The sequence below is a fragment of the Methanobrevibacter millerae genome (assembly GCF_001477655.1).
GTDB lineage: Archaea > Methanobacteriota > Methanobacteria > Methanobacteriales > Methanobacteriaceae > Methanocatella > Methanocatella millerae_A.
On record NZ_CP011266.1, the window covers coordinates 545,001 to 602,671 of the forward strand.

Below are 57,671 nucleotides of genomic sequence, written 5' to 3' on the forward strand. Positions count from 1 at the left end.
GCAGAACTTTATCCGAAAGTTCAGTCATGATATTTCATCGATTCATGAAGTAGTTCTCTTTACTTTTGTCATATGGTGAATTATTGTGTGTTATCATTTTATGTCGCTTAATCTTAGTCCAACTCATTTTAATTAAATGATTCTCTTGTTTAGGACCAGTTAGTACCCATTTTCCACGATGATATCCATCATCGTATTCTGGGAAATATTTTCTTTTAATCCATTTCCAACCTTTATTTTGGTGCAAACGGCGCAAAAACTTATATATTTTGTTCCATATATAGTAATCCATATCAGAAAATATCTTTTTAGCAACAGTAGGTTTCCAATAATTGGCAGTGCCAATTATTAAAGGGTTTAAAGAGTCTATCAGACTGTCCACGTTGTCTCCGTGATGCCATCTGACTCTTTCAGACACTTTAGCTTTAAAATTTTTGATACTATCTTTTGATGGTTTAATCAAACATTTTAAACCTTTATTAGTTTTATATTGTCTGAAATTGAATCCTAGAAAATCAAATCCTTCAGAAATGTGTGTAATTTTAGTTTTATCTTCTGCAAGTACCAATCCTCTCTCGGAAAGGTAGTTTTCAAGAATTTTAGGTACTTTTTCGATGTCTTCTTTAGTTCTTGCGAAAATAACGAAATCATCGGCATATCGAGTAACACGATATTTTCCTTTAGTTTCATAAAATTCTTTGGTTTCACCATTTCGTATTTGAGTTCTCTTCTTGTAAGAGATGTTTAAATAGTCTTCAAGTCCAGTTAAAGCAATATTTGCCAGTAAAGGTGAAAGTAATCCTCCTTGAGGAGTACCACTCGTGGTCCTATTAAACACACCATTATCAACGTATCCTGCTTTTAAGTACCTTTCTACCAGTTTAATCAATGGAAAACCTCTAATTTTACTTAAAATAAACTCGTGAGATAAATTATTGAAGCAATCTTTAAAATCACCTTCAAATACTTCACAAAATTTATTGTTGTGGATAATGTTAAATATTCGTTCTACGGCGTCATGGACTCCTCTTTTCGGCCTAAACCCATAACTGATGGGTTCAAAATTGACCTCCATTTGAGGTTCCAATGCCATGCGAATAATTTCTTGATAAACCCTATCAATAACAGTAGGAATTCCCAAAGGGCGTAATTTACCATTTTTCTTACGAATATAATGTCTATACGCAGGTTTAGGAACATGTTTAGATATATTCCTAGTTTTGAGTTTATCAACTAATTCTCCACGTTGTTTATCAGTTTTGATGACTTTTCCATCGATTCCAGGTGTTCTTTTACCTTTATTAATTTGTGTAACACGTTTAACTGCCATTAAAATGGCAGATGTACTTCTCACCAATATTCTTTGTAAATCTCGTACTTTTCTTGAATCTCCTATGCTTTCGGCATGATATATCCGTTTCTGTAACTTATCTATATACTTCTCGACCTTGTACCAATTGATACAAGACCAATCCGTAGCGTATTGTGCTGTGGACTCATAAACATCATTGTTTTGAGCGTATCTCATCTTATCACTAATCCTTTGAATAAATTACTTATTTTCCGTTTTATATTCACGTTTTCCACCAATCAGAAGTCTGCCATGTTATCCATGCCACACACGAAGGTGTGGTATCCATTATAGTTATTATTCCCACTATTTCCTATTGTCTTTCGACTGTTAATGGCTTTTGCTTTCTCTGATATCCATTACCTCCCAAGGAATTAGGCTTCATTTACAATCCGCTTACTCACAGATAGTTGTGAGATCTTGTGAGGCTTACCAAGTTGATCTACTTCAGAAGCGAATGAATTAAGGTTCAATCTATACTCCGGCAAATTACTGTAAGGTTATGACTAAATAATCACGTAATCATTGATTATTTCTATGAATTTGCTATTCAATAGTAGTTAAATTAAGTTTAACGTTGCATTCTACCTATTGGCTTGATTTACGAAGCTTACAATTGTTCACTTACGTTAACCTTTTTCACTCTTTCCCTAGCACATAAGTACAATGAATGCTTTATACTTATTTATGCATAATATCATGCAACCTCATAATCAATTACTCGATTATGAGTTTCAATGGGGAAAATCCCGTCATAACTGGGATTGAAATAAGATTTCACTGATTTAAATGGGAAATAGACCCTAGCTTGTCGCACTATTACTTATCAAATGCTCTAGGAAAAAACCTATTTTTTTAGGGGTAATAAATATGATTATGGATAAAAAAGACGAGCTAATAGTTAAAAATTTTTGTTATGAACGTGGACTTAAGGATGTTACAATAAAGAGTTACACGACTGCTATTGGACTTTATTCCCAATTTCATGAGATGCCCTTCCATGAATTATTGGATGAGGCTGAAAGGGAAGAGCAGGAAGGTGTCAAATGGAAACATTCTATGTTGAGGTCTAGACTTCTGGCATTTAGAAATCATTTGCTGGAGAAAGGACATCTTGCTAATACCGTTAAAGGTTATACTAGCAGAGTCCGAACAGTTTATGAAGAAGGATATGACATTGAAATTGGCAGAATGCCAAAGTTAAATCAGAAAAATGTTAAAAAAGCCACACCTATTTCTTATAATGATTTGCCCGATAAGGAATTGATAAGGCATGTTTTAAAAATGGTTAATCCTTTAATGAAGGCCATTATTTTATTCATGACCAGCAGTGGCTGTGCTAAAAGGGAAACTTTAAATTTGACTATTCAGGATTTTATAGATGCTACCTATGAATACCATCAAAAAAGTGATTTTGATGATGTTCTCGTAGAATTATATGGTAGAGACGATATTGTTCCATCCTGGAGTCTAAGAAGGCAGAAAACCAACAAATATTATACTACTTTTTCAAGTCCGGAGTCTACAGCTGAGATATTGCACTATCTGGTAATAGATGAAAGAGAATTAACCAATTCATCTAAGCTGTTTAATATCACTTCCACCCATCTTAATAATACGTTTGGAAAAATCAACAATCAGTTAAAGCTGGGTAAAGCAGGTGCATATAATAAGTTTCGTTCTCATATGTTAAGGAAATTTCATGCCAGTCAATTGTATAATGATGGGCTTAGTATGGATGAAATTGATGAACTTCAGGGACGGGGTAAAGACCAGACCAGAACTTCCTATTTCATGGAAGATCCTTTACGATTAAGAAGTAAGTATATTGAACATTTGGGTGCTCTAACAATTAATGTTGATGTAGAGAAATTATCTTTTAAATCTCCAGAGTTTATGCAAATTGAAAATGAAAATAAACGTTTAAATGAAGAATTGGATAAACTCAGGAGTGATATATCTATTATCAAAGAAGCTTTAGGAAATAGTCTTGAATAGATTATTTCCATTTTATACATTTTACTATTTTTTCTTATTTTTTACTGAACACCAATTTTAAAAACATCGGCGATTATTTTTTGAGGGTAAACAATTTAATATAAAAACTGTTTTTTCATTGAATATTATTCAAAAAAAGTAAAAGATAAGTTTTATATATTCAAAACACCAAATCTATGATTGGGTCTTATGAGTGAGGACAATTCTTACGAGTGAGAACAATTCTTATGAGTCGGGACAATTCTTACGAGTGAGAACAATTTTTTTTGTAAGGCTTAAACTATCAATTTAGTGAGGTAAAATATCAATAAAACATGAAAAAAATGTAATGAGAAAAAAGAAGATCTTAAACCATATAAAAAAGGATTATAATATTAAAAAAATATTTATATGGAAAACGAGCTAATAAATATTATTTTTTAATATAATCCTAAATTATAGGGCCAGTAAGAAAAATAGAAATAGTAAACAGAGTCGCCAAACTATGTTAAAATTAATACTTTTCAAAACTTAACCCAATATTTAGTTTATTTTAAAAACTATATAAAGATTTTCAAATTGAAAAAATCAGTGCTTATCTTATTCTAAATATGTGGTAAAGAATGAAAAATTATTTTTACCGACTCGCTATTTTTACTTTTCATACATTCCTGGCCAATATGATTAAGATTTTCAAAAATCATTTCTCTCTCAATTACTTACTGAAATAATAATTGGGAGGTGAAAAATATGGGGTCGCCAAAATATGTATGAACTAAAAAAATCAATAAACCAAAGAATACGTAAAGAAACCATTGTTGTCCATAACTTTCAGGCTCTTGAAGAAGCAATTGCTGAAATTTCAGAATCTGAAAATATTAACAATGAAAGAAAATTCTTTGCTTTATATGAAATAAGGATATCGAAACTGGATTCATAGATTTAATCCATTAGATTGTAGAACTATAATTTTAAAAACATTCAAGGAGTCGCCAAACTATGTTAGAACAGGATGTAAATGGAGTGCCTCATGTTTTAGTTCCAAAAGAGGTATGGGATAAAATATGGGACGTTTTTGATAGAATTGAAAATGTGGGTGAATAGAATGAATAGCTATTCCACATTTGTAGATGATTGCATTAATGAGGTTGATCAGATGACATCCTCCATTAATCAATTCGAAGACAATTACCATGGCATCTTAACCCACAACGGTGAGATTAAAGTTGCCAAAGGTGATGTAGAACAAAAAATTCTCCACATTGATGATAATGGCACTGTATTAGTTAAAGGTGCAAAAAGTTCCTACTCTACATTAATACACGCAAAACTGTTGCCATTAATTAATTATGCAACTAAAGGAGATACAGCATTCATCAAATTCAGAAGGGGTGAAGCTTTTATTGTTGGATTTAGGAAAAAGAAAAGAGTTGATTCACATGTCTAAACCGGCCAGACTATATCCTAAACCAGAACCAGTCAACATTAATCTAAAATTAATTTTGATTGGAAGTATATTATTTGCTTTAGTATTGGGTTGGATTGGAATTGCAACCAGTTATGGGGGGTTCTAATAGGAACTCTCCAATCTTTATAGGAAGTGAAAAAATGGTAAAAGCAGAAATTATAGAAAATTCAGAAGTCTCTAAAGAAAACGGATTAATAGCTGCAGATAATGTTCCTAATGTTGATGTGGCTATTGAACAATGGGACGCATATCAAAAACTATGTAAAGGATTATTGAATGAAACGGATTATCAGGAAATCATTGTAAAAGAAAAGGATGAAAACGGAAACTATATTAAAGTCAAAAGGCACTTTAAAAAGAAATCAGTATGGCAAAAACTCTCACGTGCATTCAATGTCGACACTTCAATTGTAGATCGTGACATTGAAAGAACCAAAATGGGCAGAGTACGTGAAGCTTATTACTGCGTTAGAGCAACTCTTCCAAATGGACGCAGCGTAGAATCAGACGCTTTATGTTCTCGCTCAGAAAAAGGAAAAGACAAAGTCTCAGATCACACCATTATGTCCACAGCTAAAACACGTGCAACTAATCGTGCAATAGCTGAACTGATAGGTGCGGGAGAAGTATCAGCAGAAGAAATGACAGCTGAAAAAGCAGTTGAAAATCAATCAAAATTTTTAAAAGAGGACAATAGCTAAATCCTCAATTTATATTTTTTTAGGAGAAGGATAAAATGAGTTTTAATGACAAACAGACTATCTTCACAGGTACACAATTAGATTATGAAGAAATTGTAGAAATTCCGGACGGATATGAAAAAGCAGAATTGAAAGACTTCGGAGACGGCAAACTATTGGCGGGAAGGCCAGAAATGTCTTCTGTTACTTCTTACACATTTGACGATGATGGGGAAGAAAAAACAGTCAACAGATTCAAACTATACATCTTTCAGGATGATGAGCAGTTATATATTGAAATCAATGTAAACCTCAAAAACGATGGAGACATTCACAAAAATATCAGAAAAGGAAGTGTACTATTTGATTTTATTACCAGCATTCTTGAATTGGAAAATGCAGGTTCAGTCGGCAAATCAAACATCATCAAAAACGTTAATCTTAAAGAGTACCGTGAATTCGTAAACAGATTAGGTGAAATGACGATACAGGTTAAAGAAAAAACTGGAAGCTATGTCTATTACAGTTTCATTGTACGTGATGTCCAAGTAAAATAAACGAATAAATGGAGCAAGCTCAAAATGGCTACCGGTAAAGCACTGTTAAAAAAATACATTAAAGAAACACATAAAAAAGAGATTGACAAACTCAAATCTCAAAATAAACAGTGTAAAGTCAGTATTGATTATGATGATTTAAATCAATTCCTGATTGATCAATCCGGGAAAGATTTCTGGAAACATAAAATATATGAGTTCATTAATCAGATGGATGAATATTTCGATACTGGCAACGTTACCTTAAAATTCATAAACGTGCCTGAAAGAGATAACCTCCATGATTTGGATGCTACATATAACAATGAATGGATAAGCACCAAAGCAATGATTAAAAACATAACTGACGTCCGTGTTGATTTAAAAACTGCCTGTTATCTTTGCAGAGAATGTGGAAAACGGCACTTCTTGCACATCTCCAACCCCACACAGCAAACAAGGGTTCCACCTTTTTGTGATGGTTGTGGTGCAAGAAGCAAATCCATGAATTTTGATAAAGAAACAAGTATTTACAGGAATTATAGATTATTGAAACTTGAAGAACCATTGGAGTTAAGGAGTGGAGGTTCAACAAGAGAATTTAAAGCTATTGTTTTAGATTTTCTTGCATCTCCATTCACTAATCTGAAAGTAGGTGATGTTGTTAATGTAACTGGCCTTTTCAAAATTGAACCTAGAAAAATTAAAGGCCGAAGTGACGGATTTGAGTTCATAATTCATGTTCACAACATTACTCCTGTAGATGATGTTTTTGAAGATTCAAGGATTAGTGAAGAGGACATTAATGAAATAATCAACCTGTCTAAACAGGATAATGTTTTTGATTTGTTGTGGAGGACTTTAGCTCCTGAAGTTTACGGTCATGAAACTATCAAGAAAGGTTTGATACTTCAATTATTTGAAGGAAATAGGCCGATTTCTGATGTGTTCAAATCCGAGAATATGGACAGATGGACAATACATATCCTATTAATTGGCGATCCTGGAATCGGAAAAAGCCAGTTAATACAGGCTATGAAAAAACGTGCACCTAAAAACATTACTATAAGCGGAACCAACACATCACAAGCAGGATTAACGGTTTCGACCGTAAAAGATGAATTGACCGGAACTTGGACAATGGAAGCCGGTGCAACAGTACTGGCAGATACTGGTGTTTTATGCATTGATGAATATGATAAGCTTTCCCCTTCAGCACAGAAATCACTTAACGAACCCATGGAACAGTCAAGTGTTTCAAGTGCTAAAGCGGGACTGGTACAAACAATGTCTGCAAGAACATCAATACTTGCCGGTGCAAATCCAAAATATGGCAAATTTGACAGATATAAATTATATCGGGACCAATTGGAAATACCAGAATCCAACTTGTCCCGTTTTGATTTGATATTTGCCCTTGAAGATGATGTGGATAAAGAAAAGGATTCTAAACTTGCTGATGCATTGCTTAATAAAGATTTCATCCTTGATGAATCTGAAACAATAGCTATTGATCTATTTAAAAAATACATAACATGGATTAAAGCCAACTGCTTTCCAGTATTGAGCAGAGATGCAAAAATACTCCTTAGGGAGTTTTATGTTGATACAAGAAAAGTTGCTTCACAGACAAGTGACGGAAAACCCATAACTGCAAGGGATTTAAAGGCTTTGGAGAGATTAACAATAGCTAGAGCAAAATGTGAATTTCGCTCCGAAGCTACAATCAAAGATGCAATTGAAGCTATTGACATTTACAAAGAAGCATTAAAGGGTTTAGGATTATCATTAGCAACAGCAGGTGAGTTATATGGAGTTCATTCACAGGATGAATTAAGTGTTATTTCTGATATGGAAAATATGATTAGAAATAATATCGATATGGAAGGGGGCATGTTATCTTCTGAATCATTGAGGCATTTGGAAATTGAATGTGGCATGTTATGTCATGAAAAAGGTATAAATCGAGAGGGGATTTTTGACATTGCATATGAGAATGTGAAAAAAACTCTTTAAGGGAAGTTTTGAAATCATGGTCATATGGTCATTATGCCCATATGGTCATAATATTTCAAGACCCCTGAAACTTTTTTGAGAATTGAGTATTAATAATGGAGGTAAAATGTATGACTAAAAAAAGTTTGAAAGTTAGTATTGAAGAAGAAATTTTAGAAAAAGCAAAAAATCACATACCTAATCTATCTGGTTTTGTTGAAGAATGTTTAAAACATTACTTGGGTTATGTAAATGGAACATACCCTATAGGAAACATCAATGAAATCACAGACAACATCGGTAAATTACAAGTAGAACTATTTTTAATCAATCAAAACTTTGATGCTGAAGAAAGTAGATTGGAAGTTGAAAATTTTGAAAAAGATAAGGTCTGGAGATTTCTGTGGAATGATTACAGGGTAAGATTAATTCCTGATGATGCATTAATGAAAAAAGCTATTGAAGTATTGAGAATAGATGAAGAAGAATTAGAAGATATTCTTGATTGGGTTTATGAAACGGATATTGATGTGGATACTAATTCATGGCAAGAAGTGTTGAAATTATATTGTGAAAACAATGAATTAGTTAATTATTAATTTGAAGTTTTATTAAAAATGATAACATAACAATTTTAAGGTTTAAACAGACCAATTTCATCTTTAAATCTATTTTTTATTTCTTCAGTAGTTATTTCATTGTTTTTAAATTTTTCATATAATTTTAAAAAAGGTATGGTTGTAATAATTAATGTTTCATATTTTTCTTCTGCTTTTTTTATAGTTGTTTTATCAACCTCTTCACGTTCATAAGGGTTCTTTTTAATAAATGTATTAATAATTAATAAAGGTTTAATTATTTCTTTTATATTATTTTCATCTAAATAATCTTCCCTATCTGTAACATGATCATCTAATTGTCCAAGATGTCCTTTTTTTACATTACTATTAACACCTTTTATTTCACCAATAAATGTGATATCATTAAATTTTATTAGAAAATCTTCTTTATAAACATCTTTAAATTCAGATAAATCGTAATCAAGCATTTCTTCTAACATTTTAAAAACAATTTTTACTAAAGGTTTTCCTTGCTTATACAATATTGATTTGTAATAATTATTTTCTTCAAGTTTATTTTCTGCAGTGTTAATTTCTTCTTCTAACAATTGTATTTCTTGTTTTCTTTGTTCAATAAATAATTTTTTTTCTTCATCATCAAACATTTCAATTTCATCAAACCAGTTGGGAATATCAATAATATCTTTAGGTTCAATTTCTTTGATAAAATGAATAATATCTCTATTATTTTCTAAATTTAAAGTTGTATATATTATATTTTTATATTTGATTGTTGTTGCATTATCATTAGTATTTTTAGTGATTATTTCACATGAATTATGATTAATATCTAAATAAAAATCAGCACTTAATTCAGCATTATCCATTTTTGTTTTATTTTTTTCAAATATTAATTCAAAAGGAGGTGAATTAAAATATAATTTTAAAAATTTATAAATCATATTTAGTTCATCTTTAATTCCTCTCTGCTTGCTATATTTATTTTGGGGTAGTATAACTACAATTTCACTTGAGTAGGGTTTGTTTATACGTGCTTTTATTGAATAAAAATCATCAGCTTTTTCAAATATATCATATTGATATTTGAATATATTGGGATTATTCAAACAAATTAAGTTATAATCAAATGTATCAAATGCTTCAAAATGTGTTATTTGATTAATTATTATGTCTGGAAAGTTATCTTTATTGATTGGAGGATATTTTATTAATTGAATTTTTGGAGTCATATTTATCTATTTATTTTTATATTTTCATTAATCTTTTCACTAAAGTTCAGAATATTTAATTAAAAAATTATTAATCAAAAAAGAAGAAAAAAATGGAAAAACTTGTCACTTCACCAAGTTTTCCATATAAAGAAATATTTATTTTAGATACCCTTTACATTAATTCTTTTTTCTCTTGCAAATTCCTTATCAAAAGTAACTAAATAATCCAAATTATATTCCATTACTGTTACAATCATGCCAGAATCCGTAAAGCTTAGTTTACCATCAAATTTATTAAATATTTTAATAGTTTTTGAATTATAATGGGGTATCGTATGTTCATTTATAATTTTAAAGTTATCTATCATGAAGTAATACATTGTTTCTGCTTTTTCAGCATCCCCTTTTAAATTAACAACATTAACAACTTCTTCTATTACATTATCTCCAATATAACAATCTTCAGATAATAAGTCTCTAAGTTCTAATGCTTTTTCTTTATTACTATCGTTTTCTAACGCTAATGCAATTATAAATGAACTGTCGAAATAATATTTTTTCATTTCTTATATACCTCTCTTTTTAATTCAACACTATTTGTAACCTCTTTTGTTTTAACAATACCAATTATATCCTCTATATTGACTTTGTTTCTGAAGTTAACTTCTGGTTGCCCATCATCAGTTATTCCCCATTCTACAATAGTTTCATCATTTATATCAAAAGCTTCTCTCATCTCTTTTGGGATGGATGTTTGGAAGTTTTTATATATTTTTGTATTTGCTACCATCATATTTTTTCACCTCATATCTCACATATCTTTCATATCATTGCATCTTAAATTAATCATAAAATATTAATCTGTTAAATTATTGCTAAAACATTAAAGTTTACAATAGCGTTGGTTATAATTATAAATTCTGTTATATATAAATTTATCTGTCAATTAAAAATTTATGATAAAATTAGGATTAACAGAAATTCAAAACTATAAAAAATACATCGAGTTTTAATCTTATTTTTTATTTATCTTTATTACCAAATTATTTATTACTTATTTTATATAAAAAATATAATAAATATTATAATAAAAGATATATTTCAAGTTAAACATTAATTGGAAGTGATTATTATGGGTGTTGCTAACTTTATTAAAACTAGATTATTGAATAATCGTGTAGAACAATACAACACAAAACGTAGCTATTGGGGTGAAGATGAAAGACAACCTAGAACTGATGGAATCAATACTGGCCTTGATCTAATTGATGCGCTTCCACCAGTAATTAATAAGACAATAGCTAATGCACGATATGCCGTTAAACTTGACGGATATACTTCAGGAATTTTGAAAAACAGGATTGATAAAGCTAATGTTAATATGGTATTGGTGGACAAGGACAATAAACTCTCACAGGAACAGAAATTAACTTTAATATTATGGGCCAGAAAAATCGACATCAGCCAGGTAGCAAAAAACATCCTGCAGGGAGGAATGGTTGATGGAGAGGGTTTAATTAAACCGGTTGAACGTTGGGATAAGGATATCGGCAAATATATTAAACCAATATTTCTAGAAATCGGTGCTAAAGGCTATGGATTAAAAAAGGAATTTAATGATGATAATGAAGTGCAGCTATTCCTGCATGAAATGCCTAAAGATGTTGTTAATGGCACTCCTGAAGACTTTAATAATTTTGTAAGCGTTGAAGAAGGAAAATTAACAGTTAAATATGACGCTGAAGAAGTTATTAACTTTATGTATAATGAAATATACTGTGAGGCTCAAAGCATTATCCTGAATTGCTTAGATGATATTTATCATAAGTGCAATCTGGAGAGAAATCAGGTGGAGAGAATTAATAAGGATAATATTATTGAGGTTAAGCCTTCACTTGATGCTAACGGTCAACCTATAATTACTGAACTTTCAAGCACTGCTAAAGAAAATCTTTATTCAGATTATGGAACTACTGCAGACAGTAATGTGGCTATTGTACCTCCAGGAATTGAATCTAAAATACTTGGGGGTAACAATTACCAGTCAGACTATACTAGACAGACTGAAATCTTTAGAAATAATATTTTAAGAACTTTTGTAACACCGCAGTCTCAGGCAGGTAATGAAAAATCAAACCAGAATGTTGCAGAATACATTAACGATTCGGCTATTACAGGTTTCATTGTTAATGTAGCCAATGACCAGAAATGGGTTTTAAAGTACTGCAATGAACTATTAAATCGCCAATTGGAGTTAATGGGTATTAAAGATACGTATAATGTTTATTTTAGCTATTCAAGAGATGATGTTGTTAAATATATAATGGAGTTATCAGCTGAAGGTGATGAAATATATGAGAATTATTTAAGTAACTTTGAAGAGGAACAGCCTGTAGGTGAAAGGATTGTAAGTGATAGTGGAGCCGAAATATAATATATATTTATATAAAATAAGTAATAAAATATATAATAAATAATATAATAAAAAGTGATAATGATGAGGCATGAACTTTTTGAAGTCGGATCATATGACTATTCCGATCTGGACAATCGACTTGACAAACCTGTTGAATGGACTGAAGATGATCTAAAGCTAATAGCTGAAAACTACCGTGGAGGAATTCCTTTAACTTCTGAGCATGACAATATCTATGTCGGTATTGGAAACAATATCTCTTATGAAAAAGGTAAGCTATTCATTGAAGTTCCGGATGAACTGGATATGGAAGGAAAAGGTCTGTCCCCTAAAGTTGATGTCTTGCTGAAAGATAATGGAGATTCATTTGGAATTGATACTATGAGCTTAATAGATGTTGGTGTAACTAAAAACCCTAGAAAAATTACTTTATTGAATTCTGAAATAACTGAAGATGTTGGAGAAACCAGAACTCATGAGCCACAACCTCATCCTCCCAGTAAAGATGCTAATGTAGCAACTAGTCTGTTATTGGAGAAATTGCAGGGCAAGGATGCAGAAATTGGAAAGCTTCAGGATGAAATAAATAGCTTAAAGGAAGAATCTGAAAAATATGATGAAATAAAAAAAGCTATTGAAGAAAATAAGGAATTCATAGACAGTAAAGATGAAATCCTAAAAGAGTTATCAGAACTCAGAAAAGCCGAAAATGAAAGAAAAATAAAAGAGTACGAATCTAAATACAACTTTAACTATAATGAAAATGCACAGGATAAGGAAATAATTGATAAACTATTGTCTGGTGATGTTGATATGGAACTGATGGAAAAACTGGCAGAGAGAAGAATACAAATAGAAGCCAGTAATGACGGTTCAACGCCTGGTGGAAGAAATCCTGAAAATTCTGGAAATGAGGGAGAAGTCGGTGAAACCGGCAGTACATCTGATGAAAATGCACCTTCCTTTACTACCCGTGAAGAATATAATAAGATTTTAAAGGACATGGGATTCAACAGAACTAGAATATAGCTATGATGGTGTATTTTTGTTGCTTTTTACACTGGAGCTAGATTTTTCATGAATCCCTCGTTATTTGATGGGGAAGTGATTTTTTATACATTTTCTCACTTCTCCTGATATGCTGTATTGATACCCTTAATGCCTAATTAATGGGGGACAAGCCCTCATTTTAATTGCCCATGAGTGCCAATACAAATTAATTTAAGTTTACAAAACTTAACCCGAACCGACCGATAAATGGTCGGTTCTTAAATTTGACAAATTTAATAATTCCAAACCATAAACTCGGAACAGGGGGACAAGCCCCTGTTCCTCGAAACTTGATAGTACATTAATTGGGGGATCTATAGTATAGGCCTTTCGCTAACGCTCAAGGCGTCCAGTTCGACCTATGGTCGGACGGAACATCGAGATAAGATTGAAAATATTATTTTTATTTTGTAGAGTGGATTACGGAACCGACAACTGGTGTCGGTTCCTTATTAAGTATATACTCGCCAATTCTATTCGCCCCCACCTATACCATGCCTTCCACATATGCTTCCCTTTGGTCAGCATAGGGTCGGCATGGTTATGGTGGGGGCGAATTGGCTCGTTTATAACGTGCGGTATGGAAGTTGGATTTGATTTGAATAAAATTAGTATTTAATCAATAGGTCAAAAATTATTTCTTCATGGAATCCAAATACAACTAATTATTTTCGATATTTTGTTTAAGATTGTTTATTAATTTTAATATTTCAATTAATCTTTCGTTATCTTGATTAAAATAATTTAAGAAAATTTCATATTCATTCATATCTTTAACATATTCTTCAAATTCCATTAAAAACCAAATTAAACTATCACAAACTGATTTAATAACATTCCTATCATTTTGTGTAATTTCACTAATATTTTCGTGGATTAACTTATTTCTTTTTTCTTTAATATAATAAATTCTCATTTGATATGATTTGGGATACTTGTAGTGTTTAAGTATTTTTCTCATATAATTTATCACATAATTATCTGATCTATCAATGCCATTCTTAATTATTCTTTCACTTAACGTCCAGAATTTAAGAAATGATATATCTAAATCAGCCTCATTTGATGCTTTGTAATATAATATCAGATATTCATTTATTTGATAAATAATTTTTTTATTTTTGGATCTCATTAAAATTTTATAAAAATCATATAATAAATTTGTATTTGAAAATTTAATTAATTTTGATTTTTCATATGTTTCACTATCTTTTAAAATACAATATGAATTAAATTCATCGCCAATAAAAGTATTATCTTCATTCAATTCATGAATTGAAGAAATTTTTATGTCAGATAGATTATAGTCTACACTTAATGTATTTGCTCTAAACATTTTAACATTTTTTCGAAATAAATGTAAGAATGATAAATATCCAAAAAATAAATATACTCGATTAATTGCTTCTTTTTCCATCATGTAAAAACTTTTTCCTTTTGCAATATATTCCAGCATAATATATTCAGTTTTAAAATCTTTTCTTAATTTTTCATCTTCAAAAGATAAATTATTTGGATTAAATATCTTTAAATTAAATAAATGCAACATTTCACAAAATTTATCTTTGATTGAATCTATTAATTCAATATTTGTGTAAAAAATAAATTTTATTTTAAAATTATTTGTTGTTTTTGAAGAGTGGGCTATTTTATTTATTTCAACTAAAAATTCATTTAGAATATCCTCATCGTTTTGATATTTTACATTATTCAATATCCTAAAAATATGTATTATAAATTCTTTTTCAGTGATTTCATCATTCATTTCATTTTCAAAAGTTGTAGTCTCTTTTAAGTATGACCAAACAAGATTTTGATAATATTCTATATTTTTGCTTGTTGACAAACGTCCGTCTTCATCTTCATCAATAATCTTTGATCCTTCAATTAATGTTTCTTTCAAAGATTTCAAGTGAGAAGATTTATTTTCTTTAAATTGAATTGGTTGTTTAGCTAATTTTAAAAAGACTCCACAATGATTGCAGTATTTTGAATTTTCAGGTATGTTTTTATTACCGCAGTTTTCACATGATTGCATATTTTAGGGTTTATTATTTATGATATAAATTGCTATTTATTTTTCTTTATTTACCGAAAGAGTTTATCTATTACAGATAGGGCTGTTAATGTTGTTCTTAATCAAACTTCATGATATAGATAATTGTCTGTGAAAACACTTTTTAAAAGTGGAATCATTAATGTTAATATTACTTTTTTTATTATATTATTTATATAAATAAGATAATAAATATTAATCATGACATTAATTAAAGAATTACAAATCAATATTTCAATGAGTAATTTCACTGAAAGGAGTAGTAGCTATTCCTCAAATTATGATTATATATTGTTAGATTCTCTAGCTGGTAGTTCTTATTCAAGCTTATTCCGAAATGATTTGAAAAATCTAAAAATCAAAACATTGGATGGGACAAATTGTCCAGTACTATATCTTCCAGCTTATGAATCTAAACCTGCAGTTATTCTTGTTAGAATTCCAGTTGCTGAAATTTCACAGACAACTAAATTAATTTTAGCAGTATATGATAAGTCAACTACATTTTCAAGTTCACTTTCTACTTCTGGTGAGGTTCAATTTTTTGATGCAAATAGTGATACATACTCAGATTTTTTTGAGTCATGTTCTGGTTTAAGTGTTGAATATGATTCAATTGATTCGGGAAATGTGATACGTTCACGTTTTGTTCCAATGGATGTCTCATGTTTATGTACTAAAAATTTATCAGGCCAATCATGTGCAAATGGCAGAGTAGTTTTTGCCAGGTTTAAAAGGGCTGGTGGAGCTATTACTACTTATGATTCTTTTAACTATCCATATGGCAGTGATGAACTATTAATATCTGTATTTATGCAAACAGATTATAATTTAACACCATATCATGAAGATATGAAATTTAGTTCCATAATAACTGGACAAGAGAAAGACTATTGTTTACTTGATGGTGTTAGTGATTTAGTAATGTCTTCTTCATGGGATGCATATAATTCAGGAACTGATGAGGAAGGGGACTGGAAACAATACCATTATCATATGAGAGCAGGAACGGGATTTTCAGTTAGTTCTGATTATTTGGAAGGATTTAGTAGAAACAATCCAGCACATATTCATCAAACAAGTTATGATGAAGTAATGATTGATGCAACATTTTATGAAGATTCTGAATTATCAGATTTCAATTATTTGGATTTAAAATGGCTGCTTGTATTTCCATCCCCATTATTTGCAGCTAATGGTATTCCAACAATAACAGTTACAGAAAAAGATTCTAAACATGGAATTAGATTATATAAAGGAATCCATGAATATCCTAAAGCCTATAAAGGAGCTATATTATTGTGGGATGCTAATGATGAGAATTTAGAAGATACCGGACTGCATCTGCCGGATAAAATAATTAATCATAACTGGGATTGGGTGTTTTAAAATGATTATTGATTATGATGGCGGAAGTACAATAGGACACGGACGTGGATATCCAACAGGATTGGAACATTCAGAAAAAATGGATGTTATTGCATGCCTTCTGGATGAGGGCGAAAGAACCTATGTTAATGAAGAGCATACTGCATGGATTTCTTCTGATAGATGTGCAGTCGGTGAAATGGTAACACTGGATGAATCTTCATCAATGGAACATACAATAGTTAGAAAAGCCAAAGAAGGGGATTTGGCTTTCGGTTATCTTTTAGGTAAAGTACAGGTCAAAACTTCAGGACTAACATTGGTTACTGTTGCAGTTTTAGGTGATGTTTTCAGATTAAAACTCAAAAGACCAGCACCAAAGGAAATACTTCCAAACACCAGAATCTACATTGACGGTGACGGTGAATGCAATCCGGTCGAAGGCCATGATTTAAGACTATTATCCATTGTTAACCTAACGGAAAACACATCAACCAATTACATTAGGGTATACAGACAGATGTCTGAGATTGAAATGTATCCGGAATCTCAGAACTGTATTGATCTTGCAGATTGCAGTTTTGAACAGGATGAAATAACTCATGTCGTTAATATGATCATACCTTCAGAATCAAATATTATGGCTCAGGCCAATTATGTTAAGGATAATGATGGTGTTACATATTGTGAGCTTCCTGATGTGGCTATTGTCAATAATGTCAGATTTGTATGGGAAGACAATAAACTGTACATGGAATGGGAAGGCTGTGATGACGGTGAAAAAGTATACTTTATATAAATAAAATAATAAAATATATAATAAAGTAGATAATAAAATATATAATATTATAGAGAGGTTTTAACATGACAATAAGGAAACTGGTAGGAACTTTAGAAAATAAAGGACCATACATTGACACATCAACAGGCCACTGGTTCTACTGGAACGGCACCAAATACGTTGACAGCGGATATCCTTATGCCGTTAAACCAATAATATCATTTAAAATAGAAAATGGTATTCTCTATTATTCAATCACTTGGGAGGCACAATGAAATACATCAAATACTTTGAAACTTTAGAAGAATACGAAACCTGGATAAACGTAGAAGAAAACGCTCGTGAAGTATACGAAAATGAAGAAAAGATTTGTGTTGACGGAGTAATTTTAAGTCATACTAATGATGAGGCGATAGCAGATGATATATGAATGGTTAGAAAAGAACAGAAAAGACATTGACATATTAACATCATTCTTAGTTACCGTTATTCCCATTATCATGTTATACTCAGAATCTTTAGGCATTAGTGAAAATACTGTTCCCTACTGCATCCTCATGATAGTGTTAGGAATAGCCAGCCATTACGCAAGTAGGATAAGAGGCGAAGGAGATGTTGAATACGCTAAGAAAAAAGCTAAAACAGTATTGGGATACCCTCAAGGAGAATAAAATCCTTTTAAGAATAATATTAAGTTGATGATTATGAACGAATTAAAAAAGAAGATATTCATCTGTAACTTTACCAAAACAATTTCAAGTGCTGTTTTAACAGCAATAGCTATCAACATTATCATGACTAATGCAACTAAATGGAGTTTAATTGAAGGTCTATTACCATTTACATTAGCTATCATTATTGTCGCATCAATTGATTATTATCAGTATAGATGTGAGCGTGAAGACAAGATAAATTTGGAAGATTTGGAGTCAAGAATCCAAAAACTGGAGAACGAATAAGATGGATAAAAATATTTTAATTGCAGTCCCGACCTTTGAAAACATCAAGCCGGAATGCTTTAAAAGCATATATGGTCTAACAAGGCCTGAGGGTTATAACCTATGCTTTGATTATGTAGCAGGCTATGACTGCGCCAAGGCCAGAAATCAGATTGCTAAAAACTCAATGGCCGGAAACTATGACTATGTATTAATGGTAGATTCAGACATTCAGCTACCGTCAGATGCTTTAGTCAAATTATTGGAATGTGAATCTGATATTGCTCTTGGATGGTACTACAGAAAAAGAACAAAAACAGATCAGACAATAATCTACACCTTCGGAAAAGACTTCAACGATGACAACTGCATCAAAGGAAGAACAATGATTCATGAAGTTCCAAGGCCAATTGAAATTAAAGGAGGAGGACTGGGAATTGCATTAATCAAAGTAGAAATCTTTGAAAAACTCCAATATCCATATTTCAAGTTCGTAACTTATCCAAATGATTCAGTCCTGTCAGAAGATTTATATTTCTGCAATTTAGCTAGTGAAAATGGTTATAATATAAAATGCAATCCGACTGTAAAAGGAAATCATATATTTGAAATATTAATGTGATATACATGACAGATACAATTGTTTTATTGGAAGAAAGAAAGGAGATTACTACCTTCTTATTGGATGATGGAGTTAAAACATTAGTCGATAATGTAGTAACTGCATCAGGTAGTAGTCTTGGATATGAATATTCCAATAAGTGTGTAGTTGATGATATACTTTGTATTTCAGACAAATCTGCAATAGGAAAAGAAAGTTTAAGAAAATACACCGGAAACGATACTGAAGTTCCTGTAGGCGTACTTGTCAATGAACCAGTTGTAATGACGGCTGGGGAGAGAAAAGGAAGCGTACTTCTCTTAGGCGGACTTTACAGATTAAAACTAGCTTCAGGTATTGTTAATGTTAAAGCAGGAGACAGAATAAAATTGTCTCCAAATGGAGCAATTGTTGATAATGCGGGTGAGTTTCTGGCATTTCATCCTGTTGCAAATTCGGATGAATATAAATATGTCAATTGTTTCCAAGTCAGTCTTGGAGGTAAAGGAGAGAAAGGAGACACCGGAGATACAGGCGCTGCTACTGTCATACTCGGGTCTTATAATACTTTCGAAGAATTAATAGCAGCACATCCAACTGCCAATGAAGGAGATGCATTCCTAGTAGATGGAGAACTATTCGTTTGGCATAACGATTAAAAAAATTAACTAAAATAAAATAGAGGTGTTTAATACATGACATGGACAAGTGTAGGTACAATCAAAGGACCAAAAGGAGATACTGGAGATAAAGGAGACACTGGTGATACAGGTAAAGCGTTCGAATATTCTGACTTTACACCAGAACAATTAGCAGGATTAACTGGTGATAAAGGAGATAAAGGTGACAAAGGTGACACCGGAGATGTAGGTGCTACAGGAGCTACTGGTGCAACAGGTGAAAAAGGAGATACCGGAGCTACTGGTGCAACAGGTGATAAAGGTGAGACAGGTGATAAAGGAGCTACTGGTGATACTGGTGCAACAGGTGCTACAGGAGACACTGGTGATCCATTCAGCATTTACAAAACTTACGCATCCATTGCAGCAATGGAAGCAGATACAGCTAATGTTCCAGAAGGAATGTTTGTAGCAATCCAATCCAATGTTGAAGATCCAGACAACGCAAAATTATACTTAAAAGGAGCCAGTGAATTCACTTTCGTAACCGATATGTCAGGTGCAACAGGTCTTAAAGGAGACACTGGTGCTAAAGGTGATACTGGAGCAACCGGGGCTACTGGCGAAACTGGTGCAAAAGGAGAAACTGGGGATACAGGAGCTACTGGCGCTACTGGAGAAAAAGGTGACACAGGACAAACTGGAGATACTGGTGCTAAAGGTGATACAGGTAACACCGGAGACAAAGGTGACACAGGAGCTAAAGGTGATACGGGAGATACTGGTGCAAAAGGTGATACGGGGGATACCGGTGAAATGGGTCCTCAAGGATACAGCACTATTATCAAAGGAAGTTATGCAAGTTATGCTGACTTAATCAATGAACATCCAACAGGCACAACTGGTGACGCATATCTTGTAAACGGTGAACTATACGTTTACCAATAAAAAATAATTCCATAAAATCCCTAATAATAGGAAGTACTCGCTATTAACAGTAGTACTTCCTATTTTTTTTAAAAAAATTTCAAAGGTGAAAAAAATGTCATGGATAAATGTAGGAAGAGTAAAAGGAGACACTGGAGCTAAAGGAGATACCGGTGCAACAGGTCCCGTTAATCTAGTTTCAACATTGAATACAAGTGACACAACAAATGCAGTTACTAACAGTGCAATAGCTACAGCAATTCAGGATGTTACAAATCAGATAGGAACAATAACCGCAGCACAAAGTGCCAATTTAACATTACTTGGGAGCTGATTAACATGCCATTCACTCCACCAGACCTTTCAGAAATTCTAACAAATGAACAAGAATTAAATACAAAACTAAATTCCTGTAAAAGTGAATTACAAAGTATATTAACAAAGGAAGGGATTGACTATACTTCATCTGAAGGCATTATTCCATTAATCAGGAAACTACCATACCCAACTCCAACAACAATAGAATTATTTGGAACAAAAGAATTTTTAACTAAAGATGGTTCTCAAACATATAATCGAAGTATGGATTTACGTCCAATTGTTAGAGATCAAAATGGTAAGTCCATGATGAATCTTTCAGTAACAATAAGAAGAAGATCAGGAACCACATCAGGCGCATGGACAACTTTAGGCACAATAACAACCGGCCAAAGCTTAAACGTAACTCCACAATCAAACAACGGAAATTATAGATATGAAGCATATGTCACCAATAACAGCAATGTTTCAATACATTACGATGTTCCAAATTATTACATGTATTATCCAGCCAAATATGGTCAAATTTTAGCAAGTGTTGTAGATTATGCAAATCCGATGGAATACAGCAATTGTAGAATAAATACCGAAGACTTCTCAATGGGCGGGAATTTTATAGACCTTCATGCCCAAAGTGCAGGACAAATGTATGCAATATTCCCATTAAAATATTATCCGCCATTAACTCATGTTGATACAAACACAAACATACAGATAGGATTTGATATAACCAGAGGAAATGTTCCGGTTTCAACAAAAGCCATAGGTATTGGTGGAGGAATGTATAATCCAGAAGATTCATATGGCGGATCACTAGGATTGTTTCTGGATGCATCAGATGGTGATACATTAACTTCAAGAGATACATTTTTTATTCCACAATGGTCAACAGATAAGGGTTTTACAGAAAGTGGAGTAAGTAAAGAATGTTATATTCAAATTAACGGAACTTATAATGGAGGTTATGCATATATGTACGGAGAAGGAGGAGATCCATCAGATTATATGCCCTATTGGTATGGTGAATCTATAGGAACACCTGTCGTTATGGCATATGCAAATAATGTCTCAGCAAATGAAAAAGTCAGATTAAAAATAAAATATATCAGAGCAGTTACACCCTGAGGTGATTAATTAATGAGTATTGCAAGTAATGTTATAGAAGAGAATAACAGATTAACACTGGCTAGGTCATTATTAAGGGAAAAATTAACTCTCAATAATATTCATTATGAAGATTCAGATACAATTTTTGAATTAATAGCCAGATGGCCAAAATAGTTTATGGAGAATAAGGACATGCCAAATACAACAGAATGGATAGAAATAGGAAAAGTCCAAGGGGATACTGGACCTAAAGGAGATACCGGAGATATAGGTATTGGAACTGTAATAAAAGGGCACTATGATACATATGAACAATTTATGGAGGTCCACCCGTCAGGTAGGCTGGGAGATGCTTACATAGTCGATGGTAGCTATTATTATTGGAATGAAACCGGATGGGCTAACGCAGGCTCAATTAAAGGAGAAAAAGGAGACACTGGTGATAAAGGTGCTAAAGGCGATACTGGTGAGAAAGGCAGTAAAGGAGATAAAGGTGATACTGGAGAAACTGGACAAAAGGGAGAACAGGGACCCAAAGGCGATACTGGAGATACAGGAGCTACTGGAGCTACAGGGCAGGCTGGGCCAAAAGGGGACACTGGAGCTACTGGTGCTAGTCTTACTATTAAAGGTTCGTATAATTCTTATGAGGAATTAATAGCTGAACATCCAATAGGTAATGATGGTGACAGCTATTTAGTTAATGGGTCTCTTTATGTTTGGAATGTTGATGCTTGGGAAAATGTAGGAAGCATTAAAGGAGATACCGGCGATGTTGGGCCTAAAGGTGATACTGGAAATGCTGGACCGCAAGGTGTTAAAGGTGATACCGGAGATACTGGGGCTACAGGAGCAACAGGATCTAAAGGTGATACTGGTCAAGGTAGTGATGAGGAAGCTGGATGGAAATTGCCAGTCGATGAAATAAGAACAAATAACACATTACCGACAGGTGTTAGTGCAGGTTATCGTGTAGCTATTGTTACAAGTTCTATCATGGCCATTAAGGAATATAATGGAAGTTCCTGGGATACTGAATCTCTTGATTCATATTCAGTAATACCATTGAAACATTCAGGAAGTATACAAATGTATTTGGCAAAAGATACAGGTCCAGTATATATGGGCGTTGAATATGGTGTATTCGGTAAATTCCGATTCATGACACAAGCAGCATATGATGCATTAGGTAGCTATGATAATGATACAATTTATTTTGTAAGAAGTTCATAAGTGATAGTATGGAATTATCGGATGAAATGTTAACAGAAATTAGCTATGTGCAAATCTCAAAATATAGGGAAAAAGTGATGAAATCCCTGAATGGGAAAGTATTGATGCCTTCCCAAATAGCTAAAAATTCAGGAATTAGAACAAACCATATTTCAAAAGTATTATCTGAACTGAAAGCACATGAATTAGTCGAATGTATTAATCCAGAAGTTAGAAAGGGCAGGTTATACAGATTAACTGATAAGGGGGATGAATTAGTTAAAAATATCTAATAATTTTTAGTTGTTCTACTATTTATAATCATGTTTTGATTAAAATTGTACAGATATTTTAATTAATATTCATATTCTTGTTAATAACAGATTTTACATGATGCTACATATAATTATTCTTAAAAATTTACAGAACTAAAATAAAGTTAATCATAAAAATACCTTTTTAATAGTACTTAATGATGTATAATCAGATTCATATAACATTTTTTCAAAGGTTTTATCCAATATCAATTCTTTAAAAAGTTCTGAAGTTTTATTATCATGTATATCATTATAATGATATGCACAACTTAAAATCAATAAATTGGAGTAATGCACATAAAATTTATTTCTGTAACTTGTAATTGATTCAAACCATTCTGAATTCAAATATTTAATGGATTTCAATGTTTTATTAATTTCAGTTAATAGTTTAGTTTTATCCATACAATCTAAATAATATAATAAAATAAAATTGCTTAAATTTGTTAAAGCATAATTTAAAAAGATACATGTTTTATCATTATTTAAAAGATTATCTAAATGTTCTCTACGATTTACAAAACATATTTTTAATAATTCAAAATATCTATCTTCATCACGGTTATAATTTTCCAAAAGTTTTCGTCTATAATCATTTTCTTGAGAAAAATACGAAATCTCAAATTGATTAATAATAAATGCCATATCAATTTCAACGTCCTCTTTAATTAATAAACCTATACTTTCATTAAATAACATATTTCTATCAAAAATTTGTATTAATTTCTTAAATAACTCACTATCCTGTTTATATGCATGAGATAATATATTTTTAACTAGATTTCTATTTTTAGACATTTTATCATATTCTTTATCTAAAATTTTTTTCAAAGAAGGAAATACAATGAACTCATTATTGATAGTGTTATTTTGTAAAATCATTAAAAGTTCTTCAATAGTGCATGATTTAATGAATAATATACTTGAAAATAAATTAGTTGATTCCATCATTGTTTTTACAAATAAATCAAAATCTAAATTTTTAAAAAATAAAATTAAACTGAATAGTTCATTTGTAAAAACTAATTTTGAATTTATGGTGAAATAAGTTGTTTCATCCATGTTAATTAATCTTAATAGAGATGTATCAGATTCTGTCTCGTAAGTATTTATAGTTTTAATAATTTTAATATAGAATTCAAAACTTCTATTATTTTTTATATCCAAAGTTGGAACATTTAAAGATTTGAAAAAATCGGCTAAGCTCTTTGAAAAATCTTTGAACTGTTCATTTAGGTTATGGATTTTAACTAATTCAGCAATATCTAATTTTAGAAAATGAAGATTAACATGGAAAAATATTAAAAAAGAACCAATGTCAGTATAGTTCATACTATATTTAAAAAATGGAAGAATTGTTTTATAGACACTCAATTGAAATTCTTCATTGTAAATGGATTCTGATTTGTTGTTTTCATAAATTATTTTATCAATTTTATCTAAAATAGATCCAATCCTTAATGATTGATTATTAAATGGAAATTCAAAATAACTCCATTCTTTAGTAGAAAATTTTAATAATTCATGGAAAAGATAATCCAAGTCTTTATTAAGTTTAATTTCATCTAAATCAATGTTTTTTATATTTATCATTTTTTCACCATTTAAGTTGAAGTTATTGTTGATTCTCTGGCCATATTTTATATTCTGGTTCATCAAATTCTGACCATATTTCTTCAAATAACTCCAAAATTTTATTCCCGTTTGTTGCTTCTTGAATTATGTGTATATTTTTATCAATACTATTTAAAGATGTCCCTAACGAATATGCTTTAAGATTAGAATTTGATTGTCCAGCATTTGGAAAAATTAAAAATCGATCATGTAATTTTTCAGAATAATCTGTAATTATAAATTCCATATTATATTTAAAATTATTTCTGTGTAAAATTATATTGTTTCTATTAATTTCCATAAATTCTTCCATACCTGAACTAAAATTACTTAAAACTTTTTTAGAAGTCATTGCTTTAATTTTAACATTGGCAAGATTTAATGGACTAAATAAGCTTAATAATTCTTTATAAGATAAGTAAGGATCAATAATAAAAACTTCTTTTTGACCATATTTTTTAATTAATTCTTGTAGGAATGCCATGCTACTTTTCTGTTTATTAGTAGACAATAAACTGCTCTTATTTTCTTGTGAATTCAATTGATTTTCAGTTATAGTGCTGTTAATTATATCTACATAATTTTTTGGTTTTTCTTTAATTAAATCAGTTTTATCTTTTTCACCAATAATAACCTTAATTTTTCGTATAAACCTTGGGCAGCAACTATAAACCAATAAATTAGGATTTCTTCTCCAAATTAATGAATTGCTTAATTTATCCAATGGGCCAGTATCAATAAATTGTGTTTCACTACCATCATAGTCAACAATAGTATTACTTAAAAAATTATGTTCTATTTTAATAGTATTTGTTATACTGCATTCAGGAATAGTATCTAACTTATTATTCCAATAAAAATCAATGTAAAAACCATCAAAAGTATCATTTGCATGATAATTTAAATTTAAAATAGTAATTGGCAATTGAAAAACATAATTACCAAATCTATCATCATTTAATGAAAAATCCAAAGGTAAAACTTCTAGGATTCTATCAACTAGTTTTTCATGTTTTTCAGAATCATTTTTAAAATAATCAAAATTAGCCTTGTCCTCTTCAAAGAATTCATAAATATAAGAACCTGAAAAAAAGTTATTTTTTAAAAGAGTATTTAATCTATTTCCCTCATCAGGAGAAATATATTGTTTTGAAAGCAATTTCAATGAAGAACCTTTTAGAACTATATAATCTTCTTCAAATTCACTATGGACTAATTTACTAAAAATATCAAGAGATTGTTTTAAGGAAAAATAATGTTTATCAAAGCATAAAGTAAAGTCATCATCTATTCGTTTACGACCTCCATGTTCTTTATCTAATTCAATATATTCTTTTTCTTCAAAAGTAAAAATGGTATATACATTAATATACTTTTGAGGATTTTCTCGTTTATCAATTAAATATATTTGAACGGCTTCACAACTATTGTAAAATCCTAAAACTCCAGGTTTCAATAATTCTTCAATCGGCAACATTTTTTCACGACCTTTTAAGTATCAAGTTTATCTTAGGTATCTGTTAATTGAGATATTTTTTTATGAAAAGTTGAGAAAAATATTTTCAAAATGTTTTAAGTAGGAGGTAATGTTTAATCATGATTAATTAAATTTACAAATTCAAGTTCTTCATAGATGTCATCAATTAAAAATTCTTCTAAAATATTTTTAACTTCAATATTGTTTTCAATATCAGTGTAAAAGTTTGCATTGAATTTTGTTTTGTTTTTTAATTCTTTATTGTAATATTTTTGGAATAAGGGTTTTATTTCATCTTTATTTTTATTATCTATCTCATTCACTAATTCTTTATTTTGCAGGAGATTATCTTTTAGTTTTTGCAATAACTTTAACTCATATTTTCCATATGATGTTTCAAATTTTGTGTTGATAATGTGGATGAGATTTATCATTTTCTTTTTTTCTTCTTCTTTTAGTTCTAACCATCTTTCATATTTTTTTTCTACTCTTGAATATAATCTATCTGGTGAAATTAATGTTCTTTTTACAAAATCACAATTAACACACTTCCAAGTATACCACATATCATGTTTTGTGAATTCTAATTTGGTTCCGCAGTTATTACATTTTGGTTCATCTGAAACATTTAAATGATTTTTTATAATTGAAATGGATTTTCCACGATAATCTCTTGGAATTTGAATCGTCCAATATATGTCTTTATAGACTATATGGCCACAATTAATGTATTTAGTCATATAATCAGGTAAATAATATTCAATACCTTCTTCCATTTTTGCCTTTATTAAAATGCGTATTATCCAAAATATTAATGGTACAAATAGTAGTAGATAAATGTAAAATGGAAGTTCATATATTGTTTTTAATGACGTGTTTGTTATATAAGAATAAATTGAAGGTATTGCTATTGGTAACAATAAATTTATTATTCCAGATATAATATTTTCGTATGCTTTTTCTATTATTAATTTTCTATCCATTTTAACCTCTTATTATATTTAATTCTAGTCTTTCTGTTTCAGTATCAAGTATCCACTCTAAAGTATCTCCAGATTCTATTTTCAAAGCCTTTACATAGGTTTTCGGTATTGTTGTAATCAAGGAAATTTCACCTTGGTTTCTCACTTTTGTCTCTTCATTGATTTTCATAGTCAATATTATATTCTTTATCTTAAATAACATTTTTGATTTGTTTTAATAGTTGAAAAAGTAACATTTAAATATCATTGGGTAGATATTATATACTAGTTAATACAAAATATAATTTGCATAGATGTGATAACCATGATAAAAGTTGTAGAATTATGTGCAGGTGCAGGCGGATTGGCACTCGGATTTGAAAAAGCAGGTCTGGAACACGAACTGCTTGTGGAAATAGACAAGGATTGTGTGGCAACACTCCACAAAAACAGGCCGGACTGGAATGTGCTTCATGCAGACATAAAAGAGGTTGACTTTACTCAATATCATCCGGATATAGTAGTGGCAGGACTTCCATGCCAGCCATTTTCATATGCAGGTAAAAAGTTAGGATTCGATGATACAAGAGGAACATTATTCTTTGATTTTGCAAGATGCATAAAAGAAACCAATCCGAAAATGTGCATAATCGAAAATGTGGAAGGTTTAGTCAGGCATGACAAAGGACGAACCATGGACACCATTGTAAATGTATTGGAAAACGAACTTGGATATGATGTCCAATACAAAGTCCTAAATGCCGTAGACTATGGAGTAGCACAAAAAAGAAAAAGAATGTTTCTTGTCGGAACCAAAAAAGGACTGATATTCAACTATCCAAAAAAAGTCAAAGGAAATCCAGTGCTGCGCGATGCCCTAAAAGATGTTCCCGAATCTGAAGGAACAGAATACTCCGATAAGAAAAAGGAAGTGCTTGAACTCGTTCCGCCAGGAGGATGCTGGATAGATCTTCCAGAAGAAGTTCAAAAGGAATACATGGGCAAAAGCTTTTATTCCGGTGGTGGAAAACGGGGAATGGCAAGAAGAATATCATGGGACGAGCCATGCCTGACACTGACAACTTCACCCTGCCAAAAGCAAACTGAAAGATGCCATCCTGATGAGGTAAGGCCATTTACAGTACGGGAATATGCAAGAATACAGTCATTTCCAGATGAATGGGAGTTTGAAGGTGGAATAACTTCAAAGTATAAACAAATAGGCAATGCGGTTCCTGTAAGGGTTGCTGAAGCTGTTGGGCGTGAAGTGATTAAAGCATTAACTGGAAAAAATAAAAGAAAAGAAGGTCAGACAACTTTGTTTTAATCATCAAAGATATGGTCTTCATATTCTTTAATTATCTTTTTATCTTCCTTTGAAAATTCTTTCTTAGTTCCTAATATGTCATTAATTGCAATGGGGATTGCTCTGAAAGTTTTTTTCAAAGCATGAGGGTCACCGGTAACTAATTCATATACTTTATCACAACTAATTCTTCTTATTCTTTCATTATTTTCATAATTCTTCTTTTCCCAGATTGCATCGTCTGATTTGTAATTTTTGTGTATGATATAAGCCCAGTAAGCAGTTGCATTTTCATTTTCCTGTACAATTTTTTCAAGGTTTTCTCTCACAGTTTTTCCTGATCCACTATTTATTGTATTATATTTATTTTTCACTTCAATGTATATGGTTCCATCATCATTTTTTAAATCAACGTGGCTATTGTCACCGGTTCCTAAATCTTGCCAACCTTCTACTCTACCTAACAATCTTTGATGGAATTCACCCATTTTGTTTTCAATGCTTTTACCATTTTGTCTTATTCGTTCTGCTTTAACCCATTCTTCAAAGCTAATATCATTCACACATAAATCAAACATTATCTTAAATTCATCAAGTCCATATTTAGATTTTTTTAGTAAGTCTATTGCTGATGGTATTTCTTGAGCATCATTTGGATAAGAATCCATAACTCTTTTAACTTCTTCAAGAAACACATCATCTGAAACAAAATCAACATATTTATTTGTCATTTAATCATCCTCATTTTTGAATATTATATTGTTGTATTCCATTTTAAGTTTTTCATCATCTTTGCTTAGTCTGTAATCTTCGCTCAATATTTCAACTATCGCTTTTGGTATTGCATCAAATGTTTTTTCAAGTGCTTGAGAATCTCCAGTTATCATTGCATATAGTCTATCTCCACTTATTCTTTTTATTCTTTCATCTTCTCTTTGTTGATATTTCCAAACTCTACATTCTGATTTGTAATTCTTGCTTATAACATATGCCCAGTATGCAGTAGCATCAGGATATTTTTCTATAACCTTTTCAAGTTTTTCACGACATGTCTTTTCAGATGAAGAGTTCATGGTATTGTATTTGTTTTTCAGTTCAATGAATACTGTGTTGTCTTCTTTTTTAAGATCAATTTCTGTTTCATCACCAACACCTAAATCCACCCATCCATTGACTTTTCCTAAAAGTTCCTGATGAAATTCTCCAATCTTATTGTTGATAGTTTTGTCTTGCTGTCTTGTCAATTCTATTTTTGACCATTCATCAAAGCTAATCTGGTTTACACAAACATCAAAAATAGTTTTGAATTCATCAATGGTGTTTTTGCTTTCGGTCAATATTGATGTGGGAGTTATATTTTCATCTAGGGTTTGATATGAGTCTACAACTTTTCTGACACATTCTAGAAAGTCTTCATCTGAAACAAATTCAACGTATTTGTGCATTTTTCCACCTTGGATAAATAATTAAGTTATATTTCTGTTATTCTTATTTTATAGTATTTTTGTTATAAAAATAGTATGGAATTATATCCAAAAAATTTAATAAATTAATGTTATTTGAATCATGAGAGTATATTCTTACAAATATTAAAAGTGGGTTTAATAAGGGATACTAATTTTATTGGGGATTAGTTTTCAAATGCTCTCTAGGAAAAAACACTATTATTAATAGGTATATAAATTTATATAATCATTTAAAATGTTACATTTAATATATATGAAGAATAATATAGTAACATCTTTAAATTAATTAATGGATGTTCGTAAATTATGAGTTTTAAGTTGTCTGCTAAAGATTTCGTATTGTTACTATTGAATTCAGATAATCAAAAACCTATTAAAGGTAATTTATTTATTCAAAAAGAAATGTTTTTAATAGTTGAAGAAGTTTGGCCTGAATTAAAAGAAGAATTACAATTTAAAGCTTATGATTATGGACCATACAGTCATGTTTTAGTTAATATCTTAAAGGAATTGTGCAAAGATTTTTTAGTTAATTTTGAAGATTCTGAAGGTAATATATATTCAATTACTAAACAAGGTCAAATGTATTTAGAAGATATTGAATTTCCTGAGGGTATTGAAAAAAAAGTTAATAATCTTAAGGTTGGATCTAATAAATTAGGATATAAAGGATTATTACGTTATGTTTATTTTAGTTATCCTGAATTCACTATAAATTCTAAAATTAAAGATGAAGTTTTGGGAGAATAATAATGGGGTTTGATTTTGGATCTATTGTTGAATTGTTAGGCATTATATTTTCTTCCGTGCTTCCATTTGTATTAAAAAATAATCTTTGGGATGATAATGTTCCAAAGACTATTGAAGAATTTAATGAAAAATATGAAGATAAAATTAAAAGCATATTGAAAGATAATCTTTTTGAGTCTTCAAATGTTTTAGGAAATATTATAGATAATAGGTTAGATCCTAAAATTGATTTTTCAGGAGATAAAGAAAAATCTGCCCAATATACTAAAATTATTGCACAACATGAGCCTTTTTTCATTAATATTAAAAAACATATTGAAATTGAGAATATGGTTAATGATGTTGAAGAAACTTATTTTAATTTAAATAATATTATTCCGGATATTAATAATTTATCTGGGGCAATTGTAATTTTAGGAATCATTGCAATATTATGCATATTATTTTTTAATAATGTTCCAATCATTGTTTATATATTATGTATTTTATATTCATCAATTGTTTGTTGTATTTTTAGAGTTGCTAGATTATATTTTAAATTTAAAGTGTTTATAAAAAAAATCATATCTCATAAAAATTGGATTTTAGAACATTCTAAATCAATTAAAAGATTAAGTGATGATTATTATGAAAATTAAAAGTATTAAAGTTGATAATGTTGATAATAGTTCACGAGCTATTACTATAAAAACTTCCGAAAAAAATATTGAAACTCCTAATAGATGCATTGTTACCTCTGAAATTAATAAAATTAAAGGCATGAGAATTAGAGCTGATGCTCCTCCTGGACCATTAGATGTTGTTAATGAAGATTTCCCATGGCAAATATATCAAGCACCATTAGATTATGGTTCGAAAGTAAGGAAGAATATTTCTAAAATTAATGGATTGAGAAATAAGATAGGAACTGTTAGATCAACTATGAATATTCCGAAAAATATGTTGGAAGATGATGAATATAAGAATATTCTTAAATTAATTTATCCTAAAATTACTCAAAAAGACAATATCGATGCACCATTTATGACTGCTTTAATGGAGATACAGTTAAAATCAGGTGCAGATATTATTGTTATTCCTGAACCTTATATCAATTCATCTTATGATGATTTTGTTAATAATTTAAAGAATGCTGTTAAATTTTTGGATGATTGTGATAATGAAAAACCAATTATGCCGATTATTGATATTAAGACAAATAAAGATCGTTTTGATAATAAATTAAAGTATATTTCAGAACAACATTTAAATCCTAAAAAAGATTTTGGGTTGTTAGGTATTTCGTGTAGAGTTTATGGGTCACAATTCAATTTACATACTCTTCGTAATATGTCTGACAAATTCGAAAAATTTTGGATTCATGGATTTGGAGCTTATAGAAACCAAGCTAAAAAAACATTTTATAATCCTCATGCAGTTACAATTTGGGGCATTGATACTGTTGGGGTAACTCCTCAAGGCAGATATATTCCTGGAGTTACAGATGTTAATAATGTTAATGAGAAAGGCGAAGTAAAATTAAGATTATATACTGAAGATTCTTGGGGGATTCATAAAGGCCTTCAAAGTTTTGTTGAAAATCATTTATGTGATTGCGATGGCTGTGATTATTTCAGAAGAACAACCAATCCCAACAATTTGCAAAATTCTTTAGATGTTCATGAGATTATTCAATCTCATAATCAAATTGTTAATTCTAGACGAAATATTCAAGAAAATGATTATTTATCTTTAGTTAAAGAAAAAAAAGATTTTAAAGAATATTATTTAAGTTCAGTGGGAGATATTTAAGTTTTGTTTTTTCTTATTTATTCATAGGGAATATAAGTCAAATTAAAACTTGAATTATCTTTAATCATTCTATAAACGGGAATGTTCCTTAGTTCACATAATTTTTTGATAAAATATGCATCTCTCTCATCAATTTTATAACCTAAATAAACATTTTTCGGTGTTAAAAATTTGATATAGGGTTTGTTGTTGTACCATTTAATTTCAAATAATTTCCCTGGATTTTTAAGCATAATTATTCTCCATTCTTGTTCATATTCCCATTCAATAGATTTATTGGTAAATGTTTCAATGGCTAATTTTCCTTTGTCTGCGCCATCAAATATTTTAGGCAAAATTTCTTTATTTCTTTTTTCTGTAACATAAGCAATTGGGAAAAGAATTTGTTTTAATTTTTTATCATATTCTTTATCATTTTTAAAATCATACTCAACACAAATTCCTTTATGTTCTCCACCATAATGATGCCACATTGGAGTAATATCGTTTCTCTCACTGAAACAAGCAATATAAATTAAATCTTTCATATATTTATTAGCTTCATAAAAATTGTTTTTGATATCATTTTTATCTAACATAGGGTTTTTTATAGGGTTATTATAAAATTCATCCAAGTCATATAATAAATCCCCTTCAAACGGATCATTTAAATCTTTAATTTCTCGTAGATACATTAAATCATCTAAAATTAATGTTTTTGCATGTTTAACGCGAGTATATTGGAAAATTTTTGTTAAGTGCTGATTTTTACAATCAAGCCATTTTTGTTCATCATCAACTTCAATTTTAAAATAATTATCAAAAAATTTATTCCGCCAGTTATTGTCATCCATAGTTAAACATTTATTCATTGTTCTATTTATTTTATTTCTTATTAATGCATAATTTATTTATTATTCAGAGATAAAATTGTTATTATGTGTTATAATAATGAATTCATTAAAGAAATTGAAATTAATAATTATGATGATTTAGTTAAGAGTATCCAAGGAAAATCTAAGAAATGTGATAATCTTCGTGATAAATTTATATTTTAATAAATTATATAATGTTTTATGAGTGAGTTAAAACAGATTGTTTTGAGTGTATTTAGTGGTGTTGTCTCTTCATTTATTTATAGTATTATTTTAGTATTTTTTGGATTTCTAAGTAATGGAAATGATGTGAGTATTAATTCCTTTTTAAAAATTTTAATTAATAATTGGTTTGTTTTATTATTAATATTTCTAGTAATTGCAGGCATTATTTATCAAAGATTTAGAATGATTGAAAAATGTTATATTCAGGAATATCAAAGTGATTTCCCTGTTGTTGAAAGGAAATCAATTTGTTCATCAAATTTAGTTTGGAGAGTTATTATTCAAGATAATAATCATGCAATAAATTCACCTTATTTTACTTATAATTTAATTGGTCCTTTTTGTTCCAATATGTTTGAAGATGATGTATGTTTAACTCCTCTTAAAATAAAAAATAGATTTTTATTTTATGAATTAAAATGTCCTTCATGTAATAAGAGATATTTTAAATTTAAAAGTTTAACATGTTATAAAAAGGATATCGAGTTGAAAATTTATCCTTATTTAATTAAAAATAAAATTTCAACTTCAGAACAGTTTATTAAATTTATAAAAAATAATAGGCACTTCTAAATTTTTTAAAAGAGTTTTTTTTGATGTTTTAAAACAAATAGTTTGGGATAGATAATATATCTAAAAATTTTTATTTTGCATATGATAAATATTAGTTTATGATTAGCGATTATAAATGTCCTAACTTCGAATTCAACACCATTGTAGATGAATTCGGCACTGAAAAAATATTTTTCAAAGCAGATAATGCAAAGCTCATTTTCAGTGATTATGAAATATATGATATTTCAGATGTTAGATTATATGTTTTGGATGATATTAAAGTTGATTTCAAATCAGATGTGAGGATAGAAAAGGACTATACTGAGTTCAATATTGTCTTTGAATCATCTGATGGTTGGTTAGTCAATATTGAAAAATGTTATTTCACATATTTTCAAAATATGTATCCAGTCTCTGCAGAGGGCCTTAAGGTAATACTTACTAAAGGAAAATCCAGTAATAATGCTCCAATAAGGTATTATAAATTCATTGAAAATTTAAATTTTTTGTTAATCTTAAAAAAGTAGCTATTATATATAAATATTTATATATTAAAAATAATAAATTAAATAATAAAAATAGGTGGAGGACATTATTAATGGCAGATTCTATTATTTTACTTGAAGAAAGAAAAGAAGTCACAACTTTCTTATTGGATGAAGGTACAATTACTGCAACCACCGTAACAACTCCAACTGGAGAAACACCGGGTTATGAATACTCAGGAATCAAAGTTAAAGTTGATGATGCTGTAACTTTATCTGCAAACTCAGATATTGGAAAACCTACAGTTAAAAAATATACTGATGAAGAAAATGAAATCATCTTGGGTGTTGCAGTTAACGACCCAGTAACCATGACTGGAGGGAAAAGAAAAACCGCAATATTGGTATTGGGACATTTATTCAGATTAAAATTAGCATCAGGATTGTCAAACATTAAAGTTAACGACAGAATAGCTTTAAGCAGCACAGGAGCTATCAAATCTGATGACGGCGAATATATTGCAATGCATCCTGTAGCTAGTTCTGACGATTACAAATACATTGAAGTATTCAGACCTTACGACATAACTTAGGTGAAAATGACATGATTACAAAAGGAAATGATACTAAAGTACAAAATGAAGTAATAGCTCAAACTATTACTGATGAAACTGCAAAAAGATTGAAGTTGGCTAGATTGTTTCCTAAACAAGAAATTAAAGAGAACTCCGATTATTATACTTATTTCAGACAGAACATTAATCTTGATGAAGCTATTAAAAAAGGTTTACTTGGAGAGGCTAAAGACATTGCTCCTGGTGCATCCTTGCAAGAGTTAAACATCAGAAAACCAGTAACAGACACAATTTCTATTGATACTGTTGGTGGGGTCTTAAATGTTAATAAAGACATTTTTGACAGCGATATTGTTTCATTTGAAGATTTATTAGGTGATGTAGCTACTGTTATTGCAAATCGTATTGAATATAACATTTACGATACATTATTAAGCTCACCAAACGTTCCTGTATACAATACCACTCAAACTGAAGATACCATGGAAGCATACGGCCAGTTCATCCTCAAAGCACAGGAAGCTTTCAAAGGCAATGCCGGTTCAGGAGCAGACTTAACAATAATGGCCGAGTCTTACAAAACATTATCATACGTTAAACAATTAGCTTACAGTTCCAACAAGTTAGTTCAACCTGTAGAAGACATCAAAGAATATTACGGTATTGATAATATAGATCTTTTAGGAACAACTCAGGCTGATGGCGGATCATTAGTTGGAGATAAAGAATATATCGGATTTGATTTAAGAAACGCTCCATTAACTGTATTGTATTCCAAATCTTCAGGAACAACTACTGCACCAATTACAAGTGATGAAAACATTGCAGACTTTTATCCAATCATTGAAATCATGAGAAAAGACATTTACGATGAGTTACCTCAATATACAAAATTGTTCATCCAAAGTAAAGTCGGAATATTATTAAATAAACCTGGACTTGCCTTGAAAGGTACTTGCAGACCATAAAGGAGTGATTGTTAATGTTAACCAAAGGAAATGATTCTAAAGTACAAAATGAAGTAATGGCACAGATAGTTGCAGACACTTCAGCAAAATGGATGAAATTCACCAGATTACTTCCAAAGCAAGAAATAGAAGAAAACTCACAATACTATACCTATATGTCACAAAGAGTTAATATCGAGGAAGCTATTCAATCCGGCGTGCTTGGTGAGGCCAAAGATATTGCTCCTGGCGCAACCCTTCAGGAATTAAACGTCAGAAAACCAATCAGCGAAACAATATCAATTGATACCATTGGGGGTGTCTTGAATGTTTCCGCACAGATGTTAGATTCCAATTTAATCTCCGTTAATGACATGTTACAGGACGTTGGAATTCTCATCGGAAGAAGCATTGAAAGGGCAGCTATTGACATGATAATGAATTCATCCAAAGTAGCTACCTATGACTTTGAATCTGGTGATGATACTGGTATGACCATTCTTAAAGCTCAAGAAAAATTCAAAGAATCAGCAGGAAGTTTCACCAACTTAAACTCAATGGCTGTTAGTTATAAATCATTAACAACATTGAAATCAGACATATTCTCAAGCAACAGACAAGTCGAACCGGTAGAATTAATCAAAAGCTATTATGGTGTGGATAACATTGATATCTTAGGTACTGCTGTCTGTGATGGCGGTTCTGAAATGGGTGACAAAACCTACATCGGTATGGACTACATTAACTCTGGAATGAAATTGCTATACTCCAGAACTACAGGAACAACCGTTGCTCCTTTAGGACCTGACGGTGAGATGTATGATTTCTATCCATTAATAGAATTCATGAGAAAAGACATTCGTGATGAATTGCCAATGTATACAAAGCTATTCATACTTTCAAGTGTAGGGGTGTTAATGAACGCACCAAACAGAATTATCAAAGGTGAATTTAGAGCATAGAACCATAATTTAATCTCCTAAATATTGGTCCTTTCGTAAAGAGAGCGTGTAGGGATTAAAGAATATTAAATCTCTAAAAGGATTGGTAGTGAAGTTTTACAATTGCTTTTTCTTCACTAACATCTTCTGCTAAGAGTTTAATAACTCCAAATTCCTTGACAAGCTGGGACTGACCCTCTCCCAGCTTCAACTATTTATTTAAGAAATGGCCATATTATATAAATGAGGCTATAAAAATGAAATTAATTATAGATAGTGAAAATTCACATCCAACAACAATAACAGTTAAAGGAAAAGAAATAACATTGCTGTTAATAGAATCCAGTATCTTAATTGATTCATCACAAATAGCTAAGCTATTCGACAAGAAAGAAAAAACAGTAGCCACTAAAGTGCAGAAATCCAAACTGGAGAAATATGAAACTGATAATGTAAAAATATTAAAGAATTACGGACTGATGAATCCTGATGCAATTAAACCAAGACCATTCTATGATTTAAGACAAATCCTTCAAGGACCAGCTTATTATTACTTCAAAAGAGAAGATGAAGTTAATCTAATTGAAGTTATCATTAGGGTAGCTATTGGAAAACATCGTGAATGGATTCATAACAGAAATATTGATAATAAGTATTTGTTTGAAACGAATCTTTTCTAAGAAATTATAAAAAAGAATAGTCAAAAAAGTTAAATTAAGAGACATATATAATAATTTTTGATAAATATGCAAATCGGAGATTATGTCATTAAACCAACTTCAAACAGTGCAGAAAAGAAATTGATAGAATTTATCAAATTTAATGGTTTTAACCATGCTTTAAAATTTGAAAATTCTCATACAATAGATAACCGGTTATTAGTAATAAATGTTATTCGTAAAACATATTTTTACATTGATAAGCATAATTTAAGTTCAAATCTAATTAATGAAAAAACTTTTTATGAAAATGTCAATTATTATCCTAAAGGAAAAATAATGCACAAAAAAATATTTACAAAGGATGATAATTTACTCTATGAAGGATACACAATTAACAATAAACCTTTTGGATTTGGAATATTATATTATTCCAATGGTAATAAATATTGGGAAGGCATATTTGATTATAAAGGAATAATTCAAGGAAAAGAATATTATTCGAATGGTAAATTAAGATTTGAAGGAATCTGGAAAGTAACCTCAGGATATTGTAAAGACACTCCTGAAAGAGGTAATCTTTTTAATAAGGAGGGTGAATTAATATTTTCAGGTAAATTTGAATTAAAACGTGGTGGGGTAGGATACCTAATGGTAAAACATCCGAAAATTTATTATGAATTGGAAGAAGATTCTCCGAAAATAGAATTTGTATGGGCTTATGATTTAAAAGAATGTGGAGTTAAAAGCAATTATCCTTGGTTAAATGATGATATTTGAAGATTAAAATTCTTTATAATTTTTGACTTGGATTGTTCCCATAATATATTAATATTTTTTTAAAACATATTGAGTTTATCTGTAGGTTCCTTTTTTGTTTCTATTTTCAACTTCACGATTCTTTATATTTAATAATACATTTATTTTTTTCAACAAATATAATAGCTATGATATATAAATAATATAATATGTTAGATAATAAAAATAATAATATTAGTTGGACAAGTTTTTGCCAAGCCATGAACTCAATTGCATTCTGGTTAATCCAGAACAAAAAGAACTACAAAAAACGTGATTACTATCAGGTACTTAATTTAAATGGTAGCTGTAGTGAAATTGAAAAGAAAGCGAAAAAATTAGGTGAAGATAATTTAGTTGTAATGTATACGATGGCATTAATCAAAGATAATACATCCCTAGACTTCCTTCCAAACTTTGTAACTTTAAAAAACGGAGAACAATTAGACAAAGCAGAGTACGTGGATATGGCAATAAGAGTTGAAGCATTCATTAAAGCAAATGGAAGATACCCTGCTATTGTATATAGAATTTCAAAACTTCCAGATTACAATGACTCAACAATGCAGCTATTCATCAAAACATTTAATTATAAAGGAAACACAATTGATGAAGCTTTAGCTATTATAGCAAAGAAGAAATTATACAGCAAATACTTTGATTCTCAAAAAACAGACAAGAAAACAATTAATGATGCAAGTAATGGTAAAGGTTCCAATTGTGTGGACTGGGGACAAGTTTTTTATAGAGTAGCTAAATATTTAGGTTATGATGTCCAGTTTGTCCATGTTAAATGTAGAGTTTCTGGAACTGGCCATATAAGGTTAAGATTGAAACATTCAAAACATACTGAAGGTAATTGGATTATTCGTGATCCCGCTGCAGTAGCAGATACAACTTCAGGAAATGTCAGAGAAATGTGGTGTGAAGATGGATATCTAATAGCATATGATCCTTCATGGATTTTCACAGATTTGTACAGTAGTTAACATAAATGTTAACATCTTTTCATTTTTTAACATTAACATCCGGGCTTGATTTCAAAAGTTACTTTTCAACTGTTTAATATATTAAGAATCATCTTCATAGATATTAACAATATTCAATATAAACTAATAATCATGAAGTTATGGTTTTGTTATTAAAGAGCTGTGTTAAAATGTCTAATCTTAAAACAAGTGAAGAAATTAAAAAACAGGAATTTAAGGATTTGCTATGGAATAAAAAATACTTTAAAGCATTAGATTTCTTTAAAACAAATAAGAATGGTGTAATTTTCGATAAATGGGATGTTCATTATCTAGCAGAAGGAATGTATAAATTAGAATGTTATAAAGAATCTTATGAGCTTCATGAAATGCTTTTTAAAAATGAACCTAATCAATTAGAGATTAATTTTTATGAACGATTAAATGAATCTTGGATTAAAATTAATGAAATGGACTATGATAAGTATTGTGAATGTTTTTATAGTAATTATGTGGATGAAACACCTAAAGAAACTATAAAATATTGTCCAAAATGTGGAAATAAACTTACAATAGTTCTCTATGGTTATATTAATATTGGTGAAGATGGTCTTGGTGAAGACTATATTTTAGGAGGATGCATAGTTGATGATTTTAATACCCTAAAAATTTGTAAAAAATGTGGAGCAAAATTTAATAAATATGATTTATATGGTCCTAATTTAGAAAAAATAAGATCAGAAATACTTACAAAAGAAGAAAGTGCTAAGATAAATAGTATATATGTAGAATTAAAAGATCAGGAGACTCATGGAAGCTTACCAATTCATTTATTAAAATATCTCTTTAAAAATAAATTTGGGATAAATGATTTTGAAAAAATAATTGATAAATTAAAACTTGCAGGGTATTTATATAACCCTATTGAAGGTTATATTAAAATAAAAAAGGATAATTGGGAGGTTGTGAAAGAATGATTGAAAAAATCTTTAATTGGCTAGGTTTAACTGAAGACGATTATTATATTGATGATGAATGCGAAAATGATAGATTTCTAATAAATCATTATGGTATTTTAATTGATAAGAAAAAGAAAAATGCATATTTCAAATTGAATCCATTAAGGTATGAAATAATGAAAGATTTTCCTAATCACGTAGTTGATAAAATCACAGATAGTGTAGCATTTAGAAAAATTGATTACACACGATTTGAATTAACGAATGATAATAAAATTTTAGATAAAATAACTAATAAAGAATATGATGATTTGGAAGAAATTGTATTATTGTTAAATTCCCAAAATCAGTTTATAGACAATATGAAAGATATTATTGATGATCATATCCAATCAGCTAATCGTAATGCTCGTTATGCATCAGAAGTTGGTGACACAGAAGAAATGGATATGCATTTATTCTATAGAAAACAATTCAAAAAAATTAGAAAAGAATACAAAAAACTTATTCCATAAATTTATTCATTTTATATCCAAATAATCATTATTAAATCAAATAGAAAAATTATCTGTTCGTAACATTCATGGATAGTATAATTATTCAAATTATTTTCTAAAAACGCTTCATAATCGTAGTTTAAAATATTATTAGAATTTTAAAAACTCTATGTTAATGCTACGTGATATTCTCAAAATCAAAAAATAAAATGTTTAATTTTAATTAACACTAACATTAAATATTATAACAAGGAATATGGGTTGAAATGTTGAATTGTTTACATTTAAAAATTCAAAAATAAAATATGATTTATATTCTAGGAGAATTTTATTATGGGTAAAAAGGAAGATATTTTAATTGGAAATGTTATTTTTTCAAATAAATGGTATTCTGAAAATTGGTTATTTAAAAATAATTGTGGGAATATTACATTCGCACCAGTATTTAAAAGATGGATTTTCCAATCTGGAGATAGATTTAATGATTATGCATATAATAGTAAATTATTTAATTCCATTAAAGAAAATCATGAATCTATTGAGATGAATGTTCAATTAAATTACAATAAACATAATAAAGAAATTAAAATAGACAATGATTTAAACCTGAAAATTAACCCTGATGTAATTAATAGTTCTTATCATAAGATATTATTTAAACATGAAAATATTGAAGAAATTTGGTTTTATCATATTTATCATTCAAATATATGGTTTATTGATATTTTAGAACCATTTTCCGATTTGAATAATATAATAAATTCTTCTTCAATGGAATTATTGGTTAATGAGATATATTTTGATGTTCTGAAAAATATTTTTGATTCGTATGGGTTCAATGCTTCAAGTAATCTTTCTGAAGGTATGAAAAGACTTGCTGAGTATTCAGAGAAACAATTTTCATTTAAATATTATAATGGAGTAATTATGAATTTAAATCCAAAATAATTCTTTATTAAAGTCCCGTAATTTAATTTTTTTCATCGTGTGAACTTATTTTTTTAATTATAATTTTAAACTCCTATTCGTTGGATAAAATGAATTGTTGAATTTTAATATATAATTTTTAAATTCAAATAATGATACTTTTATATAAAAGTAATAATAAAATATTATATTAATTATTATATACGGGTTGTAATAAATATGGCCAATATAAATAATACCTCATCCTATATGGATGAAGACAAAAAGCAAATAATTAAAGAGTCTAATTATACTTATAGGGATGCTCTTGAAGTTTCAGCTTATCTCATTGAAGTTGGCAAGTTCGAAAGATTCTACAAAGAAATGCAAATCCACGATCTTCAAAAGGAACTTGACGAAATGGAAGATGACGAATAACTTCAAAAAATATATCTCTCGTATATAACTCTTAAAAGAAAACTATTTTTCATAAGCAAAAGTAATATTTATTATTACTTTTATATTTTTTTATAATAAAATTTTATATATAATACATAATAAATTAATATATTATGTTACTTGAAAAAACAAACATCAGTGCAAGAGTTGAAATAACACTCAAAAAAATAGTTGAAGATTCTACTTTTACCCACAAGGATGCATATGAACTTGGAGCTATGCTAATAGCTATTGGAGATGCAGAAAAGACAATAACACAAATACATAAAAATCCTAATTATGAAAAAATTATAAAACAAAGGGAATACAGATTAATCGAAGCAAGAAAAAAGGAACTTGAAAGAGAATTAAGAGATTTATAGGAGGGACTAAACCCTATGGGTCGAGGAAACTCTGATGTTATATATTTTTTAGAACAGCATGAACAGGAAATAATAAACTGCTGCAAGAAAGGAATGAGCAATAACGAAGTCAGAAAATTACTAAAAACAAAATATAATAGAGATGTTGCAGACATTACCTATAGAAAATTCAAAGCTAATTTAAATCTGACTAAAAATGATTTTCTTGAAACATTATTGGATGAAATAATAGCTATGAAAACATCTGGAGCAACAGATGAAAGCGTCAGAAGATGGCTGGCAGAAGAACATGAATTCGAAGTAAGCAGAGCATCATTTTCAAGATTCAAAAAGAAATATCATTTAACAGACAAAGACAAAGACCCAAGAGCAAGAGATAAAGAAGCATTAACAAACAGAGCCATTAACCAAAGACAAATAACAGATAATAATCTTCATCATGATAATATTGACATAGCTATTGATACAATCCTCCAGCAACAGGTCACAGACATTAAGACTGGTCTGGAAAATCTGGATAAGATAACAAAAAATGCAGTGGGAATTGAAATTGACTTTGAAAAACTGGATCAAGAAGTAAGATACCATGCAGGAGAAAAAAGTCTAGCAAGATACTTACTTGATTTGGCTGAATTAAAAATAAGATACTTGGAATTGTCTGTACGTGCATTTGACGCTAAAAACAAATTATTCAAAGATGAAATGGACAGATTATTTAAAAATCGTGTTCTTGAACTGGAAGATAAAAAAATAGAGATGTCTCAAAAGGATATAATGAATGAAATAGAAGTTCTTGCAAAACAAATAGATGATAATAATGTATGATGAAAACGACAAATTTTATTTAGATGCAAGAGACAAAGCTATTCTTCAGAAATGTGTATATGAAAATCCATATATACCATTTAATCCATTTCCAAAGCAAGCAGAAATGGTATTGGCAACAGAAAAGGAAGTATTAATCGGAGGTGCTGCAGGAGGAAGTAAATCAACCAGTTTATTAATGAGGGCATTATTTTATGTTCAGGATGATGTTAATGAATATCATGCGTTAATCTTGAGACGTACTTTATCTGACTTGAAGCGTAAAGGAGCTTTAATTCATAAAGCTAGTCAATGGCTAAATCGAAAGGAAATTCAAAATAATCAAGCTATTAAACCAAAGTGGGATGGAACTGAACACTCATGGACATTTCCAAACGGCAATTCATTAACATTTGGATATTTAAGAAATATCAATGACCTGGACACATACCAAGGTTCAGAATATCAGTTCATAGGCATAGATGAACTAACACAACTGGAAAGATTCAAATACATCTATATGCGCTCACGTGTAAGAAAAACAAAAGACAATAAACTCCCAACACAACTAATGTGCTCCAGTAACCCTGGTAAGCGTGGAAACAAATGGGTACGTGAAAGATTCATAGAAAAAATAGATGAAGACATACAGGACAAATCACAAATAAGATTTATCAGCTCCAGCTATTTGGACAATATCTATTTGGATAGAAAAGACTATGAAGAATACTTAATGGGTCTTGACAGAGTTACACGTGAACAGTTAATGAACGGTAACTGGTATGCTTCAGTTAAAGGTCAGCTATTTGACGAATCAGACTTCCACATAATCTCTTATGATGAATATCTAAAAATTCCAATAGTCAGAATTATCAGGTATTGGGACTTAGCAGCTACTGAAGTACTAAATGATGATAAACTGAAAGGCGATGATCCAGATTATACTGCTGGAGTATTGCTGGCTAAAGATCTATCTGGAAATATCTATATTTTAGATTCATACGAATTTCAGCTCGAGTCAAGAAACCTGATTAATGAAATACTAAATACGGCAGCACGTGACAATTCGGATGTTCAGTATATTGAATTAGATGGGAGTACAGGTAAAAACTTTGGATTACTTATAATTGATGAGCTAACGAGAAGAGGATTCACTACCGGTGTTGGTAACTCAAGAGAAAATAAAGTAGATCGTGCAAGAAGAGTTTCCGCTGATATCCAACTGAATGGAATTTACCTTGTTGGAAAGGATAGAACAGGGTTCACCAAAAAATGGGCCATGGAATTTCTAGAAAAAATTACAGCTTATCCAAATGAAGCTATTCATGATGACTGTGTAGTGGCATTTACTGGAGGATATGAAAAAATAGCTAGTGAAAAACAAACTCAGAGAGTTGATGTAGATAAATGGTATTCTACATAAATATTATTTTAATAGCTTGGTGATGTTCTTTTTCTAAATTAGCTTTTGCTAAATTTATTATATTCTGAGATGTGGTCCAGTAGATTAGATATGTCGCTAGAAGAGATTATATTTTTCTCATCGAATAAATATTCAACTGTTTGTTTTTTTGAATAACTATAAATTGAATAATATTCTTTAATCAACTGTAGATCATTTTTAGATATTTTTGAAGAAAGTTCTTTCAATAATTGGAGCCTATAAGAATCTAAAATATTTAATAATTCTTTTTTAGAATATTGGGAATCAATTATACGATCTGCTAAAACATTATCACTACAATTTTCCAATGAAAAATATTTTTTTAATAAGATTTTTTGTTTATAATTTAAGTCTAAATCATATAAAAGATTGTTTCTAAGATGGTTTCTTGTTGATGTAAGTTCATTTATTAAAGCATCCTTTGAAAAATTATTGTTTATTAAATAATTTACAAAATTTTTTTTAGAATTCTCAAATCTAAAAATAACTAAATACCTATATTTTTTATTTAAATCATTATAGAATTCATTAAATATAATATCATAAATTTCTTTTTCTTCATGTTCCTCAATTAAAGATTTTAAAATATCTGATTTAGAATCTTTATCAATAGAAAAATGTTTCTTTAAAAAACTTAATGTAGAATCATCAATATTAATATATAATATTTTAAATAATCTGTTTTTTTCTTGTTTTTCTAATATTTTTAATCTTAAATCCTCTTCAATAAGTTGTAATTCTTTATTTAATTTTTTTAAATCAGATTCAATAGTTGGGATAAATTCTTCTTCTAGTTGTTTAATATTAAATATTATATCTATTTTTTCATCCTCATTACAATTAGATAATATTTCTTTTTCTTCTGAAAGTAAATTAGTTAGTGATTTAAATTTCTCTCGTTTTTCCGAGATTACTTTTAACAAAGATTTTAATTCATTTTTTTTGATTTCAATATCTACGTCCAACCCACTTTTAAAAATAAGGTCTGCTTTATTTTCATTGCATGAGCGACATAATGTTTGAAGGTTATTAATACTATTTGACCCGCCTGCAGCAAGTGGGATAATATGGTCAATAGTTAATTCTGCACCATTATTTTTACTAGCACCACACATTTGACAACGATATCCATCTCTTCGATAAACTTTATCATACATTCCTTTAGGAAGTTTTATTCTACCTTCTCTTTCTTCAAGCGGAGTCCCACACATATCACAAAATTTTGACCTTGAATTTCTTTTTTGACGACATTTAGGACAATATTTTTCCATTTAATCACCGAATTAAATAATTCCATCTTATCTAAATAATTTTGGATGCTATGATTTTTCTTTTATAATGGGTCACATATGCGGATTCCATTATATTAATGTCCCATATATTGATTATTATTTAATATTTATAGTAACAAGTTAATATCAATTACTGTTAATATGATTATAGCTACTACTTGTTAATCAAAAGAATATTTAGAATTTCAGTTCAGGGGTTGATAAAATTTAGGCACTATTATCTGTACTGGGACTTAGTAGCTACTGAAGTACTAAATGATGATAAATTGGAATGTAATAATTCAGATTATACTGCAGGAGTTTTATTAGCTAAAGATTCAAAAATTAATATCTATATTTTGGATTCGTATGAATTTCAGCTTGAGTCAATGAATTTAATCAATGAAATCATCAATAATGTAGCACATAATAAGGTCGATGTGCAATATAGTAATGTAGATGAAAGTATAGGTAAAAACTTTGAATTCTTAATTATTGGTGAGTTAACAAGAATATAACTTATTAATTATGCAGGTAACTCAAAATAAAATAAAATTAATGGAGTAATGAGAGTTTTCGTTGATATTCAACTGAATGGAATATGCCTTGTTGGGGAGGATGGAAGTGGGTTCACCAAAAAATGGGCCATAGAATTCTTGGAGAAGATAACTGCATATCCAAATCAGACCATTTATGATGACTGTGTGGTGGCATTCACTGGAGGATATGAAAAAATAGCTAGTGAAAAGCAACCTCAAAGAGTTGATGTAGATAAATGGTATTCTACGTAATTATAATTTTTAATTTGTTAATATTTTTTTAGAATTTTTAATTTTTTTCAAAATGAATATTTTAAGGTTGTGGATTAATATTTATATATCATTGTGCAGAAATATTATAGTACCTGAGAGAAAAGCAGTAAATATTTTTTATAGTATACGGGCAAAATCCATTTTACAAAGTTTTTTAAATTAATAAAACAATATTTTTATTTAATTTTACTTTTAATCTATTATAATATGGGTGAGAAGTGCATGGAAGAATATTTGATGGAAACACCAAGCATTGATTACATGAATCCTCTTTTTCAGGATAAGGTTCGGGAATTGATGAATCAATCTGAAGATAATCTGGATTATATAAAACGATGTTACATCTTTGTTAGGGATGAAATTTCTCATTCATGGGACATTAAAACAGATGTGGTTTCAAGAACTGCCAGTGAGGTGCTTGAAAATAAAACTGGAATCTGCTGGACAAAATCTTGTCTTCTTGCAGCACTTCTAAGAGCAAATCAGATTCCATCAGGCATCAGTTATCAGTTGCTTACAAGAGCGGATGATGCAAGTGAAGGTTATATGATTCATGCTTTAAACACTGTGTATATAAAGGATTTAGATAAGTGGATCAGACTTGATGCTCGAGGAAATAAGAAAAATATTAATGCATTTTTCAGTTTGAATGAGGAACGCTTGGCTTACACAATCCGAAGTGAACTTGGTGAAATTGACTATCATGATAACCATGCAGATTTGGATGAAAGATTGGTTAATATTCTGATGCAAAGTGTGGATATCTTGGAGCTTACAACTGATTTTGAGTTTTAGTTAGAATTTCATTAATATGTGTTTTTTCATAAAGTCGCACTTTGAAAATGTTTATTATTAATAAAAATTATAAGATTAAATAACGACCATTACATTATGGTGATTTTTCATGGTTTTTACTATTGATGATATTAGAAAAAGAGTTATTCCAATTGTAATTAAATATGGTATAAGTACTTTTAGTCTTTTCGGATCTTACGCTCGGGAAGAGGCCAATGAAAATAGTGATTTGGATTTTGTAATGGATAAAGGTGATTTGAAAGGTCTGCAATATGTTTCTTTAGTCCAAGATTTGGAAGATGAATTTAATTGCCATGTTGATGTAGTTAGTAAAGGCAGTTCAAATAAAAAATTTCTCGAAGCAATAAGCAAGGAGGAGGTTCTTTTATATGAACGAGAAAGATAAAAGAAGTGCAGAAACCATAATTGACTATTGTGACCGTATTGCTGATTATTTAAATCGATTTGATGATGATAAAGAAATTTACATGTCTGACAGTTTATATAAAGATGCTTGTGCATTAGTTATAATCCAAATGGGAGAATTTGCCAATAGATTTTCAGATGAATTTCTTGAAGAATATGATGGAATTGAATGGGGTCAATTAATTGGATTGAGAAATGTCACTGCCCATAATTATGAAAATATAATTGATGATATAATTTGGGAAGTTATGCATGATGATGTTCCAGAAATTAAAGAATATTTAGAAAAAATTCTTTATCATTAAAGTTATCTTCAATTCAAATATTAAAAAAGTAATAAATATTTTGTATAGTATACGGGCAACAAAAGATATATCTTATTTTTTGTTTATTTTACTTATTAATTTGTAATATTAAGTTTATTCTTTATTAACCTAATATAATTTATTTGATGATTTTATTGGTTGCAATATATTGGTATTTTTAAAAAACTAGTCTTTTTTTTAAGGAATTAATTGGTCTTTTTTAGTAGGTATTTATATATTGTATGGTTTTTTTAGTATATTGACTTTAAAATTCTTTGAAAAATTATTAGGAAAACCATTCATTAACTATTTCATATTCTATGTTTCCATAATGAATTCCTCCATACTGATGTTAACAATTAATGAAGAATATTAAAAATATAATTTTAAAAATTGAATAAGGATAAATTTGTTAAACAAATTTTGATACATCCCTATTCAACATATAACTTGGTTGGTACTGTACCGGCCAAAACATCCTATGAGGTTATATAATCCTATGGGCATCAAGTATATAAAAGTTCTATCCATTACTTATTATCAAATTAAAACAATATTTCATTCTAAAAACAATTTTATATTCCAAAAACAATGTTTATTTTTAAAAATAAGAAAGTATAAATAGTTTTAAAATAAAATATCTAATTCTAAAACATTACTATAATAAGATCTATTGATGGTGTTTTTATAGGTGGTTGATAATATGAAATTATTTGAAAAACCAGGTTATGAAACTATAATTGGAGATGGCAGACATTTAACGGAATATATGAAAAATCTAATCAAAGAAGGTAAGATTTCAGAAAGTGAGGCAATGTCAATTAAAGATAGATTAAAAAATGGATTTGAGAATGGCAGTATTAAAGAAGAAGAGCTAATTCTTAGGGCTCATGAAATGTTTTCTGATTTTCCGTATGATTATATATGGTTCTTTGGGAATGTTATGTCAAAGGATGAAACCTGTCCGATATGTCTTGAAAAAATGGATTATAAAGAGGGTTCTTGTAAAAATTGTGGTTTTGATCTTGATTTAGTTCATTTAAGTTTAAAAGAGTTTGAAATGATGGATATTTTCGCAGATTTTGTTGATTCACATGAAGACCTTAAGGATACAAAAGACATGCTTTTAGAAAATGATTATTATGGGGACCATTTATATAATGATTTGCTGCTCCAAATATTTTTGGATGATTCCTTAAAAAGGGAATATGATAGCCTTCATTTAAATAATTTTGTGGATTTGGATGAAATGTATGCTGATTTTAAAGAGGATACATCTGAAGAAAATTACTCCCAAGAGAATGCTCAAACAACTTGTATGGATGAAATTGAATTTTGTAAAATGGCTGACAATAAGTATCGTCTAATCCCAAGGGTTGATGATTCATATGTCATGCCTGTTGATTTGAATAGATTTAAACTTTATACTCTTGTTGATGAATGTAATGATGCAGATTTTGCATTATATGATTTGTCTTTTGTCCCATGGTGTTTTAGACAACAACTTAGAGATTTGTCCTTTGAAGGAGGATTTTTGACTCATAATGCCTGTAAAGCTAATTGGCAGGATTTTTCAAAAGACTTGAGGCGTTGGCAATTGAAAGAATTTTTAGAAAAACATGGTATTGATGCCACGGGCAATAAAAAACATCTTGTTCAAATAATTGCTGAAAGTAATTTGCCATTAGAAGAATTCGTGTCTGAAAAAACATTTTTAACACAAGAATCTTATGATTACTTGAAAGAATATGAATGGATTCAATTTTACATCGATAATCTTTATTATTTTGATTTTTTAGACTTTTTTGATTTTTTGGATAATCATAATGGCAGTATTGAGGAGATTTCTCTAAAATACTTGGATGAACATATTAAATTAGCTGAGGAGTCATTGGATTTTGATTATATCATGAGGACTTATGAATCCAAAACAAGAATTCTTCATTCAATTTTAAAATTGGATGAGGCATTGGAATGTGATATTCGAATATTGCATTTAAATATGAATCCTATTTGCTTACCCAATTATAGCTTTTCTTCACATGTTCCTTTAGATTCTGAAAATATTTCAAATCTAAAAGAAGCAAAATCAAAATATGGGGAGGAAGTAATCTTCAAATCATTTAATAAAAATTGGAATTTTATGGGTTTTAAATCAATAATCATTCCTAAAAATGATGTTTGGGATTATTTAATTAACGCATTAAATTCTAAAGATCAGAATCATGGAAGTAAAAAAATTCGTGAAAAATATTTCTTGTCTTTTTAAATTGATAATAATAGGAGTTTTAAATAATTGGGTGTGAATACATCTAATCATATGTTTTTTCGTAAAGTCGCAGTTTGAAAATGTTTATTATTAATGAAGTTTATATCTTATAATACAATTAGGAATAGGAGGAGATTTATTTGCAAGAAAGTAATGAATTAGATTCAACATGTGGAATTTCTGATGAAGAGCTTACAGAAAGATTTAAAGCATCTATTAAAATAGATCAAGATATTTGTAAAATTAAAGGACTTCCTATTGCTGGTTATGATGATGAACTTGATTGTCCTTACATAGAATATCCTGATGGGAAAAGAGAGTATGTCAAAGAATAAGAAAAAACTTCCATAAATTATTGTTTTTACAGTCGTTATGAATGCTATTTTGTATAATTGTGGCTAAAATCTATTTTAAGGACTTTATTTACTTTTTAAAGTGTAAATAATTTTGTCATGTTTTTCAATATTATAAATTTTATTGAATATTCTTTTATATATTATCATTCAATATATTGAATATATATTTATATAATAGTGTTCAATATATTATCAAAGAGGTGATTTAGTATGAATCCTGATAATGAAGATTCAATTCATGATTTTTTACAAAGCCAAATAACAGATACTCCTTTATCTCTAAACAATGAGTTATCAAATAGGGGTGTTAAATTTAATCATAGGGATGATTTTGAAGAAATAAGAACATTTATAGATGAATTCATCGATGGAAATAATGTTAATCGTTATATTGTATTGCCGGGTCTTAGGGGTGTTGGAAAAACAACAATCTTATTTCAGGTATATGACTACTTGTTGAATCAAAAAAATATCCGTCATGAACAGATATTATATTTTTCCTGTGAGGAACTAAATAAAATAGAAGATTGTGACATCTATGATACCATCAAATATTATCTAAAAACATTCCATAACTCCTCACTGCAGACACTTGATGAAAAATTATTCTTATTAATTGACGAATCACATTTTGATAAAGATTGGTCACTTTCAGGTAAAATAATCACTGATAAATCTAAAAATATATTTGCGATTTTTACAGGTTCATCAGCAATAAATCTTGAATATAATGCTGAAGCCGCAAGAAGGATGATACGATATCCAATAACTCCCCTAAATTATTCACAACATTTAAAATTAAAATATAATTATCACACAGATATTTCCAATGATTTGATAGATTTATTATTTAATGGCAATGTTGATAATGCAATCATAAAAGAAAAGCAGGTAAATTGTGATTTATTAAATCTAAAAAATTATCATTCAATGGATTGGGATAATTATTTTAAATTTGGAGGATTTCCGTCAGTGATGCATGATACGAATCACAGAAATGCATTTAAAAAATTATACTACTCAGTTGAAACTGTGGTGACAAAAGATTTAGGGACAATGAATAACCTGACTGCAAATACACAAACAAATGCATTAAGATTAATGAAATTTTTGGCGGAAAAATATCCTGGTGACATTTCACAAAATGCGCTTGCAAATAAAATCAAAACTTCTGCAGGAAGTGTTAATACAATAATGGACTTACTTGAAAAGACTCATTTGATATTTCACACAGAACCTTATGCAGGTGCAAATGCAAGAGCAAAAAAATCATGGCAGTATTATTTTGCAACACCAAGCATAATGCATGCAATAAATCTCAAATTCGGATTTTCATCTATAAAATTGAGTGAATATGAAGGAATATTGCTTGAAACATTAGTCGGATCAAACCTTGTTAATTTGAAAAATAGTGAACAGTTCTTTGAATTCAGTATATTCTACGATACATATAAAGTGAAAAAGCAAAAGGTTGATTTTATAATAAAAAAAGATTTTGATGAAGTAATCCCAATAGAAGTTGGACACGGTAATAAAGGTACTGATCAAATTAAGGATGCAATAAGACGTTATAAAGCTCCACATGGAATTGTTATATCTGATACAACAAAAACAATTGAAAAAGTTGATAATGTAATATTCGTGCCAATAAAAACTTTCTCATTAATGTAAAAACTATTAAAATTTGGGAAATATTATTTATTTTCCATTTTTTGTATATGGTGTAGTGTGTTTAAATATTATTATATCATATTAATTGTGTAAGAGCGAAAAGTAGTAAATATTTTGCATAGTATACAGGCAACAAGATTTTTAAATGATTTATGGTCTTTATAATATTTATTATACTTTAATATTTCTTTCAGCATATAATGACTTGGTATTGGTTATCTGTTAATCATTATTCATTCTTATCTTCCTAAAAAGAGTTTTTTTTATTAAATATTTACTTTTTATAAGTTTTGAAAAAAATCGCACTGACTCCCCCATATTCATGACCAATTGGGTTCACATCATGCACCTGCTGTGTTAGAGTTAAATTCCTGTCCTGTTGTACACTTAACAATAAAAGTAATGAATACTGCTACTTCTGTGGAATTAAATTAATGGAAGATGATGTGGGGATATTGTTTCATCCGAAAAGTCAACAGATTAAATGGTTATTTTAATATTGAAATGTTTATATGTGTCTTATTTATATAATATTATTATGCAATTAAGAAAATTTATCATTTTGTTAATTTTTTTGCTTTTCATTTTAACGATTTCTAGTGTAGATGCTAAGGATTTAAACACTACTGATTCAGTGATGTTAAGCAGGGATTCAAATCAAACTGAGATATTGGACAGTTCACATGTTAATCAGTCCATTTTTTCTTCGGATGCAACAAATGCGAGTGAAGCTTTTTCAAGCTCTTATTCACTGCAAAATGATAAAGCGGAAGGTGTATATGGAATTGTGGATTTCGGCACCAATGTACTTACATTGAACATATATGATGTAAATAATAATGAAATAACAAAGATTTTGGTTATGTCTGAAACATCTGTAATTTCTAACTACACTCAAGACAACAGGTTAACTCCTCAAGGAATTGAAAAATTAATATTTCAATTAGAAAATTACTCTGAGATAATGCGGTTAAATGGAGTAACAAATGAATATATTTTCGCAACATCCAGTTTAAGGAATTTGGACAATCGTTATGAAGTTGTAGTTGCTGTAAAAGATAGATTGGGCATTTATATCAATGTTATTAGTGAGGAAAAGGAAGCGGAATTCGGATTTAGGGCGGTTCGGGAAATGGATTTGACTACTGATAATGGTTTGCTTATTGATTTGGGTGGGGGAAGTTGTGAAATTACTTATTTTATAAACAAGACTTCTATAACCGATGATGCTATACCTTTTGGGTCCAACTCCGCATATAAGCAATATGTCAGTGGAACTTTCCCCAATGAAACGGAAAGACTCGAAATTAAAAACAGGACATTGGACGAACTAAAAAAATTAGCAATTAAATACTCTTCATATGATGATTTGTTCGGTAATGGGGGCACGGTTTACACCATAAAGTTGATGTTGATATCCTTAGGTTTTATAGATAAGAACGAAAGTTTTGTCCCTGTTTCAAAATTAGATGAACTTTTGGATAATATCAAGGATGACACTGAAGAAAATCGTCAAAAGATAATTGATGTTGCACCTAACAGGCTTTATACCTTAATTCCAGGAATCATAATTTTAAAAACAATTCTTGAGTATTATAATGTTAAATATCTCCATTTCTGCAGTGGCCAAATTACTGATGGGGTCTTATATGAGCTTCTTGAAAATGAAAGTTCCAAAGACAAACCGGTTGATCCTTCTTCACGAAACGAATCTTCTAAAGACAAACAGAATGATTTTAACTCATCTTCCAACATCAGTTATGAAAAAGCATTGGCTTCATCCAAACTCATCAGCAATCCGACTGGAAATCCTATTGTGGTGCTGATTCTGGTTTTCTTTTCAATTTTTGTTTCATGCTACAAAAGAAAATCTTAAATTCTTTATTTTTTTAAACTAAAAAATAATTTTTAACCAATATGAAAATAGATTATATAATGAATTTATTAGACTATAATTTATAGTATTTTACGAAATGTTCATTCAAAAAAATTTCATCACCCAATTTTTTATAACTACTTTTTTTTGAAAGGGTGTCCTCCAAAATTAAATTTTGAAGTTTGGCGAAAAAAATTTTAGACTAAGAAAAAATAGGAAAATTAAACAAAAATCCATACCACAAAGACCATTTTTAATATGATTATGGACTAGATGCATTTAAATGCCCTGAAAACCATTATTTAAAATTCTATGGAACAAAAACATTTCATTTTTATAGTAAATGGGTCTAATATTAATGTGTGGGGCGAAAAGTACATTATATTTTGTATAGTATTTTGTATGATGAACTTCAGACTCAAAAAAGCAAAAAATATTAAACCTGGCAGGTAGATGAAAATGAAACTTGAAAATTGCCAATACAAAACACATGACAATAACATAATCAACTATTATGGGACTGACAGTAACAATCACATACTCTTGATAATACATGCCCAAAGTGCAAACTCAAGTAGTTATTCTAGTGTAATCAAAAAATTGTCCAAAAAATTCCATTTAATTATAATTGATTGCTATGGGCATGGAAAAAGCTCTCATAACAAGGAAAAATACAATATAATCAGCCAGGGTGATGATTTAATAGAATTTATACAATATAAAACTGCTGAAAAAATATCTATATTGGGTCACTCTTCTGGTGGTCTCATTGCCTGCTATATCGCTTCAAAATCAGATCTTTGCAATAATATGATACTGGAAGACTCTCCACTTTTTTCAAGCGTAGGTGAAAAAAGGTTCAATTATTACAACTACAATGACCTCTCAACGATTTGTCACAATTTCATCAATCAAGAAGAAGAAGAGGATTTTGTGTACTATTACGTCATGAATCAGTACATGTGGAACTTCTTTCCTGAAAATCCAAGGGAAAAAATCAGAGAAAAATCAGGAAAATCTGCACGAAAATATAGGAAAGAACATCCTGACAAACCTCTGAAAATCAGGTTTTGGCCTAAAAAATTCCTAGAAGCATTCAACGGGATGGAGCAATATGATTCTTACTTCGGAGAGAACTTCTACAACGACACATTCAATTGCAACATCGATTACAGCAAACTACTTTCAGAAATAAACTGCAAAACATTATTCATGAAGGCGAATACCAAAATTGCAGATGATGGCATTATTATGGGCGCCCTGACTGATGAGAATCTTCAACAGGTAACCGCCCTAATCAAAAACATTAGGGTGGAATATTTTAACTGTGGGCATGGAATCCATAATGAAAAGAAAAAAGAGTTCGTAAAAAGTGTGATTGGAACCATTGAATGAGTAATATTATATGAATTTGTCAATTAATATAATTAAACATATGTTTTTTATATTTTCATGTTCTAAATATATGTCAGAGCTAAAAGTAGTAAATATTTTGTATAGTATATGAGCAAAATCCATTTTAAGAAGTTTTTTAAATTTATAAATGAATATTATTATTTTATTTTAGTTTTAATCCATTATAATGAATGGTGAAATCACATGGAAAAATTATTTAATGGAAACACCAAGTATTGATTATATCGTATGGCTAAAACTGTTGGAGTTTACATCAATGCTGATGATATAAAAAAATCTAATTCCTGCAGTGATTTGGGGGGATACATTGAAAACTGAAGAACTTAGGGGGTCCATGATTGAGAAAAATAAAGATTTCACATTTGAAACAGTACTTTCCACAGAAGAAATCTTAAATTATTAAAAAAAGCTAAATAAAAATGATATTTTTTTATTGTAATTCTTGAACTTCTAAGTGCAGTGTCCACTGGTAATTGGACAAACTACAATTCATATGATTGCTAAAAATACGCCAATTGGTTCAAGCAATGCTGTTACCATATCATTTGCTACAACTGATGGGGTTGTCGCATAGATTACTGCAAGTTGTGATTGTTCGTGGAAAAATGCCAATGCAATCGCAGCCCAGAAAAGAGTAGTCAATCTCTCTAAAACCATAGCTCCGAAAAATATGTGTCTCGCATCATTTTCATTCTTAATGCATCTGGCAACGATAGGGGATTGTGATGCATGAACACCGGAAATAGCGCCATATACAATAGTAACAAATAAAAATGGAAATATTGCATTGTCAGTCGAGTATAGTCCTTGTGTTGTAAATTCTAGAATCTGGTATGTGGAATTTAAAAGTAGGCTCCTTGTCATCAATATTAATTGGGATGCTTGTTAAATTACCGATTAATGCTATAGATTATGTTGAAAAAACAGCAGCTCCAAGAACTCCTGTTATAATAGTAACAAATGCAACAAATTGTCTAGCTGTTGTTTCAAGGTACTTTAAGATAATTGCAGGCATTGTAAATCCGTCGTTTCTTAAAGACATGAATCCTGAGAAGAAATCATGTGTCGCATCAATAAAAATTGTACCTAAAGTAATCCATAAAAAGCTGTAGACCAAATAAAGCTAACGGAAACTATCAAAAGGGATAATTCAAAATTTC

At 29.5% G+C, this 57,671-nt stretch carries 68 protein-coding genes; 53 read left to right on the forward strand and 15 right to left on the reverse strand.

Annotated features, from left to right (window positions below; translation table 11 throughout):
- Positions 1-34: 34 nt before the first annotated feature.
- Entirely contained in the window at positions 35-1,528 is a 1,494-nt protein-coding gene (gene ltrA / locus SM9_RS02090; protein ID WP_058738564.1) for a group II intron reverse transcriptase/maturase, read from the reverse strand.
- Between the two features lie 693 nt (positions 1,529-2,221).
- Here ltrA and SM9_RS02095 point away from each other — a divergent pair.
- The 8 genes from SM9_RS02095 (at position 2,222) to SM9_RS02120 (ending at position 8,606) form a co-directional block, all read left to right on the forward strand.
- Positions 2,222-3,349: a tyrosine-type recombinase/integrase gene (locus SM9_RS02095; protein ID WP_157064636.1), complete on the forward strand. Its 1,128-nt coding sequence runs from the start codon at positions 2,222-2,224 to the stop codon at positions 3,347-3,349.
- 745 nt (positions 3,350-4,094) lie between these two features.
- Positions 4,095-4,268: a hypothetical protein gene (locus SM9_RS11855; protein WP_157064638.1), complete on the forward strand. Its 174-nt coding sequence runs from the start codon at positions 4,095-4,097 to the stop codon at positions 4,266-4,268.
- 165 nt (positions 4,269-4,433) lie between these two features.
- Positions 4,434-4,775 (forward strand): hypothetical protein, encoded by a 342-nt coding sequence (locus SM9_RS02100; protein ID WP_058738565.1) that lies wholly within the window; start codon positions 4,434-4,436, stop codon positions 4,773-4,775.
- On the forward strand, positions 4,768-4,902 hold the full coding sequence (locus SM9_RS12465; protein WP_269744795.1) for a hypothetical protein: 135 nt from the start codon (positions 4,768-4,770) through the stop codon (positions 4,900-4,902). The genes SM9_RS02100 and SM9_RS12465 overlap by 8 nt, the downstream gene beginning before the upstream one ends.
- 34 nt (positions 4,903-4,936) lie before the next feature.
- Positions 4,937-5,497, forward strand: coding sequence for a hypothetical protein (locus tag SM9_RS02105; protein WP_058738566.1), 561 nt, complete (start codon positions 4,937-4,939; stop codon positions 5,495-5,497).
- Between the two features lie 35 nt (positions 5,498-5,532).
- On the forward strand, positions 5,533-6,033 hold the full coding sequence (locus SM9_RS02110) for a hypothetical protein (RefSeq protein WP_058738567.1): 501 nt from the start codon (positions 5,533-5,535) through the stop codon (positions 6,031-6,033).
- A gap of 24 nt (positions 6,034-6,057) precedes the next feature.
- A complete protein-coding gene (locus SM9_RS02115) occupies positions 6,058-8,028 on the forward strand; it encodes an ATP-binding protein (RefSeq protein WP_058738568.1) in 1,971 nt (656 codons plus the stop codon).
- 110 nt (positions 8,029-8,138) lie between these two features.
- Positions 8,139-8,606: a type II toxin-antitoxin system CcdA family antitoxin gene (locus tag SM9_RS02120; RefSeq protein ID WP_058738569.1), complete on the forward strand. Its 468-nt coding sequence runs from the start codon at positions 8,139-8,141 to the stop codon at positions 8,604-8,606.
- 35 nt (positions 8,607-8,641) lie between these two features.
- Here the strand turns inward: SM9_RS02120 and SM9_RS02125 are convergent, their stop codons facing one another.
- The 3 genes from SM9_RS02125 to SM9_RS02135 form a co-directional block, all read right to left on the reverse strand.
- Positions 8,642-9,817: a hypothetical protein gene (locus tag SM9_RS02125; RefSeq protein ID WP_058738570.1), complete on the reverse strand. Its 1,176-nt coding sequence runs from the start codon at positions 9,815-9,817 to the stop codon at positions 8,642-8,644.
- Positions 9,818-9,960: 143 nt separating this feature from the next.
- Positions 9,961-10,362, reverse strand: coding sequence for a PIN domain-containing protein (locus tag SM9_RS02130; RefSeq protein WP_058738571.1), 402 nt, complete (start codon positions 10,360-10,362; stop codon positions 9,961-9,963).
- A complete protein-coding gene (locus SM9_RS02135) occupies positions 10,359-10,592 on the reverse strand; it encodes a hypothetical protein (RefSeq protein ID WP_058738572.1) in 234 nt (77 codons plus the stop codon). The genes SM9_RS02130 and SM9_RS02135 overlap by 4 nt, the downstream gene beginning before the upstream one ends.
- 339 nt (positions 10,593-10,931) lie before the next feature.
- Between SM9_RS02135 and SM9_RS02140 the strand changes: the two genes are divergently transcribed.
- Complete coding sequence (locus SM9_RS02140; RefSeq protein ID WP_058738573.1) at positions 10,932-12,233, forward strand: hypothetical protein; 1,302 nt, start codon at positions 10,932-10,934, stop codon at positions 12,231-12,233.
- Between the two features lie 63 nt (positions 12,234-12,296).
- Positions 12,297-13,244, forward strand: a complete 948-nt coding sequence (locus SM9_RS02145) for a coiled-coil domain-containing protein (protein ID WP_058738574.1) — start codon at positions 12,297-12,299, stop codon at positions 13,242-13,244.
- Positions 13,245-13,926: 682 nt separating this feature from the next.
- Here the strand turns inward: SM9_RS02145 and SM9_RS02150 are convergent.
- Complete coding sequence (locus tag SM9_RS02150; protein ID WP_058738575.1) at positions 13,927-15,303, reverse strand: zinc ribbon domain-containing protein; 1,377 nt, start codon at positions 15,301-15,303, stop codon at positions 13,927-13,929.
- A gap of 219 nt (positions 15,304-15,522) precedes the next feature.
- Between SM9_RS02150 and SM9_RS12260 the strand changes: the two genes are divergently transcribed.
- The 14 genes from SM9_RS12260 to SM9_RS02215 all read left to right on the forward strand — a co-directional run bounded on the left by SM9_RS12260 (position 15,523) and on the right by SM9_RS02215 (position 23,486).
- The gene (locus SM9_RS12260) at positions 15,523-16,710 is read left to right on the forward strand and encodes a hypothetical protein (RefSeq protein ID WP_232299151.1); all 1,188 of its coding nucleotides are present in this window, start codon (positions 15,523-15,525) and stop codon (positions 16,708-16,710) included.
- Position 16,711: 1 nt separating this feature from the next.
- On the forward strand, positions 16,712-17,488 hold the full coding sequence (locus SM9_RS02165; protein WP_058738576.1) for a hypothetical protein: 777 nt from the start codon (positions 16,712-16,714) through the stop codon (positions 17,486-17,488).
- Between the two features lie 65 nt (positions 17,489-17,553).
- A complete protein-coding gene (locus tag SM9_RS02170; RefSeq protein WP_058738577.1) occupies positions 17,554-17,745 on the forward strand; it encodes a hypothetical protein in 192 nt (63 codons plus the stop codon).
- Positions 17,742-17,900 carry a hypothetical protein gene (locus SM9_RS11860; protein ID WP_157064640.1) on the forward strand — a complete coding sequence of 53 codons (159 nt, stop codon included), beginning with the start codon at positions 17,742-17,744 and terminating at the stop codon, positions 17,898-17,900. Before SM9_RS02170 ends, SM9_RS11860 begins: the two co-directional genes overlap by 4 nt.
- Positions 17,890-18,141, forward strand: coding sequence for a hypothetical protein (locus tag SM9_RS02175; protein ID WP_058738578.1), 252 nt, complete (start codon positions 17,890-17,892; stop codon positions 18,139-18,141). Before SM9_RS11860 ends, SM9_RS02175 begins: the two co-directional genes overlap by 11 nt.
- A 33-nt stretch (positions 18,142-18,174) precedes the next feature.
- On the forward strand, positions 18,175-18,429 hold the full coding sequence (locus SM9_RS02180; protein WP_157064641.1) for a hypothetical protein: 255 nt from the start codon (positions 18,175-18,177) through the stop codon (positions 18,427-18,429).
- 1 nt (position 18,430) lies between these two features.
- The gene (locus SM9_RS02185; protein WP_058738580.1) at positions 18,431-19,030 is read left to right on the forward strand and encodes a hypothetical protein; all 600 of its coding nucleotides are present in this window, start codon (positions 18,431-18,433) and stop codon (positions 19,028-19,030) included.
- A 5-nt stretch (positions 19,031-19,035) separates the two neighbouring features.
- Positions 19,036-19,668 (forward strand): hypothetical protein, encoded by a 633-nt coding sequence (locus SM9_RS12265; RefSeq protein ID WP_058738581.1) that lies wholly within the window; start codon positions 19,036-19,038, stop codon positions 19,666-19,668.
- A gap of 36 nt (positions 19,669-19,704) precedes the next feature.
- Positions 19,705-20,577: a collagen-like protein gene (locus tag SM9_RS12270; protein ID WP_058738582.1), complete on the forward strand. Its 873-nt coding sequence runs from the start codon at positions 19,705-19,707 to the stop codon at positions 20,575-20,577.
- A 94-nt stretch (positions 20,578-20,671) separates the two neighbouring features.
- Entirely contained in the window at positions 20,672-20,890 is a 219-nt protein-coding gene (locus SM9_RS02200) for a hypothetical protein (RefSeq protein WP_058738583.1), read from the forward strand.
- 5 nt (positions 20,891-20,895) lie between these two features.
- Positions 20,896-21,999, forward strand: coding sequence for a hypothetical protein (locus SM9_RS02205; RefSeq protein WP_058738584.1), 1,104 nt, complete (start codon positions 20,896-20,898; stop codon positions 21,997-21,999).
- A 12-nt stretch (positions 22,000-22,011) separates the two neighbouring features.
- Positions 22,012-22,155, forward strand: coding sequence for a hypothetical protein (locus SM9_RS11870; RefSeq protein ID WP_157064642.1), 144 nt, complete (start codon positions 22,012-22,014; stop codon positions 22,153-22,155).
- 18 nt (positions 22,156-22,173) lie between these two features.
- A complete protein-coding gene (locus SM9_RS12140; protein WP_198144412.1) occupies positions 22,174-23,214 on the forward strand; it encodes a phage upper tail fiber protein in 1,041 nt (346 codons plus the stop codon).
- A gap of 8 nt (positions 23,215-23,222) precedes the next feature.
- Positions 23,223-23,486 carry a helix-turn-helix domain-containing protein gene (locus tag SM9_RS02215; RefSeq protein ID WP_058738585.1) on the forward strand — a complete coding sequence of 88 codons (264 nt, stop codon included), beginning with the start codon at positions 23,223-23,225 and terminating at the stop codon, positions 23,484-23,486.
- Positions 23,487-23,636: 150 nt separating this feature from the next.
- On the opposite strand, the gene SM9_RS02220 is transcribed toward SM9_RS02215, so the two are convergent.
- From SM9_RS02220 to SM9_RS11885, 4 genes are all read right to left on the reverse strand, one after another.
- Positions 23,637-25,103: a hypothetical protein gene (locus SM9_RS02220; protein WP_157064643.1), complete on the reverse strand. Its 1,467-nt coding sequence runs from the start codon at positions 25,101-25,103 to the stop codon at positions 23,637-23,639.
- Between the two features lie 22 nt (positions 25,104-25,125).
- Positions 25,126-26,601, reverse strand: a complete 1,476-nt coding sequence (locus SM9_RS02225) for a hypothetical protein (RefSeq protein ID WP_058738587.1) — start codon at positions 26,599-26,601, stop codon at positions 25,126-25,128.
- Positions 26,602-26,714: 113 nt separating this feature from the next.
- A complete protein-coding gene (locus SM9_RS02230) occupies positions 26,715-27,584 on the reverse strand; it encodes a hypothetical protein (RefSeq protein ID WP_058738588.1) in 870 nt (289 codons plus the stop codon).
- 1 nt (position 27,585) lies between these two features.
- Positions 27,586-27,753: a hypothetical protein gene (locus SM9_RS11885; RefSeq protein ID WP_157064644.1), complete on the reverse strand. Its 168-nt coding sequence runs from the start codon at positions 27,751-27,753 to the stop codon at positions 27,586-27,588.
- 135 nt (positions 27,754-27,888) lie between these two features.
- On the opposite strand from SM9_RS11885, the gene SM9_RS02235 reads away from it, so the two are divergent.
- Complete coding sequence (locus SM9_RS02235; protein ID WP_058738589.1) at positions 27,889-28,890, forward strand: DNA cytosine methyltransferase; 1,002 nt, start codon at positions 27,889-27,891, stop codon at positions 28,888-28,890.
- Here SM9_RS02235 and SM9_RS02240 read toward each other — a convergent pair.
- Both SM9_RS02240 and SM9_RS02245 read right to left on the reverse strand, forming a co-directional pair.
- Positions 28,887-29,600: an Eco47II family restriction endonuclease gene (locus tag SM9_RS02240; protein WP_058738590.1), complete on the reverse strand. Its 714-nt coding sequence runs from the start codon at positions 29,598-29,600 to the stop codon at positions 28,887-28,889. The two genes, SM9_RS02235 and SM9_RS02240, sit on opposite strands and share 4 nt — an antisense overlap.
- Complete coding sequence (locus SM9_RS02245; RefSeq protein ID WP_058738591.1) at positions 29,601-30,314, reverse strand: Eco47II family restriction endonuclease; 714 nt, start codon at positions 30,312-30,314, stop codon at positions 29,601-29,603. It lies immediately after the preceding gene.
- 327 nt (positions 30,315-30,641) lie between these two features.
- Between SM9_RS02245 and SM9_RS02250 the strand changes: the two genes are divergently transcribed.
- Genes SM9_RS02250 through SM9_RS02260 form a run of 3 tightly spaced genes read left to right on the forward strand, consistent with a single transcriptional unit; the run spans position 30,642 to position 32,876 of the window.
- Positions 30,642-31,085, forward strand: a complete 444-nt coding sequence (locus SM9_RS02250; RefSeq protein WP_058738592.1) for a hypothetical protein — start codon at positions 30,642-30,644, stop codon at positions 31,083-31,085.
- Positions 31,086-31,087: 2 nt separating this feature from the next.
- Positions 31,088-31,723, forward strand: a complete 636-nt coding sequence (locus SM9_RS02255; RefSeq protein WP_058738593.1) for a hypothetical protein — start codon at positions 31,088-31,090, stop codon at positions 31,721-31,723.
- A complete protein-coding gene (locus tag SM9_RS02260; RefSeq protein ID WP_058738594.1) occupies positions 31,713-32,876 on the forward strand; it encodes a hypothetical protein in 1,164 nt (387 codons plus the stop codon). Before SM9_RS02255 ends, SM9_RS02260 begins: the two co-directional genes overlap by 11 nt.
- A gap of 17 nt (positions 32,877-32,893) precedes the next feature.
- On the opposite strand, the gene SM9_RS02265 is transcribed toward SM9_RS02260, so the two are convergent.
- Positions 32,894-33,709 (reverse strand): DUF2971 domain-containing protein, encoded by an 816-nt coding sequence (locus SM9_RS02265; RefSeq protein ID WP_058738595.1) that lies wholly within the window; start codon positions 33,707-33,709, stop codon positions 32,894-32,896.
- Positions 33,710-34,306: 597 nt separating this feature from the next.
- Between SM9_RS02265 and SM9_RS12275 the strand changes: the two genes are divergently transcribed.
- From SM9_RS12275 to SM9_RS02355, 15 genes are all read left to right on the forward strand, one after another.
- Positions 34,307-34,528, forward strand: a complete 222-nt coding sequence (locus tag SM9_RS12275) for a hypothetical protein (RefSeq protein WP_232299152.1) — start codon at positions 34,307-34,309, stop codon at positions 34,526-34,528.
- A gap of 98 nt (positions 34,529-34,626) precedes the next feature.
- On the forward strand, positions 34,627-35,037 hold the full coding sequence (locus tag SM9_RS02275) for a hypothetical protein (protein WP_058738597.1): 411 nt from the start codon (positions 34,627-34,629) through the stop codon (positions 35,035-35,037).
- A gap of 71 nt (positions 35,038-35,108) precedes the next feature.
- Positions 35,109-35,588 carry a hypothetical protein gene (locus SM9_RS12280; protein WP_232299153.1) on the forward strand — a complete coding sequence of 160 codons (480 nt, stop codon included), beginning with the start codon at positions 35,109-35,111 and terminating at the stop codon, positions 35,586-35,588.
- An 11-nt stretch (positions 35,589-35,599) separates the two neighbouring features.
- On the forward strand, positions 35,600-36,538 hold the full coding sequence (locus SM9_RS12285) for a hypothetical protein (protein ID WP_232299154.1): 939 nt from the start codon (positions 35,600-35,602) through the stop codon (positions 36,536-36,538).
- A 14-nt stretch (positions 36,539-36,552) separates the two neighbouring features.
- Positions 36,553-37,479: a phage major capsid protein gene (locus SM9_RS02305; protein ID WP_232299155.1), complete on the forward strand. Its 927-nt coding sequence runs from the start codon at positions 36,553-36,555 to the stop codon at positions 37,477-37,479.
- Between the two features lie 236 nt (positions 37,480-37,715).
- Positions 37,716-38,138 carry a hypothetical protein gene (locus tag SM9_RS02310; protein WP_058738598.1) on the forward strand — a complete coding sequence of 141 codons (423 nt, stop codon included), beginning with the start codon at positions 37,716-37,718 and terminating at the stop codon, positions 38,136-38,138.
- A gap of 66 nt (positions 38,139-38,204) precedes the next feature.
- Positions 38,205-38,897 carry a hypothetical protein gene (locus SM9_RS02315; RefSeq protein ID WP_058738599.1) on the forward strand — a complete coding sequence of 231 codons (693 nt, stop codon included), beginning with the start codon at positions 38,205-38,207 and terminating at the stop codon, positions 38,895-38,897.
- 188 nt (positions 38,898-39,085) lie between these two features.
- Positions 39,086-39,904 carry a transglutaminase-like domain-containing protein gene (locus SM9_RS12290; RefSeq protein ID WP_232299156.1) on the forward strand — a complete coding sequence of 273 codons (819 nt, stop codon included), beginning with the start codon at positions 39,086-39,088 and terminating at the stop codon, positions 39,902-39,904.
- Between the two features lie 170 nt (positions 39,905-40,074).
- On the forward strand, positions 40,075-40,860 hold the full coding sequence (locus SM9_RS02325; RefSeq protein WP_058738600.1) for a hypothetical protein: 786 nt from the start codon (positions 40,075-40,077) through the stop codon (positions 40,858-40,860).
- The gene (locus tag SM9_RS02330) at positions 40,857-41,357 is read left to right on the forward strand and encodes a hypothetical protein (RefSeq protein WP_058738601.1); all 501 of its coding nucleotides are present in this window, start codon (positions 40,857-40,859) and stop codon (positions 41,355-41,357) included. The genes SM9_RS02325 and SM9_RS02330 overlap by 4 nt, the downstream gene beginning before the upstream one ends.
- A gap of 315 nt (positions 41,358-41,672) precedes the next feature.
- Positions 41,673-42,287 (forward strand): hypothetical protein, encoded by a 615-nt coding sequence (locus SM9_RS02335; RefSeq protein ID WP_058738602.1) that lies wholly within the window; start codon positions 41,673-41,675, stop codon positions 42,285-42,287.
- Between the two features lie 198 nt (positions 42,288-42,485).
- Positions 42,486-42,683, forward strand: a complete 198-nt coding sequence (locus SM9_RS02340) for a hypothetical protein (RefSeq protein ID WP_058738603.1) — start codon at positions 42,486-42,488, stop codon at positions 42,681-42,683.
- Between the two features lie 134 nt (positions 42,684-42,817).
- The gene (locus SM9_RS02345; protein ID WP_058738604.1) at positions 42,818-43,066 is read left to right on the forward strand and encodes a hypothetical protein; all 249 of its coding nucleotides are present in this window, start codon (positions 42,818-42,820) and stop codon (positions 43,064-43,066) included.
- Positions 43,067-43,081: 15 nt separating this feature from the next.
- Positions 43,082-43,891: a hypothetical protein gene (locus SM9_RS02350; protein ID WP_058738605.1), complete on the forward strand. Its 810-nt coding sequence runs from the start codon at positions 43,082-43,084 to the stop codon at positions 43,889-43,891.
- On the forward strand, positions 43,884-45,293 hold the full coding sequence (locus SM9_RS02355) for a phage terminase large subunit (RefSeq protein ID WP_058738606.1): 1,410 nt from the start codon (positions 43,884-43,886) through the stop codon (positions 45,291-45,293). The genes SM9_RS02350 and SM9_RS02355 overlap by 8 nt, the downstream gene beginning before the upstream one ends.
- Before the next feature lie 38 nt (positions 45,294-45,331).
- On the opposite strand, the gene SM9_RS11615 is transcribed toward SM9_RS02355, so the two are convergent.
- A complete protein-coding gene (locus tag SM9_RS11615) occupies positions 45,332-46,585 on the reverse strand; it encodes a zinc ribbon domain-containing protein (protein ID WP_083495811.1) in 1,254 nt (417 codons plus the stop codon).
- A gap of 179 nt (positions 46,586-46,764) precedes the next feature.
- Between SM9_RS11615 and SM9_RS02365 the strand changes: the two genes are divergently transcribed.
- From SM9_RS02365 to SM9_RS02410, 10 genes are all read left to right on the forward strand, one after another.
- Positions 46,765-47,103 (forward strand): hypothetical protein, encoded by a 339-nt coding sequence (locus SM9_RS02365; protein WP_157064645.1) that lies wholly within the window; start codon positions 46,765-46,767, stop codon positions 47,101-47,103.
- Positions 47,104-47,151: 48 nt separating this feature from the next.
- Complete coding sequence (locus SM9_RS02370) at positions 47,152-47,376, forward strand: hypothetical protein (RefSeq protein WP_058738608.1); 225 nt, start codon at positions 47,152-47,154, stop codon at positions 47,374-47,376.
- A gap of 243 nt (positions 47,377-47,619) precedes the next feature.
- Positions 47,620-48,192 carry a transglutaminase-like domain-containing protein gene (locus SM9_RS02375; protein WP_058738609.1) on the forward strand — a complete coding sequence of 191 codons (573 nt, stop codon included), beginning with the start codon at positions 47,620-47,622 and terminating at the stop codon, positions 48,190-48,192.
- A gap of 109 nt (positions 48,193-48,301) precedes the next feature.
- Complete coding sequence (locus SM9_RS02380) at positions 48,302-48,598, forward strand: nucleotidyltransferase family protein (RefSeq protein ID WP_058738610.1); 297 nt, start codon at positions 48,302-48,304, stop codon at positions 48,596-48,598.
- The gene (locus tag SM9_RS02385; RefSeq protein ID WP_058738611.1) at positions 48,582-48,923 is read left to right on the forward strand and encodes a HepT-like ribonuclease domain-containing protein; all 342 of its coding nucleotides are present in this window, start codon (positions 48,582-48,584) and stop codon (positions 48,921-48,923) included. Before SM9_RS02380 ends, SM9_RS02385 begins: the two co-directional genes overlap by 17 nt.
- Before the next feature lie 703 nt (positions 48,924-49,626).
- Positions 49,627-51,192 carry a hypothetical protein gene (locus SM9_RS02390; RefSeq protein ID WP_058738612.1) on the forward strand — a complete coding sequence of 522 codons (1,566 nt, stop codon included), beginning with the start codon at positions 49,627-49,629 and terminating at the stop codon, positions 51,190-51,192.
- Between the two features lie 140 nt (positions 51,193-51,332).
- Positions 51,333-51,527: a hypothetical protein gene (locus SM9_RS02395; RefSeq protein WP_058738613.1), complete on the forward strand. Its 195-nt coding sequence runs from the start codon at positions 51,333-51,335 to the stop codon at positions 51,525-51,527.
- Between the two features lie 231 nt (positions 51,528-51,758).
- Positions 51,759-53,219: an ATP-binding protein gene (locus SM9_RS02400; RefSeq protein ID WP_058738614.1), complete on the forward strand. Its 1,461-nt coding sequence runs from the start codon at positions 51,759-51,761 to the stop codon at positions 53,217-53,219.
- 538 nt (positions 53,220-53,757) lie between these two features.
- Positions 53,758-55,095: a Ppx/GppA phosphatase family protein gene (locus tag SM9_RS02405; protein WP_198144414.1), complete on the forward strand. Its 1,338-nt coding sequence runs from the start codon at positions 53,758-53,760 to the stop codon at positions 55,093-55,095.
- Positions 55,096-55,554: 459 nt separating this feature from the next.
- Positions 55,555-56,490, forward strand: coding sequence for an alpha/beta hydrolase (locus tag SM9_RS02410; protein ID WP_058738616.1), 936 nt, complete (start codon positions 55,555-55,557; stop codon positions 56,488-56,490).
- Between the two features lie 510 nt (positions 56,491-57,000).
- Here SM9_RS02410 and SM9_RS02415 read toward each other — a convergent pair.
- Positions 57,001-57,375: a carbon starvation CstA family protein gene (locus SM9_RS02415; RefSeq protein ID WP_058738617.1), complete on the reverse strand. Its 375-nt coding sequence runs from the start codon at positions 57,373-57,375 to the stop codon at positions 57,001-57,003.
- A gap of 46 nt (positions 57,376-57,421) precedes the next feature.
- Positions 57,422-57,628: a carbon starvation CstA family protein gene (locus tag SM9_RS12565; protein ID WP_083495812.1), complete on the reverse strand. Its 207-nt coding sequence runs from the start codon at positions 57,626-57,628 to the stop codon at positions 57,422-57,424.
- Positions 57,629-57,671 lie beyond the last annotated feature (43 nt).

Bases quoted from the DNA above. Each gene is read 5' to 3' on its own strand.
- SM9_RS02410 (WP_058738616.1), top strand. From the start codon at position 55,555: ATGAAACTTGAAAATTGCCAATACAAAACACATGACAATAACATAATC.
- SM9_RS02345 (WP_058738604.1), top strand. From the start codon at position 42,818: ATGTTACTTGAAAAAACAAACATCAGTGCAAGAGTTGAAATAACACTC.
- SM9_RS02310 (WP_058738598.1), top strand. From the start codon at position 37,716: ATGAAATTAATTATAGATAGTGAAAATTCACATCCAACAACAATAACA.
- SM9_RS02120 (WP_058738569.1), top strand. From the start codon at position 8,139: ATGACTAAAAAAAGTTTGAAAGTTAGTATTGAAGAAGAAATTTTAGAA.
- SM9_RS02105 (WP_058738566.1), top strand. From the start codon at position 4,937: ATGGTAAAAGCAGAAATTATAGAAAATTCAGAAGTCTCTAAAGAAAAC.
- SM9_RS12260 (WP_232299151.1), top strand. From the start codon at position 15,523: ATGACATTAATTAAAGAATTACAAATCAATATTTCAATGAGTAATTTC.
- SM9_RS02315 (WP_058738599.1), top strand. From the start codon at position 38,205: ATGCAAATCGGAGATTATGTCATTAAACCAACTTCAAACAGTGCAGAA.
- SM9_RS02245 (WP_058738591.1), bottom strand. From the start codon at position 30,314: ATGCACAAATACGTTGAATTTGTTTCAGATGAAGACTTTCTAGAATGT.
- SM9_RS02145 (WP_058738574.1), top strand. From the start codon at position 12,297: ATGAGGCATGAACTTTTTGAAGTCGGATCATATGACTATTCCGATCTG.
- SM9_RS02130 (WP_058738571.1), bottom strand. From the start codon at position 10,362: ATGAAAAAATATTATTTCGACAGTTCATTTATAATTGCATTAGCGTTA.
- SM9_RS02220 (WP_157064643.1), bottom strand. From the start codon at position 25,103: ATGATAAATATAAAAAACATTGATTTAGATGAAATTAAACTTAATAAA.
- SM9_RS02340 (WP_058738603.1), top strand. From the start codon at position 42,486: ATGGCCAATATAAATAATACCTCATCCTATATGGATGAAGACAAAAAG.
- SM9_RS11870 (WP_157064642.1), top strand. From the start codon at position 22,012: ATGAGTATTGCAAGTAATGTTATAGAAGAGAATAACAGATTAACACTG.
- SM9_RS02180 (WP_157064641.1), top strand. From the start codon at position 18,175: ATGAACGAATTAAAAAAGAAGATATTCATCTGTAACTTTACCAAAACA.
- SM9_RS02200 (WP_058738583.1), top strand. From the start codon at position 20,672: ATGTCATGGATAAATGTAGGAAGAGTAAAAGGAGACACTGGAGCTAAA.
- SM9_RS02230 (WP_058738588.1), bottom strand. From the start codon at position 27,584: ATGGATAGAAAATTAATAATAGAAAAAGCATACGAAAATATTATATCT.
- SM9_RS02240 (WP_058738590.1), bottom strand. From the start codon at position 29,600: ATGACAAATAAATATGTTGATTTTGTTTCAGATGATGTGTTTCTTGAA.
- SM9_RS02175 (WP_058738578.1), top strand. From the start codon at position 17,890: ATGATATATGAATGGTTAGAAAAGAACAGAAAAGACATTGACATATTA.
- SM9_RS02215 (WP_058738585.1), top strand. From the start codon at position 23,223: ATGGAATTATCGGATGAAATGTTAACAGAAATTAGCTATGTGCAAATC.
- SM9_RS12265 (WP_058738581.1), top strand. From the start codon at position 19,036: ATGACAGATACAATTGTTTTATTGGAAGAAAGAAAGGAGATTACTACC.
- SM9_RS11855 (WP_157064638.1), top strand. From the start codon at position 4,095: ATGTATGAACTAAAAAAATCAATAAACCAAAGAATACGTAAAGAAACC.
- SM9_RS02415 (WP_058738617.1), bottom strand. From the start codon at position 57,375: ATGACAAGGAGCCTACTTTTAAATTCCACATACCAGATTCTAGAATTT.
- SM9_RS02235 (WP_058738589.1), top strand. From the start codon at position 27,889: ATGATAAAAGTTGTAGAATTATGTGCAGGTGCAGGCGGATTGGCACTC.
- SM9_RS02405 (WP_198144414.1), top strand. From the start codon at position 53,758: ATGCAATTAAGAAAATTTATCATTTTGTTAATTTTTTTGCTTTTCATT.
- SM9_RS02255 (WP_058738593.1), top strand. From the start codon at position 31,088: ATGGGGTTTGATTTTGGATCTATTGTTGAATTGTTAGGCATTATATTT.
- SM9_RS12290 (WP_232299156.1), top strand. From the start codon at position 39,086: ATGTTAGATAATAAAAATAATAATATTAGTTGGACAAGTTTTTGCCAA.
- SM9_RS02325 (WP_058738600.1), top strand. From the start codon at position 40,075: ATGTCTAATCTTAAAACAAGTGAAGAAATTAAAAAACAGGAATTTAAG.
- SM9_RS02370 (WP_058738608.1), top strand. From the start codon at position 47,152: ATGAGAGTTTTCGTTGATATTCAACTGAATGGAATATGCCTTGTTGGG.
- SM9_RS02355 (WP_058738606.1), top strand. From the start codon at position 43,884: ATGTATGATGAAAACGACAAATTTTATTTAGATGCAAGAGACAAAGCT.
- SM9_RS12465 (WP_269744795.1), top strand. From the start codon at position 4,768: ATGTCTAAACCGGCCAGACTATATCCTAAACCAGAACCAGTCAACATT.
- SM9_RS02135 (WP_058738572.1), bottom strand. From the start codon at position 10,592: ATGATGGTAGCAAATACAAAAATATATAAAAACTTCCAAACATCCATC.
- SM9_RS02150 (WP_058738575.1), bottom strand. From the start codon at position 15,303: ATGCAATCATGTGAAAACTGCGGTAATAAAAACATACCTGAAAATTCA.
- SM9_RS11885 (WP_157064644.1), bottom strand. From the start codon at position 27,753: ATGAAAATCAATGAAGAGACAAAAGTGAGAAACCAAGGTGAAATTTCC.
- SM9_RS02100 (WP_058738565.1), top strand. From the start codon at position 4,434: ATGAATAGCTATTCCACATTTGTAGATGATTGCATTAATGAGGTTGAT.
- SM9_RS02385 (WP_058738611.1), top strand. From the start codon at position 48,582: ATGAACGAGAAAGATAAAAGAAGTGCAGAAACCATAATTGACTATTGT.
- SM9_RS02375 (WP_058738609.1), top strand. From the start codon at position 47,620: ATGGAAGAATATTTGATGGAAACACCAAGCATTGATTACATGAATCCT.
- SM9_RS02125 (WP_058738570.1), bottom strand. From the start codon at position 9,817: ATGACTCCAAAAATTCAATTAATAAAATATCCTCCAATCAATAAAGAT.
- SM9_RS11860 (WP_157064640.1), top strand. From the start codon at position 17,742: ATGAAATACATCAAATACTTTGAAACTTTAGAAGAATACGAAACCTGG.
- SM9_RS02350 (WP_058738605.1), top strand. From the start codon at position 43,082: ATGGGTCGAGGAAACTCTGATGTTATATATTTTTTAGAACAGCATGAA.
- SM9_RS02390 (WP_058738612.1), top strand. From the start codon at position 49,627: ATGAAATTATTTGAAAAACCAGGTTATGAAACTATAATTGGAGATGGC.
- SM9_RS02165 (WP_058738576.1), top strand. From the start codon at position 16,712: ATGATTATTGATTATGATGGCGGAAGTACAATAGGACACGGACGTGGA.
- SM9_RS12270 (WP_058738582.1), top strand. From the start codon at position 19,705: ATGACATGGACAAGTGTAGGTACAATCAAAGGACCAAAAGGAGATACT.
- ltrA (WP_058738564.1), bottom strand. From the start codon at position 1,528: ATGAGATACGCTCAAAACAATGATGTTTATGAGTCCACAGCACAATAC.
- SM9_RS02140 (WP_058738573.1), top strand. From the start codon at position 10,932: ATGGGTGTTGCTAACTTTATTAAAACTAGATTATTGAATAATCGTGTA.
- SM9_RS02260 (WP_058738594.1), top strand. From the start codon at position 31,713: ATGAAAATTAAAAGTATTAAAGTTGATAATGTTGATAATAGTTCACGA.
- SM9_RS02400 (WP_058738614.1), top strand. From the start codon at position 51,759: ATGAATCCTGATAATGAAGATTCAATTCATGATTTTTTACAAAGCCAA.
- SM9_RS02225 (WP_058738587.1), bottom strand. From the start codon at position 26,601: ATGTTGCCGATTGAAGAATTATTGAAACCTGGAGTTTTAGGATTTTAC.
- SM9_RS02170 (WP_058738577.1), top strand. From the start codon at position 17,554: ATGACAATAAGGAAACTGGTAGGAACTTTAGAAAATAAAGGACCATAC.
- SM9_RS02095 (WP_157064636.1), top strand. From the start codon at position 2,222: ATGATTATGGATAAAAAAGACGAGCTAATAGTTAAAAATTTTTGTTAT.
- SM9_RS02275 (WP_058738597.1), top strand. From the start codon at position 34,627: ATGATTAGCGATTATAAATGTCCTAACTTCGAATTCAACACCATTGTA.
- SM9_RS11615 (WP_083495811.1), bottom strand. From the start codon at position 46,585: ATGGAAAAATATTGTCCTAAATGTCGTCAAAAAAGAAATTCAAGGTCA.
- SM9_RS02305 (WP_232299155.1), top strand. From the start codon at position 36,553: ATGTTAACCAAAGGAAATGATTCTAAAGTACAAAATGAAGTAATGGCA.
- SM9_RS02335 (WP_058738602.1), top strand. From the start codon at position 41,673: ATGGGTAAAAAGGAAGATATTTTAATTGGAAATGTTATTTTTTCAAAT.
- SM9_RS12140 (WP_198144412.1), top strand. From the start codon at position 22,174: ATGCCAAATACAACAGAATGGATAGAAATAGGAAAAGTCCAAGGGGAT.
- SM9_RS12280 (WP_232299153.1), top strand. From the start codon at position 35,109: ATGGCAGATTCTATTATTTTACTTGAAGAAAGAAAAGAAGTCACAACT.
- SM9_RS12275 (WP_232299152.1), top strand. From the start codon at position 34,307: ATGTTTGAAGATGATGTATGTTTAACTCCTCTTAAAATAAAAAATAGA.
- SM9_RS02115 (WP_058738568.1), top strand. From the start codon at position 6,058: ATGGCTACCGGTAAAGCACTGTTAAAAAAATACATTAAAGAAACACAT.
- SM9_RS02250 (WP_058738592.1), top strand. From the start codon at position 30,642: ATGAGTTTTAAGTTGTCTGCTAAAGATTTCGTATTGTTACTATTGAAT.
- SM9_RS02265 (WP_058738595.1), bottom strand. From the start codon at position 33,709: ATGGATGACAATAACTGGCGGAATAAATTTTTTGATAATTATTTTAAA.
- SM9_RS02380 (WP_058738610.1), top strand. From the start codon at position 48,302: ATGGTTTTTACTATTGATGATATTAGAAAAAGAGTTATTCCAATTGTA.
- SM9_RS12285 (WP_232299154.1), top strand. From the start codon at position 35,600: ATGATTACAAAAGGAAATGATACTAAAGTACAAAATGAAGTAATAGCT.
- SM9_RS02330 (WP_058738601.1), top strand. From the start codon at position 40,857: ATGATTGAAAAAATCTTTAATTGGCTAGGTTTAACTGAAGACGATTAT.
- SM9_RS02205 (WP_058738584.1), top strand. From the start codon at position 20,896: ATGCCATTCACTCCACCAGACCTTTCAGAAATTCTAACAAATGAACAA.
- SM9_RS02110 (WP_058738567.1), top strand. From the start codon at position 5,533: ATGAGTTTTAATGACAAACAGACTATCTTCACAGGTACACAATTAGAT.
- SM9_RS02185 (WP_058738580.1), top strand. From the start codon at position 18,431: ATGGATAAAAATATTTTAATTGCAGTCCCGACCTTTGAAAACATCAAG.